Annotated in this window: 60 protein-coding genes, 1 tRNA gene, 1 pseudogene and 1 riboswitch (1 of these 63 only partly in view); of the genes and pseudogenes, 10 read left to right on the plus strand and 52 right to left on the minus strand. The window is 68.5% G+C overall.

Annotated features, from left to right (window positions below; translation table 11 throughout):
* Positions 1 to 10: 10 nt before the first annotated feature.
* Both M6444_RS06180 and M6444_RS06185 read right to left on the minus strand, forming a co-directional pair.
* Positions 11 to 478 (minus strand): hypothetical protein, encoded by a 468-nt coding sequence (locus tag M6444_RS06180; protein WP_298324292.1) that lies wholly within the window; start codon positions 476 to 478, stop codon positions 11 to 13.
* 243 nt (positions 479 to 721) lie between these two features.
* Positions 722 to 1519, minus strand: coding sequence for a polysaccharide deacetylase family protein (locus tag M6444_RS06185; RefSeq protein ID WP_298324295.1), 798 nt, complete (start codon positions 1517 to 1519; stop codon positions 722 to 724).
* A 273-nt stretch (positions 1520 to 1792) separates the two neighbouring features.
* Between M6444_RS06185 and M6444_RS06190 the strand changes: the two genes are divergently transcribed.
* Positions 1793 to 2425 carry a DedA family protein gene (locus tag M6444_RS06190; protein ID WP_363326258.1) on the plus strand — a complete coding sequence of 211 codons (633 nt, stop codon included), beginning with the start codon at positions 1793 to 1795 and terminating at the stop codon, positions 2423 to 2425.
* 34 nt (positions 2426 to 2459) lie between these two features.
* Here the strand turns inward: M6444_RS06190 and M6444_RS06195 are convergent, their stop codons facing one another.
* From M6444_RS06195 to M6444_RS06250, 13 genes and pseudogenes are all read right to left on the minus strand, one after another.
* Complete coding sequence (locus M6444_RS06195) at positions 2460 to 3101, minus strand: DedA family protein (protein ID WP_298324301.1); 642 nt, start codon at positions 3099 to 3101, stop codon at positions 2460 to 2462.
* Positions 3102 to 3331: 230 nt separating this feature from the next.
* Positions 3332 to 6187: an aminomethyl-transferring glycine dehydrogenase gene (gene gcvP, locus M6444_RS06200; RefSeq protein WP_298324304.1), complete on the minus strand. Its 2856-nt coding sequence runs from the start codon at positions 6185 to 6187 to the stop codon at positions 3332 to 3334.
* 74 nt (positions 6188 to 6261) lie between these two features.
* Positions 6262 to 6356: riboswitch (glycine riboswitch) on the minus strand.
* Between the two features lie 70 nt (positions 6357 to 6426).
* A complete protein-coding gene (locus M6444_RS06205; RefSeq protein ID WP_298324306.1) occupies positions 6427 to 7410 on the minus strand; it encodes a glutathione S-transferase C-terminal domain-containing protein in 984 nt (327 codons plus the stop codon).
* A gap of 50 nt (positions 7411 to 7460) precedes the next feature.
* Entirely contained in the window at positions 7461 to 8000 is a 540-nt protein-coding gene (locus M6444_RS06210) for a MerR family transcriptional regulator (protein WP_363326259.1), read from the minus strand.
* 251 nt (positions 8001 to 8251) lie between these two features.
* Positions 8252 to 8731 (minus strand): bifunctional nuclease family protein, encoded by a 480-nt coding sequence (locus M6444_RS06215; RefSeq protein WP_298324309.1) that lies wholly within the window; start codon positions 8729 to 8731, stop codon positions 8252 to 8254.
* Between the two features lie 106 nt (positions 8732 to 8837).
* Positions 8838 to 9581 (minus strand): MerR family transcriptional regulator, encoded by a 744-nt coding sequence (locus M6444_RS06220; protein ID WP_298324312.1) that lies wholly within the window; start codon positions 9579 to 9581, stop codon positions 8838 to 8840.
* 75 nt (positions 9582 to 9656) lie between these two features.
* Positions 9657 to 10070, minus strand: coding sequence for an FHA domain-containing protein (locus M6444_RS06225; protein WP_298324314.1), 414 nt, complete (start codon positions 10068 to 10070; stop codon positions 9657 to 9659).
* Positions 10071 to 10121: 51 nt separating this feature from the next.
* Positions 10122 to 10199 (minus strand): annotated as a pseudogene (locus M6444_RS22885) (zinc-ribbon domain-containing protein); the annotation flags it as partial.
* Between the two features lie 165 nt (positions 10200 to 10364).
* Positions 10365 to 10751 (minus strand): glycine cleavage system protein GcvH, encoded by a 387-nt coding sequence (gene gcvH, locus M6444_RS06230; RefSeq protein WP_298324317.1) that lies wholly within the window; start codon positions 10749 to 10751, stop codon positions 10365 to 10367.
* 79 nt (positions 10752 to 10830) lie between these two features.
* On the minus strand, positions 10831 to 11649 hold the full coding sequence (locus tag M6444_RS06235; RefSeq protein WP_298324321.1) for a DUF881 domain-containing protein: 819 nt from the start codon (positions 11647 to 11649) through the stop codon (positions 10831 to 10833).
* Positions 11642 to 11974 (minus strand): small basic family protein, encoded by a 333-nt coding sequence (locus tag M6444_RS06240; protein WP_298324324.1) that lies wholly within the window; start codon positions 11972 to 11974, stop codon positions 11642 to 11644. Before M6444_RS06240 ends, M6444_RS06235 begins: the two co-directional genes overlap by 8 nt.
* The gene (locus M6444_RS06245) at positions 11971 to 12822 is read right to left on the minus strand and encodes a DUF881 domain-containing protein (RefSeq protein WP_298324327.1); all 852 of its coding nucleotides are present in this window, start codon (positions 12820 to 12822) and stop codon (positions 11971 to 11973) included. Before M6444_RS06245 ends, M6444_RS06240 begins: the two co-directional genes overlap by 4 nt.
* Positions 12823 to 12885: 63 nt before the next feature.
* Positions 12886 to 13473, minus strand: coding sequence for a CDP-alcohol phosphatidyltransferase family protein (locus M6444_RS06250; RefSeq protein ID WP_298324329.1), 588 nt, complete (start codon positions 13471 to 13473; stop codon positions 12886 to 12888).
* A gap of 208 nt (positions 13474 to 13681) precedes the next feature.
* Here M6444_RS06250 and M6444_RS06255 point away from each other — a divergent pair, with 208 nt between their 5' ends.
* Both M6444_RS06255 and M6444_RS06260 read left to right on the plus strand, forming a co-directional pair.
* Entirely contained in the window at positions 13682 to 14317 is a 636-nt protein-coding gene (locus M6444_RS06255; RefSeq protein WP_298324333.1) for a LysE family translocator, read from the plus strand.
* 52 nt (positions 14318 to 14369) lie between these two features.
* Positions 14370 to 14813, plus strand: coding sequence for a nitroreductase family deazaflavin-dependent oxidoreductase (locus tag M6444_RS06260; protein WP_298324335.1), 444 nt, complete (start codon positions 14370 to 14372; stop codon positions 14811 to 14813).
* Positions 14814 to 14837: 24 nt separating this feature from the next.
* On the opposite strand, the gene M6444_RS06265 is transcribed toward M6444_RS06260, so the two are convergent.
* Positions 14838 to 16199 carry a hypothetical protein gene (locus M6444_RS06265; protein ID WP_298324336.1) on the minus strand — a complete coding sequence of 454 codons (1362 nt, stop codon included), beginning with the start codon at positions 16197 to 16199 and terminating at the stop codon, positions 14838 to 14840.
* Positions 16200 to 16400: 201 nt separating this feature from the next.
* On the opposite strand from M6444_RS06265, the gene M6444_RS06270 reads away from it, so the two are divergent.
* Complete coding sequence (locus tag M6444_RS06270; RefSeq protein WP_298324338.1) at positions 16401 to 17483, plus strand: PIN domain-containing protein; 1083 nt, start codon at positions 16401 to 16403, stop codon at positions 17481 to 17483.
* Positions 17484 to 17505: 22 nt separating this feature from the next.
* Here the strand turns inward: M6444_RS06270 and rox are convergent, their stop codons facing one another.
* Positions 17506 to 18933 (minus strand): rifampin monooxygenase, encoded by a 1428-nt coding sequence (gene rox, locus M6444_RS06275; protein WP_298324341.1) that lies wholly within the window; start codon positions 18931 to 18933, stop codon positions 17506 to 17508.
* 314 nt (positions 18934 to 19247) lie between these two features.
* Here rox and M6444_RS06280 point away from each other — a divergent pair, with 314 nt between their 5' ends.
* A complete protein-coding gene (locus tag M6444_RS06280; RefSeq protein WP_298324344.1) occupies positions 19248 to 19718 on the plus strand; it encodes a hypothetical protein in 471 nt (156 codons plus the stop codon).
* Here M6444_RS06280 and M6444_RS06285 read toward each other — a convergent pair.
* Positions 19662 to 20423, minus strand: coding sequence for a helix-turn-helix domain-containing protein (locus tag M6444_RS06285; protein WP_298324347.1), 762 nt, complete (start codon positions 20421 to 20423; stop codon positions 19662 to 19664). The two genes, M6444_RS06280 and M6444_RS06285, sit on opposite strands and share 57 nt — an antisense overlap.
* Before the next feature lie 136 nt (positions 20424 to 20559).
* Between M6444_RS06285 and M6444_RS06290 the strand changes: the two genes are divergently transcribed.
* Positions 20560 to 21192, plus strand: a complete 633-nt coding sequence (locus tag M6444_RS06290) for a DUF2249 domain-containing protein (protein WP_298324350.1) — start codon at positions 20560 to 20562, stop codon at positions 21190 to 21192.
* Positions 21193 to 21211: 19 nt separating this feature from the next.
* Here the strand turns inward: M6444_RS06290 and M6444_RS06295 are convergent, their stop codons facing one another.
* Positions 21212 to 21853, minus strand: coding sequence for a DUF1707 domain-containing protein (locus tag M6444_RS06295; RefSeq protein ID WP_298324353.1), 642 nt, complete (start codon positions 21851 to 21853; stop codon positions 21212 to 21214).
* A 69-nt stretch (positions 21854 to 21922) separates the two neighbouring features.
* Positions 21923 to 22345, minus strand: coding sequence for an archease (locus tag M6444_RS06300; protein ID WP_298324355.1), 423 nt, complete (start codon positions 22343 to 22345; stop codon positions 21923 to 21925).
* A gap of 166 nt (positions 22346 to 22511) precedes the next feature.
* Between M6444_RS06300 and M6444_RS06305 the strand changes: the two genes are divergently transcribed.
* Positions 22512 to 23933: an RtcB family protein gene (locus tag M6444_RS06305; protein ID WP_363326255.1), complete on the plus strand. Its 1422-nt coding sequence runs from the start codon at positions 22512 to 22514 to the stop codon at positions 23931 to 23933.
* A 12-nt stretch (positions 23934 to 23945) separates the two neighbouring features.
* Here the strand turns inward: M6444_RS06305 and M6444_RS06310 are convergent, their stop codons facing one another.
* Both M6444_RS06310 and M6444_RS06315 read right to left on the minus strand, forming a co-directional pair.
* Positions 23946 to 24623: a DNA alkylation repair protein gene (locus tag M6444_RS06310; RefSeq protein WP_298324361.1), complete on the minus strand. Its 678-nt coding sequence runs from the start codon at positions 24621 to 24623 to the stop codon at positions 23946 to 23948.
* A gap of 55 nt (positions 24624 to 24678) precedes the next feature.
* Positions 24679 to 25305 carry a TetR/AcrR family transcriptional regulator gene (locus M6444_RS06315; RefSeq protein ID WP_298324364.1) on the minus strand — a complete coding sequence of 209 codons (627 nt, stop codon included), beginning with the start codon at positions 25303 to 25305 and terminating at the stop codon, positions 24679 to 24681.
* Between the two features lie 81 nt (positions 25306 to 25386).
* Here M6444_RS06315 and M6444_RS06320 point away from each other — a divergent pair, with 81 nt between their 5' ends.
* Positions 25387 to 25677 carry a DUF4287 domain-containing protein gene (locus M6444_RS06320; RefSeq protein ID WP_298324367.1) on the plus strand — a complete coding sequence of 97 codons (291 nt, stop codon included), beginning with the start codon at positions 25387 to 25389 and terminating at the stop codon, positions 25675 to 25677.
* 106 nt (positions 25678 to 25783) lie between these two features.
* Here the strand turns inward: M6444_RS06320 and M6444_RS06325 are convergent, their stop codons facing one another.
* The 22 genes from M6444_RS06325 to M6444_RS06430 all read right to left on the minus strand — a co-directional run bounded on the left by M6444_RS06325 (position 25784) and on the right by M6444_RS06430 (position 44646).
* Positions 25784 to 26605 carry a hypothetical protein gene (locus M6444_RS06325; RefSeq protein WP_298324372.1) on the minus strand — a complete coding sequence of 274 codons (822 nt, stop codon included), beginning with the start codon at positions 26603 to 26605 and terminating at the stop codon, positions 25784 to 25786.
* A 215-nt stretch (positions 26606 to 26820) separates the two neighbouring features.
* A complete protein-coding gene (locus M6444_RS06330; protein ID WP_298324375.1) occupies positions 26821 to 27519 on the minus strand; it encodes a class I SAM-dependent methyltransferase in 699 nt (232 codons plus the stop codon).
* Positions 27520 to 27551: 32 nt separating this feature from the next.
* Complete coding sequence (locus M6444_RS06335) at positions 27552 to 28166, minus strand: TetR family transcriptional regulator (RefSeq protein ID WP_298324377.1); 615 nt, start codon at positions 28164 to 28166, stop codon at positions 27552 to 27554.
* 421 nt (positions 28167 to 28587) lie between these two features.
* Positions 28588 to 28661: transfer RNA gene (locus M6444_RS06340), tRNA-Pro, on the minus strand.
* A gap of 57 nt (positions 28662 to 28718) precedes the next feature.
* Positions 28719 to 29456, minus strand: a complete 738-nt coding sequence (locus M6444_RS06345) for an ABC transporter permease (RefSeq protein ID WP_298324381.1) — start codon at positions 29454 to 29456, stop codon at positions 28719 to 28721.
* Between the two features lie 19 nt (positions 29457 to 29475).
* Positions 29476 to 30399, minus strand: a complete 924-nt coding sequence (locus M6444_RS06350) for an ABC transporter ATP-binding protein (RefSeq protein WP_298324383.1) — start codon at positions 30397 to 30399, stop codon at positions 29476 to 29478.
* A 22-nt stretch (positions 30400 to 30421) separates the two neighbouring features.
* Positions 30422 to 31162, minus strand: a complete 741-nt coding sequence (locus M6444_RS06355) for a hypothetical protein (RefSeq protein ID WP_298324388.1) — start codon at positions 31160 to 31162, stop codon at positions 30422 to 30424.
* The gene (locus M6444_RS06360) at positions 31159 to 32034 is read right to left on the minus strand and encodes an ABC transporter ATP-binding protein (RefSeq protein WP_298324391.1); all 876 of its coding nucleotides are present in this window, start codon (positions 32032 to 32034) and stop codon (positions 31159 to 31161) included. The genes M6444_RS06355 and M6444_RS06360 overlap by 4 nt, the downstream gene beginning before the upstream one ends.
* Positions 32031 to 32399 (minus strand): GntR family transcriptional regulator, encoded by a 369-nt coding sequence (locus M6444_RS06365; RefSeq protein WP_298324394.1) that lies wholly within the window; start codon positions 32397 to 32399, stop codon positions 32031 to 32033. The genes M6444_RS06360 and M6444_RS06365 overlap by 4 nt, the downstream gene beginning before the upstream one ends.
* 298 nt (positions 32400 to 32697) lie before the next feature.
* Positions 32698 to 34047, minus strand: a complete 1350-nt coding sequence (gene der, locus M6444_RS06370; RefSeq protein ID WP_363326260.1) for a ribosome biogenesis GTPase Der — start codon at positions 34045 to 34047, stop codon at positions 32698 to 32700.
* Between the two features lie 31 nt (positions 34048 to 34078).
* Positions 34079 to 34747, minus strand: coding sequence for a lysophospholipid acyltransferase family protein (locus M6444_RS06375; RefSeq protein WP_298324399.1), 669 nt, complete (start codon positions 34745 to 34747; stop codon positions 34079 to 34081).
* Positions 34744 to 35412, minus strand: a complete 669-nt coding sequence (gene cmk / locus M6444_RS06380; protein ID WP_363326261.1) for a (d)CMP kinase — start codon at positions 35410 to 35412, stop codon at positions 34744 to 34746. Before cmk ends, M6444_RS06375 begins: the two co-directional genes overlap by 4 nt.
* 114 nt (positions 35413 to 35526) lie before the next feature.
* Positions 35527 to 36639: a prephenate dehydrogenase gene (locus M6444_RS06385; protein WP_298324405.1), complete on the minus strand. Its 1113-nt coding sequence runs from the start codon at positions 36637 to 36639 to the stop codon at positions 35527 to 35529.
* Entirely contained in the window at positions 36640 to 37008 is a 369-nt protein-coding gene (aroH, locus tag M6444_RS06390) for a chorismate mutase (protein ID WP_298324410.1), read from the minus strand. It abuts the gene before it with no gap.
* A gap of 56 nt (positions 37009 to 37064) precedes the next feature.
* Positions 37065 to 37883 (minus strand): pseudouridine synthase, encoded by an 819-nt coding sequence (locus M6444_RS06395; RefSeq protein WP_363326256.1) that lies wholly within the window; start codon positions 37881 to 37883, stop codon positions 37065 to 37067.
* Positions 37861 to 38439 (minus strand): SMC-Scp complex subunit ScpB, encoded by a 579-nt coding sequence (gene scpB / locus M6444_RS06400; protein WP_298324416.1) that lies wholly within the window; start codon positions 38437 to 38439, stop codon positions 37861 to 37863. Before scpB ends, M6444_RS06395 begins: the two co-directional genes overlap by 23 nt.
* Positions 38436 to 39233 (minus strand): segregation/condensation protein A, encoded by a 798-nt coding sequence (locus M6444_RS06405; RefSeq protein ID WP_363326262.1) that lies wholly within the window; start codon positions 39231 to 39233, stop codon positions 38436 to 38438. The genes scpB and M6444_RS06405 overlap by 4 nt, the downstream gene beginning before the upstream one ends.
* A 68-nt stretch (positions 39234 to 39301) precedes the next feature.
* Positions 39302 to 40210, minus strand: a complete 909-nt coding sequence (locus M6444_RS06410) for an AAA family ATPase (RefSeq protein WP_363326257.1) — start codon at positions 40208 to 40210, stop codon at positions 39302 to 39304.
* A 66-nt stretch (positions 40211 to 40276) separates the two neighbouring features.
* Positions 40277 to 41224 (minus strand): site-specific tyrosine recombinase XerD, encoded by a 948-nt coding sequence (xerD, locus tag M6444_RS06415; RefSeq protein WP_298324421.1) that lies wholly within the window; start codon positions 41222 to 41224, stop codon positions 40277 to 40279.
* 46 nt (positions 41225 to 41270) lie between these two features.
* A complete protein-coding gene (gene ald, locus M6444_RS06420; protein WP_298324423.1) occupies positions 41271 to 42383 on the minus strand; it encodes an alanine dehydrogenase in 1113 nt (370 codons plus the stop codon).
* A 69-nt stretch (positions 42384 to 42452) separates the two neighbouring features.
* Positions 42453 to 43100 (minus strand): NUDIX hydrolase, encoded by a 648-nt coding sequence (locus M6444_RS06425; protein WP_298324425.1) that lies wholly within the window; start codon positions 43098 to 43100, stop codon positions 42453 to 42455.
* Between the two features lie 22 nt (positions 43101 to 43122).
* Positions 43123 to 44646, minus strand: coding sequence for an MFS transporter (locus M6444_RS06430; RefSeq protein ID WP_298324427.1), 1524 nt, complete (start codon positions 44644 to 44646; stop codon positions 43123 to 43125).
* A gap of 70 nt (positions 44647 to 44716) precedes the next feature.
* Here M6444_RS06430 and M6444_RS06435 point away from each other — a divergent pair, with 70 nt between their 5' ends.
* Positions 44717 to 45256: a TetR/AcrR family transcriptional regulator gene (locus M6444_RS06435; protein WP_298324429.1), complete on the plus strand. Its 540-nt coding sequence runs from the start codon at positions 44717 to 44719 to the stop codon at positions 45254 to 45256.
* Positions 45257 to 45265: 9 nt separating this feature from the next.
* Here the strand turns inward: M6444_RS06435 and M6444_RS06440 are convergent, their stop codons facing one another.
* From M6444_RS06440 to M6444_RS06470, 7 genes are all read right to left on the minus strand, one after another.
* Positions 45266 to 46939, minus strand: coding sequence for a CTP synthase (locus M6444_RS06440; protein ID WP_298324431.1), 1674 nt, complete (start codon positions 46937 to 46939; stop codon positions 45266 to 45268).
* Between the two features lie 428 nt (positions 46940 to 47367).
* On the minus strand, positions 47368 to 48459 hold the full coding sequence (locus M6444_RS06445) for a glycosyltransferase family 4 protein (RefSeq protein WP_298324435.1): 1092 nt from the start codon (positions 48457 to 48459) through the stop codon (positions 47368 to 47370).
* Positions 48456 to 50102 carry a lipid II flippase MurJ gene (locus M6444_RS06450; RefSeq protein ID WP_298324438.1) on the minus strand — a complete coding sequence of 549 codons (1647 nt, stop codon included), beginning with the start codon at positions 50100 to 50102 and terminating at the stop codon, positions 48456 to 48458. The genes M6444_RS06445 and M6444_RS06450 overlap by 4 nt, the downstream gene beginning before the upstream one ends.
* Positions 50103 to 50115: 13 nt before the next feature.
* Complete coding sequence (locus tag M6444_RS06455; protein ID WP_298324441.1) at positions 50116 to 50976, minus strand: hypothetical protein; 861 nt, start codon at positions 50974 to 50976, stop codon at positions 50116 to 50118.
* Entirely contained in the window at positions 50973 to 51974 is a 1002-nt protein-coding gene (locus tag M6444_RS06460; protein WP_298324445.1) for a copper transporter, read from the minus strand. Before M6444_RS06460 ends, M6444_RS06455 begins: the two co-directional genes overlap by 4 nt.
* A 1-nt stretch (position 51975) precedes the next feature.
* Positions 51976 to 53160, minus strand: coding sequence for a putative cytokinetic ring protein SteA (gene steA / locus M6444_RS06465; RefSeq protein WP_298324482.1), 1185 nt, complete (start codon positions 53158 to 53160; stop codon positions 51976 to 51978).
* A 114-nt stretch (positions 53161 to 53274) separates the two neighbouring features.
* On the minus strand, positions 53275 to 53664 hold the full coding sequence (locus tag M6444_RS06470; RefSeq protein ID WP_298324448.1) for an SHOCT domain-containing protein: 390 nt from the start codon (positions 53662 to 53664) through the stop codon (positions 53275 to 53277).
* A gap of 223 nt (positions 53665 to 53887) precedes the next feature.
* Here M6444_RS06470 and M6444_RS06475 point away from each other — a divergent pair, with 223 nt between their 5' ends.
* Positions 53888 to 55231, plus strand: coding sequence for a hypothetical protein (locus tag M6444_RS06475; RefSeq protein ID WP_298324451.1), 1344 nt, complete (start codon positions 53888 to 53890; stop codon positions 55229 to 55231).
* 22 nt (positions 55232 to 55253) lie between these two features.
* Here the strand turns inward: M6444_RS06475 and recN are convergent, their stop codons facing one another.
* Positions 55254 to 56226: the 3' portion of a DNA repair protein RecN gene (gene recN / locus M6444_RS06480; RefSeq protein ID WP_298324454.1), read on the minus strand. Its footprint extends 773 nt past the window's final position; only the last 973 of its 1746 coding nucleotides appear in the window; its start codon lies off the right edge, out of view; it ends in the stop codon at positions 55254 to 55256.

A 56226-nucleotide genomic window follows, 5' to 3' on the forward strand; every position in this document is an offset into this window, starting at 1 on the left:
TGGGTCCACCTCACCTCGCCTTGCGGTAAGGCAGGACGACGATGCGCTCCGCGTCGCGGTCGAGCCAACGGTGACTGATGGACGACAGCGCCAAGGCCTCGGCCATCGACGCGTACCCCAGCATCGCATCGCGCTGGCTGACCAGCTTCGCCGCGACCTTGGGCGGCCAGTCAAGCGTGCGGGCGATCACGTCGGCGGGGGCATTGTTCAGGTCGACGAGCCCGCCGTCGTCGAAGTCACTCGGCACGTCCGGTCGGCCGATGCCGAGTTCAACGGCCATCTCCACGTCGCTCGAGGCGATCTCGCGTGCTTCGGCCCGGCGCGCACGCGCGTCAAGTACGGCCTGCACGGCCGGATCAACGGGCTCCTCGTGCGGCCCGAAGACGATACGCCGACCGTTGAGCGCCGCTACCGTACCGCCGATCCCGCCCACGATGACCATCGCGCCGATCGCGCCGCTGTCGATGTCCAGCGCCACACCCGTCACCGTGCCAGCCGAACACAGGACGAGCAAAATCGTCACGATCAACCAGCCGGCGCTCCGTGCGCGCCAGTACGTCTGGTTGGCCGGCACCCACGCGAGAAAGTTCAGGCTGATGGCCGGGAGCAACACCCACAGCAGTTGCCCGACGGCACGCACTGCGGTGGTGGCGACGCTCGAGATCGTTCCTCGTGTCCCGGCCATGTCCGAAAGGGTGCCACACGCCGGCCATGCAGCATGTCAGGCGGCAGGCACGACGAACTCGTAACCGGCGTCGCGTAGCGCCTCGATGATCGCCGGCAACGCGGCTACCGTGCCGCTGCGGTCACCGCCGCCGTCATGGAACAGCACCACCGCGCCCGGGTGCATGGAGGTGATCACGTCATCGCGGATCCGGCTCGCCCCGGGCTGCTTCCAGTCCCCCGGGTCGATGCTCCAACCCAACGGGGTGTGACCGAGCGAGCGGGCGACGTCGTTGACGTTCTCGGCGAAGTTTCCGCCGGGTGCGCGGTAGAAGGGCACCGTGGCCTCCGGCACGGCGGCCAGGATCGCGTCCAACGCACCGCCGAGCTCGTCGTCGATTCGCCCCCGATCGCGTCCCGGCAGGTGGACATCGTGGTTGACGGTGTGGTTGCACAGCACATGCCCGTCGGCGACGATGTCGCGCACCAGGTCGGGCCACTGCTTCGCGTTCGGCCCCACCAGGCAGAACGTGGCCACGACGTCGTACTCGCGCAGGATGTCCAAGACCGCGGGGGTGTAGTCCGGATGCGGCCCGTCGTCGAAGGTGAGCGCGACCGTATTGCCTTCGCGGCCGGTCAGGCTGCGCGTGCCCGCGGAGTTCACCTCGGGCACCGGCGCCGTGGCCGACGTGGGCACGTCCGGCAGCAGTCGCGCGCCGGCCTTCACGTCCGTCGCCGCTGCCTCACCGGCTTGGGCGGCCTCCGGCGTTCCCCGGTGCGCGGCTCCCACGATCACCGCCACGGCCGCCAGCAAGACGATGACAGCCGACCTGACCCGGCTGGACAACGTGCTCACCTCCGGCACCCCGTGGGGCAGAACGCGTCGGACCTGGACAAATCACGCTACTGTGTGACACCGCCACACTCCGCCAGGCGCGCCGAGAGCCGCGTAAACTGCAGGTGATGCGATCGACTTCAGCGCCACGGCGCGGACTACCACCATGCGATCCGGCGGCAGCCGTGTTCGCTCGTCCGAACGTGGCTTCGTAGGGTCGCTGCTGTGACGATCCTTTCTGCCACTGAAACCACGAGCGAACTGACCGGGCTGGCCGGGTGGGCCGTCGGCCTCATGGAGTCGATGGGTGCGCTGGGCGCCGGCCTCGCGATCGCTCTCGAGAACGTCTTCCCGCCGCTGCCCAGCGAGATCATTTTGCCACTGGCCGGATTCACCGCCAGCCGCGGCGACATGAGCCTCATCGGCGCGCTCGTGCTGACCACGCTCGGCTCCGTTGTCGGCGCCATGTTCTGGTATGCGGTGGGTGCGGCGGTCGGGCGAGACCGCACGCGCGCGATTCTCGCGGGGTTGCCGCTGATCAAACTCAAAGATGTCGACCGCGCAGAGGCCTGGTTCGACAAGCACGGCGTCAAGACCGTCTTCTTCGGCCGGATGATCCCCATCTTCCGCAGCTTCATCTCGGTGCCCGCCGGGGTCTCTCGCATGTCGCTGACGGTGTTCCTCGCGTTCACCACGCTGGGCAGCGCCATCTGGAACACCGTGTTCGTGCTGGCCGGGTATCAGCTCGGGGAAAGCTGGCACCGCGTCGAAGAGTATGCCGACGTGTTCCAGAAGATCGTGATCGTCGTGGTGGCGCTCGCCGTCGTCGCCGCGATCGTCTTCGGGATCGTCCGGTGGAACCGTGATCGTCACGACGCGCAGCACCGTGCCGCACCGCGTCGCCGCGCCGGACGGAATTCGCGGTGATCACTCCGGCAGGGTGATCACCGCCTGAGACCGGTCAGACCAGCTCTTCGGGATGGCCTTCCGACGGCGTCGACTCTCGGCGCCGCTTGGCGACCTGGTGCCGGGTCAGCTCCACGATGCCGGTGATGCTCAGCGCCACCCCGAGACCGACCGCCAGTCCCAGCAGCGGATTCTCCTCGAACGCCTTGCCGCCCAGGTAGCCGATCATGCCGGAGTAGGTGCCCCAGGACAGCGCCGCGATGGCGTCGAAGCTCGAGAACTTGCGCAGCGGGTATTCGACCGTTCCGGCGGTCAGCGTCACCGCCGTCCGCCCGCCGGGGATGTAGCGCGCGACCACGAGGATGAGACCGCCTCGCTGCTCGAGCATCCGCGCCGCCCAGCCGAAACTGGCGCCCGCGCGCTTGCCGCGCTCGAGACGATGGCGGAACCGGGTGCCGGCCGTCCGCCCGATGGCGTACGAGATGTGGTCGCCCACGAAGGCCCCGGCGGCTCCGGCCAAGATCACGAAGAGGAGGTTCGGCTCGCCGCTGGCGGCGAACACACCCGCGGTGATGACGAGACTCTCGCTGGGGACAGCCGGGAAGAAGGCGTCGATGGCGGCGATGGCGAACAAGATCGCATACACCCACGGCGATCCCATGATGTCGCGCGCCGTCTCGAGTATTGCATCGCTCATGCCGTGCGTGCCTTCCGTCCCAGCCGATGTCACCACTGACGATACGCGGGCTCCGACACCGGCACATGCCACCGAAGTCGGAATCTGCCATCGACTTTGGTCGGGGTTCTCCCCTAGGCCCAGCCGGGATCGTGCCGCACCGTCGCACCACGAGGCGTTGTGCTGCCGCACCACCCGTGCATAGGTGGTGCGGCAGGCAAATGCCAAGTGAACATGATCATTCGATCATGTCAGGACTCGAAGGCCTCCGGGGAGGGGCACGAGCAGACCAGGTGACGATCGCCGTAGGCACCGTCGATCCGCGCCACCGGCGGCCAGTACTTGTCAGCGCGGACCGAGCGCGCCGGGTACACGGCGGTTTCGCGATCGTAGGGATGCTCCCACGCACGGACCAGCGACTCGGCCGTGTGCGGCGCGTTCACCAGCGGGTTGTCGTCGGCCGGCCACTCACCGGCGACGACCTTGTCCGCCTCGGCACGAATCGCGATCATCGCGTCGCAGAACCGGTCCAGCTCGGCTTTGTCCTCGGATTCCGTCGGCTCGATCATCAGCGTGCCGGCGACGGGGAACGACATCGTCGGCGCGTGGAAGCCGTAGTCGATGAGGCGCTTGGCGACGTCGTCCACGGTGATGCCGCTGGCCTTCGTCAACGGCCGCAGGTCGATGATGCATTCGTGCGCCACCAGGCCGTTGCGGCCGGAGTACAACACCGGGAAGTGCCCGCCCAGCCGGGCGGCGACGTAGTTCGCTGCCAGCACAGCGGTCTGCGTCGCCAGCTTCAGCCCGTCCGGGCCCATCATCCGGATGTAGGCCCACGGGATCGGCAGGATGGACGCCGACCCGAACGGCGCGGCCGAGATCGGCCCCACCCCGCTTGTCGGGCCTGCCTCGGGCAGCATCGGGTGGTTGGGCAGGTACGGCGCCAGGTGAGCGCGCACACCGATCGGGCCGACGCCCGGACCGCCGCCGCCGTGCGGGATGCAGAACGTCTTGTGCAGGTTCAGATGGCTGACGTCGGCGCCGAACTCACCGGGCTTGGCCAGACCCACCAGAGCGTTGAGGTTGGCGCCGTCGACATACACCTGGCCACCGGCCTCGTGCACGAGGCGGGCGATCTCAGTGATCCCTTCCTCGTAGACACCGTGGGTGGACGGGTAGGTGACCATGATCGCCGCCAGTTGCTCACCATGCTTGTCGATCTTGGCGCGCAAGTCGTCGAGGTCGACGGTGCCGTCGTCGGCGGCGGCCACCACGACGACCCGCATCCCGGCCATGACCGCCGAAGCTGCGTTGGTGCCGTGCGCGCTGGACGGGATGATGCACACCTCGCGCTGATCGTCGCCGTTGGCCCGGTGGTAGGCACGAATGGCGAGCAGACCCGCCAGCTCGCCCTGCGAACCGGCGTTCGGCTGAATCGACACCGCGTCGTAACCGGTGATGGTCGCCAGCCAAGCCTCGAGCTGGCGAATCAGCTCGAGGTAGCCCTCGGCTTGCTCCACCGGCGCGAACGGATGGATGTTCGCGAAGCCCGGCCACGTGATGGGCTCCATCTCGGTGGCGGCGTTGAGCTTCATGGTGCACGAGCCCAGCGGGATCATGCCGCGGTCGAGTGCGTAGTCCTTGTCGGACAGTCGCCGCAGGTAGCGCAGCATGGACGTCTCGGAGCGGTGCGAGTTGAACACCGGGTGCGTCAAGTACGCGCTGGTGCGTCGCAGGTCGGCGGGGATCACGTCCGGGCCAGCGACCGGGGTCTGCGTGTTGACGCCGAACGCCGAGAGCACTCGATGCAGGTCGGTCTCGGTCGTCACCTCGTCGCAGGCGATGCGTACGGTGTCGCCGTCGGCCAGCCCGAGGTTGATGCCGAGCTCGGCGGCTGCTGCGACCACGGCCTCCGCGCGGTCAGGCACCCGCGCCAGGACGGTGTCGAAGAAGGCGTCGTGGACGACCTCGACGCCTCCGGCCCGAAGCTCCGCGGCCAGGCCGGAGGCCTGCCGGTGTACCCGCGTGGCGATCTCGCGCAACCCGTCCGGGCCGTGCCAGACGGCATACATCGACGCGACGACCGCGAGGAGCACCTGAGCGGTGCAGATGTTCGACGTCGCCTTCTCGCGGCGGATGTGCTGCTCACGAGTCTGCAGCGCGAGGCGGTAGGCGGGCGCGCCGTCGGCGTCCTTCGACACCCCCACCAGCCGGCCCGGCAAGGCGCGCTCGAGGCCGGTACGTACCGCCATGAATCCGGCATGAGGGCCGCCGTAGCCCAGCGGAACGCCGAACCGCTGCGACGAGCCGACCACGACGTCGGCGCCGAGCTCTCCCGGCGACCTCAGCAGCGTCAAGGCCAGCAGATCCGCGGCCACCGTGGCGAGCGCGCCGCGCTCGTGCGCCGCCTCGATGACGCCCCGCAGGTCGCGAACCTGCCCGGACGCCCCCGGGTACTGCACGACGACGCCGAACAACTCACCGTCCGGTAGTCCGTCGCTCAGGTCGGCCACCCGTACCGTGATGCCGAGAGGCTCAGCCCTCGTCCGGATGACGGCGATGGTCTGCGGCAGGCAGTCGTCATCCACCACCAGGACGCCGTGCTCACCACGCACCGACCGGCGCATCAGCGTCATGGCCTCGGCCGCGGCCGTGGCTTCGTCGAGCAGGCTCGCATTGGCCGTCGGCAACCCGGCGAGGTCGGAGACCATCGTCTGGAAGTTCAGCAGCGCCTCGAGGCGGCCCTGCGAGATCTCCGGCTGGTACGGCGTGTAGGCGGTGTACCAGGCGGGGCTTTCGAGCACCCGGCGCAGCACCACCGCGGGGGTGACGGTGTCGTAGTACCCCAAGCCGATCATCTGCGTGCGGCGCTGGTTACGGCGCGCGAGCTCACGCAGCTCCCCCAGAGCTTCGATCTCCGTGCTCGCAGCCGGCAGATCCAAGTCGTCGATGGTCCGGATCGCTTGTGGCACCGCCGCGTCGGTCAGCGCGTCGAGCGACTCGTAGCCCACGGCGTCGAGCATCTTGGCGATCTCGTCGTCGCGCGGGCCGATATGACGCTCGACGAACGGTGCCTCGCTGGAGGTCTGGGACAACGGCTGGAACATAGACGGAGCTCCTCGGTCTAGGTGCGAGTGCTCCCCCTCTGTCGTCACCCACCGTTGGGCGGCTCCAGAGCGGCCTCGGCTGACCGGTCCTTGATGCCTGAGAGGTTGACGGGGATTTGCCCCTTCGGCGCCCCATACCTGCGTACGAGGACTCTCCCGGCCAGATTCGACGGCTCGATCTCAGCATAACCCGAAGCGGGCCTACGGTGTCGTCCGCGTCACCCCGGATTCGGGCACGATCACGTGATCGCCGCGGTCACCGGCGGCGGGGTTCCCACACCGAATGGCGTGCCACCCAGTGCTTCGCGTCCGTGCGGCTGCGACCACCCGGACAAGTCCGGGCCGGCCGGCACGATCCGCGACGGGTTGAGTTGGTGAAGCACCTGGTAGTAGTGGCGCTTGATGTGGTCGAAGTTGACCGTGCCGGCGAATCCCGGGGTCTGGTAGAGGTCACGGGCATAAGCCCACAGGACCGGATTCTCGCTGAGCTTCTCTCGGTTGCACTTGAAGTGCCCGTGGTACACGGGGTCGAAGCGCACCAGGGTGGTGAACAGGCGGATGTCTGCCTCGGTGATGTGGTCACCCACCAGGTAGCGACGCGTGCTCAAGTGCTCGGTCAACTCGTCGAGCCGGGCGAACAGGCCTTCGTAGGCCGCCTCGTAGGCCGCCTGAGACGCCGCGAAACCCGCCCGGTACACACCGTTGTTCACGTCGTGGAACACCCGGTCGTTGATCTCGTCGATCTCGTCGCGCCACCGCTCGGGATACAAGTCCGGGGCTCCATCGCGGTGATAGGCGCGCCATTCGGTACTCAGGTCGAGCGTCATCTGCTGGTAGTCGTTGGTGACCACGGCACCGGACGGGACGTCGACGATGGCCGGCACACTCACGCCGCCGTCGTAACCCGGGTCGGCGGCCTGATAGGCCTCAGCGAGGAACTCGATACCGAGCACCGGGTCGCGACCGTCGGGATCGAGCGTGAACCGCCAACTGCGTTCGTCCTGGATCGGGTCGGCGACGGCCAGCGACAACACGTCTTCGAGTCCGAGCAGGCGCCGCACGATCACCACCCGACTGGCCCACGGACAAGCCAGACTCACCACCAGGCGGTATCGGCCCGGTTCCACCGGCCAGCCGGAACTACCGTCAGCAGTGATCCGCGCATCGAACCGGCTCGGCGCCCGCTGGAACTCACCTGATTCGTCGATGGTCAACTTCGTCATACGACGACGCTACCCACAGGTCGCGCGGCGCAGTACCGCCCGGGCGACCCTCAGGCGCCGGCGGCGCGCGCCTTGCGGCGGGCGGCGAGTTGATCGCCGGGATGCTCGGCCGGCGGCTCGCCCGGACGCTCGGCCGGCAGTTCGTGCAGGCTGCCTTGGATCTCGCGCCACACCCGGCCGACGGCGATACCGAACACACCCTGACCGCCCTGGACGAGATCGACGACCTCGTCGGCCGAGGTGCATTCGTACACACTGGCGCCGTCGCTCATCAGGGTGATACCGGCCAGTTCCTCCACCCCGCGATCGCGCAGATGCTGCACCGCCTGGCGGATCTGCTGGAGCGAGACGCCGGTGTCGAGCAGGCGCTTCACGATCTTCAACACCAGGATGTCGCGGAAGGAGTACAGTCGCTGGCTGCCCGACCCCGACGCATTACGCACGGTCGGCTCGACCAGGCCGGTCCTGGCCCAGTAATCGAGCTGACGGTAGGTGATGCCGGCGGCATTGCACGCGGTCGGGCCGCGGTATCCCACGTCTTCGGGGACGGTGTCGACGACCCCTTCGAACAAGAGGCCTTGCCGGGCCAGGCGATCGGCGGCGCCACTGCCGGCACGAGCCGAGTGACCGGAACCGCCCGCCGTACCTGTCCCGGATGTACTGTCTGCGCTCACGCCGACCCCTTCATCGTCGATCTCTGGCGTCCCGCCGTGGCGGCGTACGTGCCTCGATAACCACGAGTGTGACAACAGTGACGTTAGGCCCACCCCCGTCGGGGGTCAACGCAACACGCGGCAAGTCTCAAGCTCGACTTCAGCTCTAGACGATCACGCCGCGGTGATCAGCTGAAATCCTCCGGCGTCACCTGTTCGAGGAACTCGCGGAACCGAGCCACTTCGTCCTCGTCCTCCTCCTCTTCGGTGTCGAACTCGGCCATCACCACTCCGGCCTCGTCGAGCAACGGATCGGAGGCGAAGATGGGCGTGCCGGTCCGCAGCGCCAAGGCAATGGAGTCCGACGGGCGCGAGCTCACTTCGAGTCCACCGGACAGCACCAACTCGGCGTAGTAGGTGTTGTCGCGAACCTCGGTGATGCGGACCTGCTCGATGGTGACGCCGATGGCGTCAAGGACATCCTTGAACAGGTCATGCGTCATCGGACGCGGCGGCACGACGCCCTGCTGAGCGAAGGCGATGGCGGTGGCTTCGACCGCGCCGATGTAGATGGGCAGGTAGCGCTGCCCGCCCACCTCGCGCAGGAGGACGATCGGCTGGTTGGAGGGCATCTCTACTCGTACACCCACGACGTCAAGCTCATGCACGTGTTCCACACTACCCCCGCGTGCGCCTGTGAACGAGAGACTCAGGCGGGGTCGATTCGGCGAAACTGCTCAGCCGACGGCGCGGCGGCGCGTCAATGGGACGGTCTCAGGGTGAGCCGATACGCCGAACGCCGGCCTCGACCAGGGCCGCGTGCAACCGCATCGTCAGCCGCGCCACCTGCCCGGCAGTCTCCTCGGCACGGGCCCGCGAATCGGTGCCGCGCTGTTTCAACAGCGGCGCGACGACCTGCCCGACGAGGTCGACTTCGCGTTCGGCAGCGGTACGCACCGCTCGCAAGTGCCGCGGTTGCAGGCCGTACTCCGCCAGTTCGCCCACGGTGCGCGCCACGAACAGAGCCTCGGCGTCGTAGGTGTTCTTGCGCAGCGGCGTGACCAGCCCGTAGGACTCGAGCTCGTCGAGCAACTCCGCGCTGATCGCAGCCGCTTCGATCAACGACGCGCGCGACAGCAGCACCTCGTTCGCGTCGGCCTTCTTCGGTGCGGCCACCGTGTACGGCGTGACCGTGCCGCCATCGGTCACCAGCTCCATGCCGCGGTCGAGCTGCTCGAGCTGTTCCTTGATCACGCGCAGCGGCAGATAGTGGTCGCGCTGCACCGTGAGGATGTAGCGCAGCCGCGCGACGTCGTCGTCGGTGAACCGCCGATACCCCGACGGCGACCGCTGCGGCTCCACCAGCCCCTCGGTCTCGAGGAAGCGGATCTTGGAGATGCTGACGTCGGGGAAATCGGGACGCAGCTGGCCCAGCACCTCGCCGATACTCATCGTCTGCGGTGCCCGCAGCCCGGTGGCTGCGGGCTCGCCGGAGGCGCGAGCGTCAGGCAATCCCATTCTCGGCCTCAGCGTTGGAGCGTGCTTCGGGCACGCTTGTCCCGCCCTCAGCGTTGGAGCGTGCTTCGGGCGGCCTCACCTCGGCCCGCCCCCGAATCCCAGCTGGCTTGAGTAGTAGACCAGTCGGTACTTGCCGATCTGGACTTCGTCGCCGTTGTTGAGCGCGACTTCGTCGATCCGGTCGCGGTTGACGTAGGTGCCGTTCAAGCTGCCGACATCGGCCACGACGAATCCGTTGGCCTGCCTGCGGAACTCCGCGTGGCGGCGCGAGACGGTCACGTCGTCGAGGAAGATGTCGGACTCGGGGTGTCGCCCAGCGCTCACCACGTCGGTGTCCAGCAGGAAGCGACTACCGGCGTTGGGGCCACGCAGCACCACGAGCAGGGCACTGCCGGCGGGCAGCGCGTCGACGGCAGCCTGATCGGCGGTCGCGAGATCGCCGCCGTCTTCGCGCTCGGCGCGTTCGGGCTCTTCGCGGACCATCGCCATGGTGCTCGTCGCGTCGCCAGCGGGTTCCGCGGGCGCGGCGGCGGTGACCAGCGCTGTTCCGCATTGGGAGCAGAATTTCGCATCGGTCGGGTTGTGGTGACCGCACTGAGTGCAGAACGGCATCGGCATGGCCTCCCGCCACGGCTGCCCGTGGCTCGAGTCGTCGGCGTTCTCGAGAGTCGTGGCGACCCTCGACCTTCGCCTGAGAGTTTACGGATGCTGGCAACCTAGGGCCGGTGCGGTAGCGGGTCAACCGCGTCAAATCACCGGCACGACCGACCGTTTACACGGCACTCACCCCTCGACCTGGGACCGGTACTCGTCGGCGGTCAGGAGCTGCTCCAGAGCGGACTCGTCAGCGGGAACCACCTCGAACATCCAGCCGGCGCCGTACGGGTCGGCGTTGACCTGCTCCGGCGCGGCATCGAGCTCGTCGTTGCGAGCGACCACGGACCCGGTGACGGGCGCGTAGAGCTCACTGACGCTCTTGGTGGATTCGAGCTCGCCGCAGACGTCGCCGGCGGTGAGCTCGTCACCGACGGCCGGAAGCTGCACATACACGATGTCGCCCAACTGCTCCTGAGCGAAGTTCGTGATGCCGATGCGGACGCTGCCTTCCTCCTCGCCGGGGTTGCGCACCCACTCGTGTTCCGGGGTGTACCTCAGGTCGTCGGGATACAACGGATCTGCCTCCTCCACGGCGCGCGTGGCCGGTCCGGGTGAATCAGGTGAGATTCAGCTCGTTCGGGTGGATTGCCGGTCAATCGTCCTCGTCCTCCGGCGCCGGGTGAGCGTACTGAGGCTCCTCCGGCTCATGCAACACGTCGATGGTCAGCTCGTTGTACTCGGTGACCGTCGCGTCAGCGTTTTGATCCTCGATACTCGCCACCACCCCCTGGGTGAACGACATGGCGCCGGACAGCACGCCGGGGTCACCGATGGCCACGATGGTGTACGGCGGCTCCACTTTCTCACCGCCGATGATCATCGCGCCGTCCTCAGGTCCGAGGAAATATGTGTCAAGAACCACACGAACCGCGGAGTCGTTGCCCTCTCCGGTGATCTGGATGGCTTCGGCGCCCGCGTCGCGCAGCTCCAAGATCGCCCGGTACATGAGCACCGAACTCACCCGTCGATCGGGATCGGTGATGGTCATGATGATACCGGGGCCGGTCGCCGGGGCGGTTCCGGCCAGGATGCCGGTGGTGCGGGCACGTTCCTGGGCCTGCGCCAGCGCCTCGGCCTCGGTGTTGGCGCCACTGACGAGGTCGCGTCGGTCGGCTTCGAGCTCGGCGACCTGGTCGTCCAACCGCTCGGACTGGCGCCGCAGCCCGTCGAGGATCTGAACGAGATCGTCACGACGCGCATTGGCCAGGGCGTCGTCCTGGTCGACGCGGACCTGCACCACAGCCGCGAACCCCAGCAGCCCCACCAACAGGCCGACGCCGATGTGCCCGGCGTCAGGTCGTTTGCTCAGCGCCCGCCACAGCCGCCGCAACCCCGAGGGCGCAGCCGGAGTGAAGCGGCGCGACTGACCACCCGACGTGGTGTCGGCCCGGGGCTCGCTCGGTTCAGGCATGGAACACGTGCCGCCTGATGGTCGCGACGTTGGTGAAGATGCGGATGCCGAGCACGACGATGACCGCGGTGGACAGCTGCGAGCCGACGCCGAGCTGGTCGCCCAGGAACACGATGAACGCGGCGATGAGGACGTTGGCGATGAAGGACACCACGAAGACCTTGTCGTTGAAGATGCCCTCCATGACCGCGCGCACCCCACCGAAGACGGCGTCGAGCGCCGCGACGATGGCGATGGGTAGGTACGGCTGAAGCTCGAGCGGGACAGACACGTCGAAGATGAAGCCCGCCAGCACGCCCAGCACCAGCCCGAGGAGCGGAATCACCTGGCCTCCCCCGGCTGTGCGTGGAGCAGTGACGTATTACCTGCTGGGATTTCCAACGACTCCTCGGAACGGACGTCGAACTGCAAATCGAAGTGGCGGAGCCACTGCCCACCGGGACCGTCACCGAACTCGCTGGGCAACGACCGTGTGTCGCCGATCGCGGTGACCTCGAAGGGTGATTGAGTCGGACGGTAGTTGATCTTCACGATGTTGTCGACCTGTCGAATGGCGGTCAGGCTGGTGATGCGCTGACCATTGATACTGATGGCTTCGGCCCCGGCCGCCCACAGCCCGTTGACGACCTGCTGGAGATCGATGTCTTGGACGGCGGCGAGTTCCGGATTGTCGAAGCTCTCGGGGTCGGCGTCGTCGATGGTGATGACGACCCCCGGTCCGGTCACCGCGATGCTGCCGGCCCGGGCCTGGAGTTGCTCCACCTCGGCGCGCAATTGTCGGCCTGCCGCGGAGTTCTCCAGCAGCGACGCCTCGAGCCCGCTGATCTCGGACTCCAAAGTCTCGACGTTGTCCTGCAACCGGCTGACCCGCTCGTCCTCGGCCCGGATCCGGTCGATCAGGCCCTGCCGCTCCGACGACACCACAGCGGCGTTGTTCTGCACTTGCAAGGCGGCGATCGTCAGCAGCAGACCAAGCGCGGCAGCGCCGACGATGAGAATCGGCGAGAAGCGCCGCCGGCCCGCGGCTGACGTGTCGACTCCAGCCGCCCGCTCGCGAGCGGCGACTTCCTCGTAACCCGGTTCCAAGGGCTTGGCGAACAAGTCATTGAGCAGCGACATCGACTCGTCCGGCCGCTGCGGCGGACGAGCTCGAGGATGCTGCAGAGTCACCACAACCCTATGCTCGCACGACCGATCGGCTCGGCGGTGCAGACCACTCCCACTGTGGCCACGTTGTCATCCGCTCGTCCCAGCAAGGCGCCGCGCCTGCATCACGTAGAGTGCAGCGGCCCACCAGTACAACGTCACGCCCCAGATGGCGAAGGCCCAGCCGAACACGCGAGCCAGCATCGCCACGGTGCCGTCGGCATCGCCCCACAGCAGCAGCGGGAACGCATAGAGCAAGCAGAACGTCGCGGACTTGCCCAGGAAATGCACCGGGAGCCCGGTGATGCCGTGGCGGGCCTTCACCACCGCGACGACGCCCAGCATGACGACGTCTCGGGCGACCAGCAAGATCGCGAACCACAGCGGGATGATCTCGCGCAGTGTCAGCGCGACGATCGTGGTGAGGATGTAGAGCCGGTCGGCGAGTGGGTCGAGCAACTGGCCCACCCGGCTGATCTGGTTCCAACGCCGGGCGAGCTTGCCGTCGAGGTAGTCGGTGAAGCCCGACACGGCCAGGACCACGATCGCCAACGTGTCAGCTTCCCGGACGAGCACGAGCCACAGGAACAGCGGCACGCCCAGCAGCCGGAGGAACGACAAGATGTTCGGGACGGTGAATACCCGGTCGGTCTGCACCGCCGTCTCTTCTACGTCCACAACCCGCCCTCCGGTGATTCCGCTGTTCGCCCCCGCATGTTCGAACCAAGGTACCCGGTTCACACTCCGGCTCCGTGCCGGAGTACGCCGTCCGCGGGCTGAGAAACCACGAAGAAAGTGCGGAGCAAGGACCTCCGGTCAGGATCGGCCACGCGATCCACACGAGCGGATCGCCGCACTGGTTGACGCACTACGGGGGTAAGCGACGGTGCCAGTATCGAATGAATGGCTGATCTTTCTCGGAACGGCCACGGTGTTCGCCTTCACTCCGGGGCCGGCGATGATGTACGTCCTTGCACGAAGTGTGCACGATGGACGGCGGGTCGGCATCGAGTCAGCTCTGGGTAACGCGATCGGAACCCTCGCCCATGTCCTTGCCGCGGCGGTGGGGTTGTCGACCCTGCTGGCAACATCGCCGGTCGCGTTCGCCGCGCTCACCTACGCCGGGGCGGCGTATCTGGTCGTCCTGGGCGTGCAGGCGCTCCGGACCTGCCGTGGAGTCGAGCAGGCGCTCACCGGGGGCACCGCGAGCGCGCCGAGCGGCTTCGCTGGATCCCCGTTGGTTCAGGGCATCATGGTGGAGACACTCAACCCGAAGACGGCGCTGTACTTCATGGCGCTGCTGCCCCACTTCGTCCACCCTGATCGCGCCGCTCCCGCGGCGGTACTCAGCATGCTCGGCCTGGTGGTCGTCGTCGTAGCGCTCACCGCGGACGTGATCGTGGCGCTGGCCGCGTCCCGGTTCCGCGTCCGGCTCGCGACGAATGTTCGCTGGCAGGTCGGTCAACGTGCCGGCAGCGGCCTCGTACTGATCGGTTTGGGCACGTTCGTGGCGGTGGCATGAACGCGGGGTCCGGGCTCGGAATGCGACTGCTGCGCACGTGGTTGGCTCTGGCATGCCGTTACACGGAGATTACGAACCCAGCCCGTCCGAATGGGCCCGCAACCAGGCCGAGACCTACGAAACCTCCGGAGGCTCACGCGCGACGACACTACGCGACCGTCCGGTCGTCGTGCTGACGTCGGTCGGCGCCAGGACCGGCAAGGTGCGCAAGACTCCGCTGATGCGGGTGGAGCACGACGGGGAGTACGCCGTCGTGGCCTCCTTGGGCGGCGCCCCGAAGCACCCCGCCTGGTACCACAACCTCGTCGCCAACCCGCGCGTCGCGTTGCAGGACGGGCCGGAGAAGAAGGAGTACATCGCGCGCGAGGTCCACGGGGACGAGCGTGCGCTGTGGTGGGAGCGCGCCGTGGCCACCTGGCCGGACTATGACGCGTACCAGCGAAAGACCTCGCGCTCGATCCCGGTCTTCGTCCTCACCCCGGCCCCGCCCGCCTGAGTGCCCACCTCGCGGCAGGGCCGCTCAGCCGGTCGACGCCAACGCCTCCTCATCCTGCGACGACAAAGCCGTGGACGCAACGTCCGGTGCCGCAGCGGTTTCCGCGGCCACCATCTCGGCCTCAGTCTGTCGAACCCGGGGTGGCGCAGCGGACCAGGCCTTGAGATTCTGCAGCACCTCGGCGTAGAACTCATCCGTCGCGTTCAGGATCGAGTCGATGAACGCGCCACGCCCCCGGCCCCGCTTTCCACCGACGGCGGACGTACAAGCGACCCTGAACGATCGGATCTCCTTCGACCGGTCCGCGACCAGGACCGAAGCGTCCTCCCGGATGTCGCGCAGAAGTCCGGCCGTACTGGCTCCCCGGCCACGGGCCACGAACGCTTCGACGCGCAGCCCATCCGGTGCGTTCTTCAGCTGTCGAACGAGCCAGTTGACGCGTGTGGTGGCCCTGCCCTCCCGTGGGGCGTCAACGTCGACGAAACATGTGACGTCCTTTGCGCGCAGGTCAACCAGCACGTTGAGGTGGCCGACCGTGTCGGGAACCCGAATGGCGCCAGCAAGCCGTCCGTCCTCGACGAGGCTCGATATCAACGTCTGCGTTCGCGTGTGGGGTTCGGTGAGTTCACGGCGCGACAGAAACGGCGTCACCTCAGTTCCCAGTTGTCGCCCCAGGCGCAGGCTCGCGAATCGCAATAACGCATCGAAGCGCGAGGCGACCTCCGCGACCCCAGGGTCAGTAGCTCGCAGCGTTCCTGCTCTGACGGCATCACGCACGTCAACCCAACTGTCGCTCATGTCGTCGAACTCCATCGCGCCAGACTTGGGGTGTTCCAGATAACGGATCAACTCGCCAAGGATCCAAGCCTGATCAGGATCCGCGACTCCGCGAAACTCCTTCTGCATGACCGCCTCGGTCAGAACCCTGGTCCACGACAGATGATGGAGCGCCACCTTGCGAAGCTTTCGCCGGTCGACGGCGGTGGGGTGCTGCCCGGCGATCGCGGGTATCTCGTTGGAGACCGTGATCACTGCGTCGAAGCGCTGATCACGAGCGATATCGAGATAGTTCTCCAGCTGGTCGCTCTTCAGCGGATTAGAGCCGGTCTTGACTTCGATCAATGCCGTCCAAACGGTCCGCCCTCGACACACCCGGATCAGCCCGTCCGGGTAGAGCCTCGTATCACCGACGGTGAATGGAACCTCGATATAGGTCTCGATCTTGCCGGCCGGCGCTCCGTACGGTTTCGTCAGGGCGCGCCCGAACTCGCGGACGGCCGACATGACAGCCAGCAGTGCTGACGTCGCTCGACGTTCTTGTTCTTCAGCCCCGTTGATTCCTGACGTGGGAATCAACCTCGCTTCGTGCCACGATTCTTCACTCATCTCGCCCCCCGGACGCTCGGGTCACCTCGGGCAGCACACGATACGGCGGGGGCCGGACACACCATGACTGGCGGGTTTTGGGCGTCATAGCGCCCAAAATCGACCAGCCATAGAGCTGCACCGGGGTTTCCTGCCGCCGCGGAGCGGACACGGAGAGGTCATCTCGGCCCGGGCGGGCGGACGGCGGCGTAGCCTGCCAGAGTGGATGACGAAGATCGCATCGCGCTGTTCCTGGACTACGAGAACCTCGCCATCGGTGCTCGCGAGCACCTCGGTGGCATCGACTTCGATGTGCGCCCGATCGGCGATGCCCTGGCCGAACGCGGCCGCGTCGTCGTTCGGCGAGCCTATGCCGATTGGTCGTATTTCGACGAGGACCGCCGCATGCTCACCCGGTCGCATGTCGAACTGATCGAGATGCCGCAGCGGATGGGCGCCTCGCGCAAGAATGCCGCGGACATCAAGATGGCCGTGGACGCCGTGGAGCTCGCCTTCGTCCGCGACTACGTGTCGATCTTCGTCATCTGCACCGGCGACAGCGATTTCACCCCGCTGGTCTACAAGCTGCGCGAGTTGAACAAAAGCGTGATCGGAGTGGGAATCCGGGACTCGACGTCGGCCATGCTCCCGCCGGCATGCGACGAGTTCCTCTACTACGACGACCTCGAAGGCATCGAACCGGGACGGCCGAAGAACCGGGCTCGGCAGCGTCGGCCGGCCGCACCACCGCGACCGGCCGAGCCGGACGTTGCGGTGCCGGCCGACGACGACGCCGCAGACACCCAGCAATCCCTGGATCTCGACGACCTGGCTGTGCTGGTCGCGCAGACCGTCTCCGGACTCCAGCGCACGGGGGGCCAGGTCACCGCGTCCACGCTGAAACGCACCCTGCTGCGGAAGGACCCGACGTTCAACGAAGCCGATTACGGCTTCCGTGCCTTCGGTGAGCTACTGCGTCATCTGGCCGAACGTCGTGTCGTCGAGCTCGCCGAAGGCCCCACCAAAGGCGACCCGGAAGTGCTGCTGCCTGAGCTCGGGGGGCAGGAGGACGCCTTCAACCTGCTCCGCTCGGTCGTCGCGGACCTGATCGACAAGAACGGCCGCGCGGCTCTGTCCGGGCTCAAGAACCAGATCCGGCGCGTACGGCCCGGCTTCAGCGAGAAAACCCTCGGGTATCGAAGCTTCCTGCAGTTCTGCCGCGCCGCCGACACCACCGGTGTCATTCGCCTCGAATGGTCCGACGACGCTGACGACTACCTGCTGACGGTCCCATCCACGCGCTGAAGCGCCCTCCGGCCGCACGTCGTCAGCCGGTCGCGGCACCGAACCACCTCGACATGTGAGACACGAGATCCGCCTGATCATCACCGGCCCAGACGACGTGGCCGTCCGGGCGTATCAGTACGGCGGGTACATCCAGCTCCGCGCTGGAGTCGACGACGTGGTCGACGCGTTGCGCCCAGCCTGTCACCGACAGTGCGCCGGTTTGGTCCAGCAGGAGCCCGCGCCCGCCGTGCATCAGTTCGTACAGTCGGCCACGGGTCAGCTTCACGTCCCGCAAGCGCCGGCCGAGCAGGTCGTGTCCGTCTCCGACGTCGTATCGGATCGCGATGGCGACGATCTTCTCGATCACGTGCCGAGTCACGTCATCGAAGTCCATCAACTCGGCCAGCAGACGGCGCACGGCCCGAGGTCCGGGCTCGTTGGACAGCAGCTCGCTCTGAGCACGGGTGTTGTTCAGCACATCAGCGCCCACCGGGTGTCGTTCGGCGTGGTAGCTGTCCAGTAGCCCGTCCGGCGCCCAGCCGCCGACCGCGGCGCTCAATTTCCAGCCGAGGTTGAAAGCGTCTTGGATGCCGAGATTGAGACCTTGTCCACCCAGCGGCGCATGAACGTGGGCGGCATCGCCGGCCAGCAGCACCCGGCCCACGCGATAGCGCTCGGCTTGCCTCGTGGCGTCGCCGAAACGCGACAGCCAGCGCGGTGAGTGCACACCGAAGTCGGTGCCCGCGAACACCTTCAGTTGCTGTTTCAGTTCGTCGAGACTCGGTGGAGCCGAGCGGTCCTCGGCCACGCCGGCCGCCGGGACGACGACCCGATACAGCCCGTCCCCCGACGGCCCGGCGCCGAACCCCTGGTGGGTCTGCCGGACTTCGGCCGTCACAGCGGCCAGCGTTTCCGGCGACGCCGTGGCCTCCATCTCCCCGAGGAGCCACTCGGTGCCGGCCGGCTCGCCCGGAAACTCGACGCCGAGCAGTTTGCGCACCGTGCTGCGTCCGCCGTCACAGCCGACGAGGTAGCGCGAACGTAGCCGTGCACCATCAGCCAGGTGGGTGGTCACGCCGTGCTCGTCCTGGCTCAGCCCGACCACCTCGCGGCCGCGCCGGATGTCGGCGCCGAGTTCGACCGCGCGCTGGGTCAGCAGTCGCTCAGTGGTGGTCTGCGGAATGCCGAGGATGTACGGGTGTGACGTGTCCAGCCGGTCCGGCATCGGTTTCGTGATGCCGGCGAAGTGACTGGTGAGTGGGTACTGCTGGCCGTGCGCGAGGAAGTGCTCCAGCATTCCGCGCTGGTCCATCACCTCGATGCTGCGTACGTGCAAGCCCAGCGATCGGACCTGCTTGGTCGGTTCCGGCTCCTTCTCCAGTACGAGCACGTTCACGCCGTGCAAGCGCAACTCGCTGGCGAGCATCGTGCCGGTCGGCCCGCCGCCGGCGACGACAACGTCGATCATGAATCCCCATTCACGTGGCGTACCGGTCCCGTCCCCGGGCACCGGTTCAGCTGCCCGACCGCGTTGATTCCGCAGGTGGTAGCCGTGTCGGACAACTGTGCGCCATTGGGGGGGCCTTGCCGCAAGGCCCCCCGTCCGCGGTAGGTTGAAAGTGGCGACGAATGAGTGCCAATGAGTGGCTGCACGCATCCTTGCCGTTCTCCATGCCTGACCAGGCGCCCGCCGCAAAGCCTCGAGCTACGACCTGTAGCCAATTAATACAAGTCATACTTGTGTAAACTGCGCCGGTTCCGAGCCGAGAGGAGAACGTGACCGTGTCCGCTACAGCTGAGGCAATGGTGCTGGCTGTGTTCATCGTGGCCACGAGCATCTGGGTGGGTGGCTACAGCGCGATCGTCGTCGTCGCCCGGACCGCCTCGGCAACTCTCGACCCGGCCGTACGGGTTGCGTTCTTTCGCTCCCTGGGTCGCGCCTACTTCTGGGTCGGCCTGCCCGCTCTGATCATCGCCTTGGTGACCGGTGGGGTGCTGGCTCGTGACCTGCCGTGGGACGGCCTACTCATCGCGACGGTGACCATCGCCGTGGTGTTGCTGGTGAGCTTCGCCGTCGCGGTGGTCCAGGCCCGACGGATGACGCGACTGCGCCGGCGGCTACTGGAGTCACCCGACGACGAAGAGGTGGCAGAGCAGGTGCGACGAGGCTCGCGAGCTGCCGCCGGCTTGCGTGCGCTACTCGGCCTGCTCAGCCTCGCACTGGTGGTACTCGGCGCCTTCCTCGCTGTCTGAACCGGCCAGGCCTGATGATCGCGGACGCAGCGCGGCATCGCGTCGAGGAGCTGCGCTCAGGTGGACCCGGCACAGGTCGGGTTCGGCAAACGCCTCGAGCCGGTCCACCGTGACCGTCGAACCCCAAGCCTCCATCGCCCCCCGCATCAAGCCCAGATGGACGGGACACACGACGTCGGCGTGGTCTGCTGCGAGCTCAAGGAACGGGCAGTTCCGAAGCCCGATCTCCCGACGCCGAGGGTCGTCGCTCTCGTCGGGAGCGAACCCCAGCTCGTCGAGCATCCCGATCAGCAGCTGCACCGATCGGTCGTCGCCGCCGTCGCTGTCGACGACGTCGGCCGAAGCTTGCAGCCGTCCCCAGCCGCGCCCGGCCTCGGTGGCCCGCTCGCTCGGATCAGGATCGTCGGCCAAGGTGCTGGTGAGGATCTCGGCCAACACGCGATAGTGCCGAGGCCCCATCGGGTCCATCCGGCGCGCGGCCCTGAACAACTGCGGAGGACGGCCCGGCGCACCGCGCTCGACCGTCATGCTTTCGACTTGGCCGTTGTCGACGAGCGTCTGAAGATGAAAGCGAGCCGTGTTGGCGTGGATGCCGAGTCGCTCGGCGATCTCGGTGATGCCCAACGGCTGGTTCGCCGCACGGAGAAGTCGGAGCACTTGGGTACGACGTGCTGCCGGGCGTCGGGGCGTCGCACGTTTGGTCATCCGGTTCTCTCCCGAAGGCTCGCCGTCCAGTCACGACGTCCGGGGTGTCGACGACGTGCCGGGCCGAGCATGGACGCCATGGCCTAGAGTTTACATGAATCCAAGTTGTGAAAACTCGAGAGGCGGGAGCATCGTGATGCCACCGGAGACCGCGAACACTCAGGAAGTTCACGAACTGGATGTGCGCGGTATGCGCAAGCCGGACAAGCACCCCACGATCTTCGCGACCTATGCCGCCCTGCCGGTCAATGGTGCGTTCGTGCTCGTCAACGACCACGACCCGCAGCATCTGCGTGAAGAGTTCGAAGCCGATCACCCCGCCAGCTACGGCTGGGAGTATCTCACCCGTGAACCGCGCAACTGGCGGATCAAGATCACGAAGCTGGCCAGCACTCCCCTGCCGCGCGTCCTGGTCGACACCACGACGATCACCGCTGACCCGGCGACCGCCGACGTGACCGGTGCGGCGTGGAAACTGCAGATCCGCGAGCGCGATCTGGACTCCAACATCATCGCGCTGCCACCGGGCGGAACCATCGACTCTCACGCCGGACCCGACCTGGACGTGCTCGTTCATGTCCTGGCCGGCAGTGGCCGGCTGGTCACCGAACTCCACACGATCGACCTCACCCCCGGCGTGCTGCTGTGGCTGCCGCGCCGTTCTCGGCGCCAGGTCAGCGCCGGGGACCACGGCCTGCGCTACCTCACCGTCCACCAACGCCGCGAGGCACTCGTCCTGGACACCAGCAGAGCTCGAGAGCCCCGGTGAGCTGACACACCGCACAAGATCACGAGCGCTTGGCTTTGCGCAGCGCACGGCGCCGACGCCAGCCGGGCGCGTCGGCGGCCACCTTGCTCCAGTGGAGCCGGCCGGTCAAGACGACGACGGCACGAGGCGATGTACCGCGAGCCGCTTCCACACCCACTGTCGACCCGTGCTGCTCGAGGCCGGTGGTCTCGAGCTGGATGTCGTCTGGGACGATCAGGCGAAAGCGGCTGTGCGTGAGATCGACATCGATGCGGATCGCCGGTCCCGGCAGGTCCGCCTCCATCAAGTCGAGCACCAGCGACGAGTGCCGCAACGTGACGACGAGGTGGTCCGGTACGGCCCATCGGCCGGCCCGCTCGATCTTCGTGTGTGCGCCGGTGATCGTCACCGGCTCACCGGGGCGGATGGTCGCTGGCACGGGCGGAGACGGAGCCAGGACGGCGGCGGCCCCGGGCAGGTGGATCAACGCCGCTTCGAGATCGCCGCGGGTCCGCGCCGCCATGACCGCACCGAGGCGTTCGTCGATCTCGTCGAGGCCGATCTGCCCATGGCTCAGCGCAGCCTGGACGAACTCCGTGGCACGCTCGCGATCGGCGTCAGATATCCGTTCCAACGCCCGCGACGCGGCCGGATCATCATGTCGAGCCGGTTCATCGCCCATGGCGCAGAACTTTACGCGCGGATCGGGCGCGCAAGGACGCGCGAACATCGACAGCGTCACCCGCAAGAGTCACACGTCGACGGTGATGGAGCATCGCCAGCCATCTGGGCCTGCATCGATCAGCAGCTCGTGCAACGACACCGCTTTGGGGATCGCCCCGATCTGCGGAACCTCCGCCGCGTTGCACATCGTCATCCGAGCGTCGAGCCCCGCGTCCGTCGGGGTCAGGTCGACGGCGATTGGTGCTTCGTTGTCGGTGTCGAGACGGAAGATGACCTCGTCGACCACAGCGACGAGGAGGTCTTCATCGGTGTCCCCGCGCAGTTGGCAGTGGTGGGTACGCACGGGGCGAGCCGCGGAGGTGTCCAGAAAACCGTTCACAGCGCCCAGCACCGCCTGAGCGATGCACTCTTCCCGCGACGGTGCCCACGCCTCCACCCGGACATCGGCGGTGTGCGGCACGGTTCGATAACCAGCGGATCGCTCGGCCACGATCGGTCTCCCTCGCCCTCCACGCTGCGCATGCGCGACCAGCACTTCTCCAGCCTCGCACAACGAGGCTTCCGACTCGGCGAAGATGGGGCACGCGCGGTACATGCCGACGCGGTTGGGTATACGGGTGTGAGCAGGAGATGGCGAGCAGCGAGTCGAGAAATCCATGAAGATCGTCGAAGAGGCTCCGAACAGATATCGGATTCCCCGAGAAGGTGCGATGAGGGTGCCGGGGATCGTCTTCGCATCCCCGTCGTTGCTGCCCGGAGAGGCTGACGACGCAGCGCTGGTCCAGGTCGCGAACGTCGCAGAACTGCCGGGCATCGTGCGGGCTTCCTTCGCGATGCCCGACGTGCACTGGGGCTACGGCTTCCCCATCGGCGGAGTGGCCGCCACCGACGTCGACGATGCCGGCGTCATCTCCCCCGGAGGCGTCGGCTTCGACATCTCGTGCGGCGTACGCCTGCTGGTGGCCCGTGACCTCGACCGGACAGAGTTCTCCGGCCGGCGCGGCGCCGTGATGGATCGGCTGGACACGGCCATTCCACGCGGCATGGGCACCAAAGGGATCTGGCCCCTGCCGGATCGAGCCACGCTGCGTCGCGTGCTCGAAGCCGGTTCACGTTATGCGGTGGAACAAGGACACGGCGTCCCACGCGACTTGGACCGGTGCGAGGACCGTGGCGAGTTGGCCGGCGCCGACTGGTCGGCGGTGAGTGATCGTGCGATCGAACGTGGACTCGATCAGGTCGGCAGCCTGGGCTCGGGGAACCACTTTCTGGAGATCCAGGCCGTCGACGAGATCTTCGATGCGCAAGCCGCTGCGGCCATGGGCCTCGATCACGGCGCGGTCTGCGTGATGATCCACAGTGGTTCGCGCGGCCTGGGGCACCAGGTGTGCAGTGACCACGTCCGCAAGATGGACAAGGCCATGGCGCAGTACGGCATCGTCGTCCCGGACCGGCAACTCGCCTGCACCCCGGTTCGTTCGCCCGAAGGCGAGGCGTACTTGGCGGCGATGTACGCAGCCGCCAATTTCGCACGGGCGAACCGCCAGCTGCTGGCCCAGGCCGCGCGCGAGGTTTTCGAAGCCGAGGCGGCCACGACCTTGGACCTGGTCTACGACGTCTCGCACAACCTCGCCAAGGTCGAGGTCCACGACGTCGACGGGCACGAACGGACGCTGTGTGTGCACCGCAAAGGCGCCACTCGGTCGTTGCCGCCACACCACCCGGATCTGCCCGATGATCTCGCCCCCGTGGGCCAGCCGGTGCTGATCCCGGGCACGATGGGGACCGCGTCCTACGTACTCGCCGGCGTGCCCGACAACCCGGCGTTCGGCTCCGCCGCCCATGGAGCCGGACGGGTGCAAAGCCGCCAACAGGCGGCCCGGGGCACCAGCGGACGCTCTCTGCAAACTGAGCTCGAGGCTCAGGGCATCGAAGTACGAGGGACCTCATGGCGGGGACTCGCCGAGGAGAAACCCGACGCCTACAAGGACATCGACGCAGTCATCGACGTCACAGAACGGACCGGGCTCGCTCGCAAGGTGGCCCGGCTGGTTCCGCTCGGCGTGGTCAAAGGCTGAGCCGGCTGCGCCTCAACCGCGTCGTGCGGCCTGACGGTTCACCATCTCGGTGATCCACGTGGGCGCGTACGGCGACGTGCAGTTCGGGGGCGTCGGGTAATCCTTGAGCACTTCCAGCCGTTCGCCGATGTCGATGGCGCGAGCTCGGTGCTCGGCGTGCTCGATGCCGATGTGGCCCAAGCATTCGTTCATCGCCCACTGCAAGCGATCCGGCGCGTCCTTCATCTCTGCTTCGATGCGGTCGAGCAGCCCGGCGAGGTCGAGGTCGGCGGGATTCTTGACCACGCGCTCGGTCGTCAAGGCCCAGCCGGCGCTGGCCACAACGGGGTCGGGGTCGGCGAGCCAGGCTAAGCGCAGCCCTTCGGCGTGCGAGCTCTTCTTCACCACGTAGTTGACCAGCCAGTCGTGCACCTTGGGGGTTCGGGCCTGACGCAGCATGGCGTCCAGCTCCTCCGCCTCGAACGCCTTGGGCCGACAGATCAGGATGGCCAGGAGCCGCGCGGCGGAATCGCCGGTCTCCCAAAGCCGACGGCCGAGTTCGTGCTGCGTCTTCAGCTCTTTCGCCAGGGCACGCAGCTTGCCGAGGTTCACCGCGTGATCGTCGCCATGCTTCTGGTTGACCGCAAACACCTTCGGCTCGGCGAGCGCGTTCAATTCGGCCAGCACCTTGTCCGGTGTCATCGCGGTCATTTCAGCTCCCTCGTTCACACTGCGCACTCGACCATGTCATAAGGGCAGGACCGGATCAGCCGGTTGGCTCCCTGCGGTAGGCGCGAAGGAAGACCTTGCTGCCGGCGGCGATGGACTCGGCAAGCTCTGTTTCGTCCAGCGGCATCGACACAGCGAACATCGTCTGGTTGCTGGGAATCCACAGCAGCATCCCGGCGAAGTGTCGGGCCGCCAGTCGAGCGTCCGGGATGTCCAGCAGCGCTCGTTCATCGAGGATGGACAGGCAACGCGCAACCGAGTCCAGGACCGGCAAAAAGCCACTTTCCCAGTACAGGAGCCCGAGGGGCGGGAACCGGACGGCCTCGGCGATCACCAGCCGCCGCAGCTGCTGCACGCGCGGCGACATGATGGACCTCGTGAACTGCGTCGCCAGCAGATCGAGCGCCTCCTCGGCCGAGGAGATGCTGTGCATCTGCTCGGTCAGCGGCGCGAAGGGATCGCCGACGCGATCGCAGGCGAACTGGATGAGCGCCGTGAAGACACCCTCCTTGTCGCCGAACTCCTTGTACAGCGTCTGTTTCGACACTGACGCCGCTGCCGCGAGCTGATCGGTCGTGGTGCCTTTGTAACCACAGGCGACGAACACGTCGAGTGCGCGTTCGAGGATCAGTTCACGCTTCTGCGCCGATCTTGCCGCGCTCATCCAGCTCCTCAGTCAGGCGCACGCACGTGGGTACTGAACAGTACCGTACACTCGATCAAAACCGGACGAAAGGACGGCAGGATGTCGTTCCAGGCATACCTCGACGCCATCGAAGACAAGACCGGGCTCACCCCGCGCCGACTCCTCGACATCGCCAAGAGTCGAGGCTACGACTCCCCCGACGTCAAGGCCGGCGTCATCCTCGACTGGCTCAAAGAGGACTACGGGCTCGGCCGCGGGCACGGCATGGCCATGGTGCACGTGATCAAAGAAGGCCCGAAGATCGACAGTAAGCACGTCGGTACCACCGGATCGCATCGCGACGAGTCCGACACACTCTGGCTCGACGGCAAGGCGAACCGGCCACACTGAAGCCTGTCTGGTGAGCCCGACCTGAACGGTTACCGGTTGTGGTCGTCATCCACGAAACCCCGTTGGCCTGCGCCAACGGGGTTTTCGATGTCGTCAGGCCCGCTTCTCAGGGCTTGGCGATCCGTGAGCGCCGCCGGAGTTCACGGGGCGTTCGGCGGATGAACACCACGTCCTCGTCGGTGAACTGACCGGCCTCGCGGGGATCCGTCAGCGCCAAGCCGAGCACTTCACGAGGCAGGATGCTGCCCTTGCGCCACATCCATACTCCGCGCATCTGCTCTCCGAACACGTCGGCGCAATGAACGGATGACCGCCGGCCGAACGCTGCGCCGAGTTCTTTCGGCACGTTCGTGCTCGACGCCTCGGCCACGGCCTCGACCCACGCGGTCGCCACGGCTCGCTGCCGCTGAAGCGTCTCGCGCGGCGCCCGCAGATCGAACATGAACTGGATGTCGTCCGGAGCGTCGTTCGGGCCGGACATCCTGTCGCCGAGCCGGATCCTGCCGACGAAAAGCCCCCAGATCGGGATGCGGTCGCCCGCCAGTTTCGTCGCCATTCGCTCCAACGTCTCCGGCCGCAACCGCCGCCAGCGAACTTCCATTCGGACGTACTGCACGATCGAGGTGAGCAAGCCCCCGACCACGATGACCGCCAGAAGCACGGCCAGGACTCGCCGGACGGGACCATAGGAACTCCAATCGAAATTCGGCCCGACGACGATGACGGCGAGGACGGCCAGGAACAACGCGACCATGACCAGAGTGGCTCGTTGCCACGACACCGGCACGATCACGTAAGCGCGGTTGAGCGCCTGCGGTGAGTCCCACCTCGGGAGATCATCGGGACTCGGGACCCAGAGGTTGGAGCCGGCATCGTCGACCTTGCTCCACGCGTGCTGGGGGTCACCGGGCCATGCGGTCTCCACCATGGTCCCCTCTCCGTTTTCGGGTCATCACATCACGTTGATGATCCAAGACTCAGTCCTGGTCGCGAAAGCTCGTAGTGAGCCAGCACGTGTCGTCGAATCCGTTCGAGGCGGTGAATCTCCGGCTGCGGAGCGACCACCGGTACCCCACCGACCTGGGGTGGCCTCGGCGCCGACGAGCCCACAATCCGCGTGATTCCGGGCCTCGGATCATGGGCTCAGTTGGCCTTGGTCACGTGCAGCGACGTGACGGCGAGCAGCGGGACGCCGTACCAATAGCTGGGCCCGAGCCGATGCACGGTGCCTTGGCCGAGGTGGGATGCGTATCGCCGATTGAACGGCCAGGGGTCGGCGATGAGTAACTGTCCTCCGGGGCGCAGCACTCGCATCGCCTCGTCGACTGCGCGAAGGCGGAGTCCTGGCGACCGGAGGTTGTGGATCGCCGCGGCAGCGGTCACGACATCGAAGCTTTGGTCGGCAAAAGGTAGCGAGCTCAAGTCACCGGTTCGGACCTCGACCCGATCGGCGACCCCGGCCTTGGCAGCGTTGGCGAGCGTTGCCTGCGGACTGTTGCCGCTCTGGTCCACAGTCCACAGATCGATCCCGACGGCGCGACCTGATGGCAGGTGTTGCGCGGCGGCGATCAGCACCGCTCCGCGGCCACACCCCATGTCCAGCAACTGCTCGTCGCCGCGCAGGCCGAGCCGGTCCAGCTCCCGCTCCCAAACCCGGAACTTCCCCCGAAGTGTCGTGTGCAGATAGATGCCGGTCATGCTCAGAAGTGCTGCGCTGACCAAACCGAGCCGGGCCGATCGCCGCCTGACACCGCCTACCGCGGCAGCGAGGCCAGCGGCACCGAGAAGGGCGGGCAGTGGTGCCGCGTCGATGCCGTAGGTTGGCCCGCTTTTCTTGGACACGCTGTCAAAGTTATTTCAACTTTGACAGCGCGTCAAGGGTCTTGCGGGGCGGGGCGAGGCTCGGCGGTGGCGCCGAGGAGCCGCAGCGCGCTGCTCTCCAGCAGGCGCGCAGCCTCGTGGATCGCGTGACGTCCGGCGGCCGCTTGTTCCGCGGCCGTGTGGCCGAGTCCGAAGATGGCCTCGGTGAGCCAGTCCGCGGGCATGGCACGATCGAAGTCACCGGATCGCTGGCCGCGCCGGACGATTCGTTCGAGGTGATGTGCCACCATCTGATGGGCGTCGCCGCCATCGGGGCCGGGAGTCTTCGCGTACACCGGCTCGAGCGCGAGCGGGCATCGGTCGACGATCTCCCAACTGATCTGGAGAAACCGTCGCAACGCCTCAACGGGGGGCATGGCGTCGAGGCTGGCTGCCTCGACGGCCGCCAGGCCTTCGGCCCGTTCGGCGTTGACGATCTCCGCGACCAGTCGGTCGCGTGAGGAAAAGTGTGCGTAGACGGTTTGCCGCGTAACGCCAGCGGCCGCGGCGATCTCTTCGATGCTGGCGTCGGGCCGGTCGCGGAGCAGGCTGCGGGCAGCACTGACGATCGCGTCGATGCTGCGCTGGGCGTCGGAGCGACGCGGCCGCCGGGTCGCCCGAGTGTCCATGCTCGTACCGTACTAGCGAAGGGCGAAACTTGACGAGGTGTCAGAGTTTGTAATCTTTACATCATCTCAGAGACATACCGTGCGTGTCGCATCGCCAGCACCTTCGAACCGCGGGCAGACTCCCGCGCTCGATCGGGACACGCTCCGCGTCGCTGGAGTGGTGCTCCTTGGCGCCCGCTGCATGTCCAAGACATCCTCGGGCACGCCTCGATGAATCCCACCGCGGCTGTCTACACCCCGCAGACCGCACCCCGCAGACCGCCACCTCGTCTCCGCCGCCGAGCAGGCCAACGCGTTCCTCTCGGCCGCCGGACAACGCAAGCAAGCCGGGCGCAGCGACCCCACCGCCAGGCGACTGTGATGCGCGCCCAGAACATGACGAAGCCCCGGTGAGATGTACCGTCTCACCAGGGCTTTTACGTCGGGCTGACAGGATTTGAACCTGCGACCCCTTGACCCCCAGTCAAGTGCGCTACCAAGCTGCGCCACAGCCCGTGCTGCCTGAGGAAGCATACACGGGCCGCCCGAGCCCAGGACAACCCGAGGGGGTGATCACTCCCAGCGGAACAGCCGGGCGGACGCAAGACCGGCAATGGCCGCGACGACGACCAAGGCGACGAGGTTCACCGTGCCCGGCCAGGCGCCGTCCCACGCATCTTGCATCGCCTCCATGCCGGCGCCCATGGGGCTGACGTCGCGGATCGGGCGAGCCCATTCGGGCATGAGGTCCCCGGGGGTCCAGACGCCGGCGAAGAACATGCTGGGGAAGAACAGCAGCATCCCGATGGAGGTCGCCGACCGGCTCGTGGGAGCGAGTGCGGCGACCAGCAGACCGATGGCGAAGATCGCCGCGGTCATCAACACGAAGGTCAGTACGAAGCCCGCCACCTGGCCGGGGGTGCCCAGGTCGTACGCGCTCGCCGCCAGCACCAGCACCACGATGGCCGCGATGGTGGCAGCCGCCAGATTGATCAGCAGCTGCGCGGACAGCACGTTCACCGGATTGACCGGCGTCACCGACAGCCGTCGCAACACACCCTTTTCTCGATAGGCCGCCAGGACGGTCGGCAAGACGCTGAACCCCAGCATCGCCGCGGACAGCGAGAGCGCCATGACCGGCAAGAACCCGTCCGAGATCGCGTTACCGCCGGACTCGGCGTCCTCCCCCATGCCGATCGAGCCGAAGACCACGAGCAGCCCGATCGGGAGCGCGAAGGTCATGATCGCTGCCGTGGGTTCGCGGAAGAACAGCCGCGCCTCGACGGTGGTGATCTTGGTCAGTGCAGACATGAGATTCTCCTTGCGCGGATCAGGCCGCGGTGGTCGCGGAGTCGAACGCCTTGCCGGTCAGAGAGACGAAGGCGTCTTCGAGGTTGGCCCGGTCCAACCGCAGCTCGGTAGCGATCACGTCCTGGGCCGCGAGGGTGGTGACCAGCGAGTGCAGGACGTTGCCGGTCCCGGTGACGACGAGGTGCTGGCCGCTGCGGTCCACGTCGTTGACGTCGGGAAGATCAGCGAGCACGCCCACGTCGATCGGCCGGGACGGCAGGAACACGATGCGTTGCTCGTCGGTGACCCGGTCGACCAGGCCGGCCGGGCTGTCGACGGCGACCACCCGGCCGGAGTCGATCACGGCGAGGCGGTCGCACAGCCGCTCGGCTTCGTCCATGAAGTGTGTGACGAGGATGATGGTGACCCCGCGGGCTCGCACGTCCTCGACCAGTTGCCAGGTGTCGCGGCGCGCCCGCGGATCGAGGCCGGTGGTGAGCTCGTCCAGGACGGCGATCGTAGGCTTGCCGACCAGCGCCAGCGCGATCGACAGACGCTGCTTCTGCCCACCGGACAGCTTGTCGAACCGGGCGTCGGCCTTGTCGGCGATACCCAACTCGTCCAGCAGCGCGCGTGGATCCGCGGGATCGGCATAGAACGACGCATACAGGTCGAGCGCTTCGGCGACGGTGATCTTCTCGGGCAGCTCGCTCTCCTGGAGTTGCACGCCCACCCGGCGGCGCAACTCGGCCCGGTCGCGTCGCGGGTCCAGGCCCAAGACGCGGATGGTCCCGCCATCTGGTTGACGCATCCCGACGATGCTCTCGACGGTGGTGGTCTTGCCCGCGCCGTTGGGGCCGAGGATGCCGAAGATCTCACCTTCCTCGACCTCGAACGACACGTCGTCGACGGCGACGACGTCGCCATAACGCTTGTGCAGGTTGGCGACCTCGATGATCGGCATGACGTGGATTCCTCTCTGCTTCCTAAGCCTGCGGATGAACTGCCGTCGTGCGGACGAGAACGTGCGTAGCTGCGAACGTCAGGGCGATCACCAGTAACGACGTCGGGATGACCAGCCACAAGGGCCGACGCTCGATGCCCCAGAGGTCGATCATCAGCCCACCCGGCCAGCCGACCGACATCAGCGCTTCGACAGCCAGCGCCGGCGCGAACGTGAGCGGCAGCGCGATCGTCGGCCACAGCCTGCCCCAGCGGTAGTAGGTGGTCCCGATCAGCAAGCCCGCGGCGACGTTGCCGGCGACGGTGATCCCGACCTCGGGGACGGAGATCCAGACCTGGGTCCCGGAATCGAACAGATGCGGTGTCGTCAGTTCCTGGGTGAGCCCCGCGAGCTGGTACAGGCCGTTCTCGAGGGCGTATCCGACTGCTTCGAACACGGCCATGATCGCGGCGATGACCACCACGGTTCCCATGGCCCCGAGACTGAACGCCCGCCGGGTCACGCCGTTGGCGACGCCGAGGGCGAGGTAGACCGGCGTGAGCATGATCCCGAGGGCCAGCGGATAGTACCGAGTCGCGTACGCGGAGTTTTCCCACACGCTTCTCGCTTCCGGGCCGTCGAAGCCGTCCATGGCGACGATGAGCAGCGCGACCAGGAGGAAGCCCACGCCCACCGCGCCGATGAAGATCACCATCGACAGCGACAGCCCGCGTGTCTGGTCGCGGGTGACGAGTCCGGCCCTGCGATAGGTCAGTGCACTCATGCCGGGCCCTCCTTGGTCAGGTGGACGAACAGGTCCTGTAGGCCGACCGGTTCCAACTCCAGCCCGTGCGCCTGCGCCACGTCACGTTGCCGCTCACCCATCTCACCCAGCACGGTGACGGATTTGGTTCCGCCGAGGCGCCGTTCGGACAGGACCGTCATGCCATCGGTGAATCGCTCGACGACGCTGGCGGGGCCGGTGACGGCGGCGCCCTTCATACGCAGCGTCTCGGTCTCTTCGTGCGCGATCAGCCGGCCTCGGTCGAGGATGACGACCTCTTCGAACAGCCGTGAGACTTCCTCGATCAGGTGCGTGGAGATGATGAACGTGCGCGGGTGCTGCATGTAGTCCTCGAGCAGGATGTCGTAGAACGCGTAGCGCGTCGGCGCGTCCATACCGAGGTAGGACTCGTCCAGCATCGTCACCGGTGCCCGCGCTGCCAGACCCAGCGTGATGCCGAGAGCCGACCGTTGCCCACGCGAGAGCCGCGAGACCGTCCGCCGATCCGGCACCTGGAACAGCTCGAGCAGCCGCTCGGCGAACTCGCCGTCCCACTGCGGCCGGAACCGTTTCGTCCGGCGCAATTGTCCGCGGACCGACTCCTGGTCGGCGAAGTCACCGCTTTCGCGGATGAGGTACACCTGCTCGGTGATGGCCGGGTTCTCATAGGGCTGTTGTCCGCCGACGAGCACCTGCCCGTGCTCCACACGCATGAAAGCCGCGATCGACGACATCAGCGTGGTCTTTCCCGAGCCGTTCCGGCCGAGCAGTCCATAGATCTTGCCGCCGGCCAGGCTCACCGAGAGATCGTCGATGGCGGTCACGTCGCCGTACCGGACGGTCAGGCCCTGGACGTCGATTCCCAGGGTCATACGTTCTCACTGCCTTTCATTGCCGTGATGCGCTCGACGACGTCGTCGAGCGGGATGCCGATGACCCGCGCCTCGGCGACCATCGGCTCGACGACGTCGGCGAAGAATCGCTGCCGACGTTGCTCGAGTAGGGCGGCGCGAGCACCGGGGCTGACGAACATGCCGATCCCCCTCTTCTTGTAGAGCACGCCTTCGTCGACGAGCTGCTGAAACCCCTTGGCCGCGGTAGCGGGGTTGATCCGGAAGTGCGCCGCGTACTGGTTGGTCGACATGACCTGATCCTCGGCCTGGAGTTCACCGCTGAGGATGTCGTTCTTGATGGCCTCGGCGATCTGGTGATAGATCGGGCTCCGCTCGTCGAACATCGGCACCCCCTTCGGCTTCTCGGTTCATTACTCAACTAATGAACCACATAGCCAGCGAACCGTCAAACCGCACGTGGAGCCCGCAGCTGCACCCCTGGTCAGGATGCGTGCACACGCACGAAGGAATCACCGCGCCGGGAACGTGCGGGCAGATGAAGCCATGCTGGCGCGACAGGTGACTGCGACCCGATGGTCGGTGTCGGCGGGCTCGTGCCCGCGCTTGCTGTCGGCGGCTCGTGCTCGTGTGCGGTGCCGACGAGGCGATGACGCGATCAGCGAGAATCCAGGAGCGTGATGCTCAGGAACGCGACCGCCGCTCGCGAACCTTCATCGACACCTCGATGGGCGTGCCCACGAATCCGAACTCCTCGCGCAGCCGGCGCTCGATGAAACGGCGGTACGACGACTCGAGGAACCCGGTGGTGAACAGCACGAAGCGCGGCGGGCGGGTGTCGGCTTGAGTGGCAAACAAGATGCGTGGCTGCTTGCCGCCTCGAACAGGGTGCGGGTGGGACGCCACGAGCTGGCCGAGAAACGCGTTCAGCCGCGAGGTCGGTACCCGTGTGGACCAACCCTCGAGCGCGGCGTCCAGCGCGCGAACCAGGCGATCGACATGCCAGCCGGTCCGGGCCGACACGTTCACCCGCGGCGCCCAGGTCACCCGGACGAGTTGGCGATCGATCTCGCGCTCGAGCATCTCGCGGCGCTCGTCGTCGAGCAGGTCCCACTTGTTGTATGCCAGTACGAGAGCCCGGCCGGACTCCTCGACCATCGAGATGATGCGCAGGTCCTGTTCGGTCAGTGGCTCGCTGGCATCGATCAGGACGACGGCGACCTCGCAGCGTTCCAACGCCGCGGCCGTACGCAGGGAGGCGAAGTACTCCGCTCCTGACGCCTCGTGCACGCGCCGGCGGATGCCCGCGGTGTCGACGAATCGCCACGGCCGGTCGTCGAGCTCGATCAACTCGTCGATCGGATCGACCGTCGTGCCGGCCACGGCGTCGACGACGACCCGATTCTCACCGGCGAGTCGGTTCAGCAGGCTGGACTTACCGACGTTGGGTTTGCCCACCAGCGCCACCCGCCGGGGACCGTCGGCGTCGTCGCCGAACGATTCGGCCGGCGCGTCGGGCAGCGCCGCCACGACCGCGTCCAGCAGATCACCACTCCCCCGCCCGTGCAGGGCCGAGACCGGGTGCGGCTCGCCGAGACCCAGATTCCACAGTGCTGCGGCATCGGGCTCTCCGCTGGGGCCGTCGACCTTGTTCGCGACCAGGACGATCGGCTTGCCCGAGCGGCGCAGCACCCGCACGACGGCTTCGTCGGCATCGGTGGCGCCGACGGTCGCGTCCACCACGAAGATGACGACATCCGCCGCGGCCACGGCCACTTCGGCCTGCGCGGTGATGCTCGCCGCCATACCCTGCCCGTCCGGATCCCAGCCGCCGGTGTCGAGCAGGGTGAACGCTCGTCCGGCCCAGGCGGCGTCATAGGCGACCCGGTCGCGAGTCACCCCGGGAACGTCCTCGACGACAGCTTCGCGACGACCGAGAATCCGGTTCACCAGCGTCGATTTGCCGACGTTCGGGCGACCCACGACGGCGACCACTGGAGCGGGACCGTCGCCGACGTCGACGGACTCGCCGATGTCGGGGTCGACCTGCTCAGCAGGAACTCGATCACTCACCTGGGTACTCCTCCGGTCGGGACGCCGCGACAGCCTTCCAGTGCGCCACCAGGGCCTCGCGAAGCTGCTCGGTCGCAGCGTCCAGGGCCGCGCGAGTGCGTCCTCCACCGGCAGGGAGATACACCGGCTTCCCGAAGACCACATCCAGCCTGGACCGCAAGCCGGGCATCGCCCCCAGCGTACGTCCTCGCGCCCCCGTCCCGCTGAACACCACCGGCACCACTGGCGCCCCCGAGCGCAGCGCGAACCACGCCAGCCCGGTGCGCAACTCGCTGAAGTCGCCAGCGCCCCGGGTCCCCTCCGGGAAGACCACCAGGACTCGTCCCTCGTCGAGCACGCCGATGCCGGCCTTGATCAAGCTACGCCCCGGGTCGTCCCGGTCGAGCGGAATCTGGCCGACCGCGCGCAACAGCAGCCCCAACGGCCCCCGGAAAAGTTCGCGTTTGGCCAGCGTATGAACCGGACGTGGACTGCTCGCCATCAGCAGCGGCGCGTCGATGAATCCGGTGTGGTTCGGCGCCAGGATCACCGGGCCGTCGTCAGGGACGTTCGCAGCACCTTCGACCCGTACCGACCACAACGTTCGCAGCAACCCGATCGCGAGTATGCGCCCGGCCGCTGCACCGCGGCTGGTCGGCACCTCGGCATCGGGGGCACTCACGTCCGCGCCCCCGTGCGCCGCTCCACCACGGCCAGGACGGCGTCGACCGTCTCGTCGAGGGTCAGATCCGACGAGTCGACCACATCGACGCCATCGGCGGCCTCGGTGAACCGCGCCACCGTGGAATCGTCCGCATCGCGGCGCACCACCTGGTCACGGGTCGCCTCCACTGCGGCTGCGTCGTCGCTGCCGTGCAACTCCAGCGCGCGCCTGGCCAGCCGCGCCTGCTCGCTGGCGGTCAGGAGCACGCGCACCGGCGCGTCGGGTGCCACCACGGTGGTGATGTCGCGGCCCTCGATGACCACGCCACCGGCCCGCGCGATCTCCTGCTGGCGAGCGACCAACTCGGCGCGGACGCCGAGGTTCGTCGCCACCGCGCTGACCGCGGTGGAGATCCGGCTCTCGCGGATCACCTTCGTCACGTCGACCTCGCCGACCCGGACGTTCGGGTTCTTCGGGTCCATGCCCATGACCAGCGGCACCTGGGCCGTGCGTTCCGCGACCCGGTCGCGGTCAGCCAGATCGACGCCCTGTTCCAGTAGCCACCACGTCACGGCGCGGTACATCGCACCGGTATCGAGGTAGCGCAGCCCCAGTTTTTCGGCCACCCGGCGGGCGACCGTCGACTTGCCCGAACCGGACGGCCCATCGATGGCGATGACCATGTCACGCTGCCGGCCGGTCGCAGACGGTGCCGACGACGATGCGTGCGGCGACGGTTCGGCGGAGGGAATTGCCACGACGAGAAGGGTAGCTTCCACTCGCCGCGACGGTGAGCGTCACCCGTGGATCGTCCACCCTCGTTCGCGCAGAAACGCCGAAAGCTCGTGCTCGACGCCGACACGGACGTCGAGCTCCACCAGCCCGACCGGCTGGCCCGGGCTGTGGTCGATGCGCACGTCCTCGACGTTGAACCCGGCTCCGCTGGCATCGGCGAACAGTCGCGCCAGCTGGCCGGGCCGGTCGTCGACCACCACGACGACGGTGGCGAACTCGGTGTGCGCCCCACCGCGCTTGCCGGGCAGGCGCGCGCGTCCGTCCACACCGCTGCGCAGCACCTCGCGCAGCGCCGTCCGGCCGGTCGGCGGCGAGTCCAGCGCATCGAGCACGCGATCGAGGTCGGTGCGCAGACCGCGCAGAACATCAGCGACGGCAGCAGCATTCGCCGTGAGGATCTCCGTCCACAGCTCGGGATCACCGCTGGCGATGCGCGTGACATCGGTGACGCCAGGCCCGGCCAGGCGGACCTCGTGCGCGGGAACGTCGACGAACCGGGCAGCCACCAACGCCGCCACGAGGTGTGGCGAATGCGACACCAGCGCCACCGCGGCATCGTGATCGGCCGCCGTCATCGTCATCGGTGTCGCACCCACCAGCCGGGCCATGGCCAGGGCCCGCGTCACCGCCTGCTGGTGTGTGCCGTCGTCCGGGCACAGCACCCACGGCCTGCCCTCGAACAGGTCCGGCAACGCCGCCCCCGGTCCGGAGACCTCACGCCCGGCCATCGGGTGGCTGCCGACGTAGCGGCCGGGCTCCTTGGCGCGCTCACGTACATCGGCGGCCGGCAGGGATTTCACGCTGGCGACGTCGGTGACGTACTCGGCAGCCCCGTGGTCCAGCAGCTCCGCGACGACTTCGCCGACGGCTTCGGGCGGCACCGCAGCCACGGCCAGCGACGCCGGCGGCTCGTCGGCCACCGCCGGCCGACCGGCCCCGACTCGTACCGCCTCGTCGACCACGGCCGCGTTGGCGTCACGCAACCGGACATCGACCCCGGCGCGACGCAGCGCCAGCCCCAGCGAGGCCCCCACGAGCCCGGCTCCGACGATGAGCACACCACCGGACAGCGCCGATGCCCCCGCACCGGGGGCCGCAGCGTCCCACTCCGACATCTAGTCCTCCTCGGCGATGTCGTCGCGCAGGACGCTGGTGCCGTGCAGGTAGACGTGGCGGATCTGGCTGCGCGGGCGCGTGGTCTCCACATGGGCCATCAACCGCACCACCCGCGGCATGGCGCCGGCGACGTCGATCTCTTGCGCGCACATCATCGGGACGTCGGTGATCCCCAGGGCGCGTACCGCAGTCGCCGGAAACGCCGAGCGCAGGTCGGGCGTCGCGGTGAGCAGGATGCTGATGACGTCGTCCGGCTCGAGCTCGTTGCGCTCGAGCACGGTGCGCATCAGCTCCGCGGTGCGCTCCAACAGATGCCCGGCTTCGTCCACTTCGAGCTGCGAGGCTCCACGTACGGCACGAACAGTCACAACAGTGCACCGTACCCGCTCGGCCCACGCGGACGTCGCGATGGTGGCCCGGTCGGCTACAGCCCGACGGCGTCGTACAACTTGGCCACCTCGTCCGCGCGCAGCACCCGGGTGTTGTCCGGACGCAGATCGCCCAGGGCGACCGGACCGAACCGGGTTCGCACCAACCGCCGTACCGGATGGCCGACAGCCTCGAGGAGCCGGCGCACCACGTGTTTGCGCCCTTCGTGCAGCACGACCTCGACCATGACCCTGGTACCGACGCGTTCGACCACCCGGAACGAGTGCACCGTCACCGGGCCGTCCTCGAGTTCCACGCCGGCCCGCAGCTGCTTGCCCAGCCCCGGTGCCACCGGCCCCGGCACTTCGGCCACGTAGGTCTTGAGGACCTCGTAACTCGGGTGGGCCAGTCGATGCGCCAACTCGCCGTCATTGGTGAGCAGGATCAGCCCTTCGGTGTCGGTGTCGAGACGGCCTACGTGGAACAACCGCTGGCGCCGCCCTTCGGTGTAGCGACGAAGATCCTTGCGGCCGTGCGGGTCGTTCATGGTGCTCACCACCCCGGCGGGCTTGTTCACCGCCAGGTAGACGTTGCCGGACTCCGCCGTGGTCACTCGCATGCCGTCGACCTTGATGACGACGCTGGCAGGATCGACGCGTACGCCCTGGGTACGCACCACCTGGCCGTCCACCTCGACGCGTCCGGCCGCGATCAGCTCCTCGCAGGCTCGGCGGCTGCCCACGCCAGCAGAAGCCAGCACCTTCTGGAGCCGCACGCCGCGCTCAGGCTCGTTCACGTCACCGGTCCTCGTCATGATTCGTCCTGCGTCCTGTGCTCGGTCGGGCGCCGGCTCACCGAGCCGCCGTGTCGACATCGTCGTCGACTCCGTCGGCGTCGGGCAGGTAGGGCGCCAGCGGCGGCAGATCGTCCAGCGACGACATGCCCAGCCGCTCGAGGAAGTACGAGGTGGTGCGATACAGCGTCGCACCGGACTCGTGATCGACCCCGGCTTCTTCGACCAGGCCGCGAGTGGTCAGCGTACGCATGACGCCGTCGCAGTTCACGCCGCGCACCGCCGAGATGCGCGCCCGGCTGACCGGCTGTTTGTAGGCCACGACCGCCAGGGTCTCCAGCGCGGCTTGCGTCAACTTCGCCTGCTGCCCGTCGAGCACGAATCGCTCGACCACCGAGGCGCACTCCGGCCGGGTGTAGAACCGCCATCCGCCGGCGACGGGGCGCAGGTCGAAACCGCGTCCGGATGCGGAGTACTCGTCGGCCAATGCCTCGAGCACGTCGGCGACCTCGTGCCGCGGCCGTTCCAGCACCTGGGCCAACGTGACGTCGTCGACCGGCTCGTCGGCGACCAACAGGACCGCTTCGACGGCCGCGCGCAACGGCGGCCCCGTGTCGAACAGGGTGTCCTCGATCAAGCCTGCTCCCCCTCCGGCGTGATTTCATCGTCGAACTCGGCACCGACGTCGCCTGGCTCGCCGTCGTCGTCGCCCGTCCAGCGCACCGTCAGCTCACCCAGCGCCTGCATCTGCTCGAAGGCCACCGTCCGTTCCCGGTAGAGCTCCAGCAGCGACAAGAAGCGCGCCACCACATGCAGCGTCGACGGGCAGTCGGCGGCCAGGGCGCGAAACGTCAGCACCCCCGAGCGGCGCAATCGGTCGACCACCACCAGCGCCTGCTCTCGCACGCTCACCCGCGGTTGGTGCAGATGGTTGATGGCCACGGTCGGAACCGGCTTGGGCGCCAGGACCTTCGCGGCCAGCCGGGCCAACTCCTGCGGCCCCAGCCCCACGACGACCTCGGGCAGCAGTCCGGCGAAGCGCTCTTCCAGGCCGACCGCGCGCGGGAACCGTAGCGACTCGGCAGCGAACCGCTCGGACAGCACGCCGGCGATCTCTTTGAACGCCTTGTACTGCAGCAACCGCGCGAACAGCAGGTCGCGCGCCTCGAGCAGGGCCAGGTCGTCCTCGTCCTCGACCTCGCCCCGCGGCAACAGCCGGGCTGCTTTCAGGTCGAGCAGAGTCGACGCCACGACGAGGAACTCGCTGGTCTCGTCCAGATTCCACGCCTCGCCGGAGCGGGCCCCGGCGGAGATGTAGGCGATGAACTCGTCGGTCACCTTCGACAACGCGACCTCGGTGACGTCGAGCTTGTGCTTGGCGATCAGGCTCAGCAGCAGGTCGAACGGGCCTTCGAAGTTGGCCAGGTGCACCTCGAACGCCGGAACGGACTCGTCGTCACGCTCCGCGGTGAGGACCGCCTCGGCCGGCGCCGGGTCACTCAACGCCGTGCCGGCTCCCACCGCGCCAACACCTCCCGCGCGAGCTGCCGATATGCCGAGGCCCCCCGTGAGGACGGAGCGAACGACGTGATGGGCAGCCCCGCCACCGTGGTTTCGGGGAACCGGACCGTGCGGCCCACGACCGTGTGGAAGACCCGGTCGCCGAACGCCTCGACCAGACGGGCCAGCACTTCGCGGCCGTGCACGGTCCGCGAGTCGTACATGGTGGCGAGCAGGCCCTCGATCTCGAGGCGAGGGTTGAGGCGGTCGCGCACCTTCTCGATGGTCTCTTTGAGCAGCGCCACGCCCCGCAGCGCGAAGTACTCGCACTCCAGCGGCACCACCACACCGTCGGCGGCGGTGAGCGCGTTGACCGTCAACAACCCCAGCGACGGCTGACAATCGATGAGCATCACGTCGTACTCGTCGACCAGGGGCGCGAGGATGCGCCCCAGCGCCTGCTCGCGGCCGACCTCGGTGACCAGCTGGATCTCCGCGGCCGACAGATCGATGTTGGCCGGCAGCAGGTCCATCCCCTCCACCGGCGTCTTCTGCACGATGTCCGCGGCCTTCAACGACGTGTCCATGAGCACGTTGTAGATGGACAGATCGAGGTTGTGAGCGTCGAGTCCGAGGCCCACCGACAACGCTCCCTGCGGATCGAAGTCGACCAGGAGGACCTTGCGGCCGTAATCGGCCAAGGCCGCGCCCAGGTTGATGGTCGTGGTCGTCTTGCCCACGCCGCCCTTCTGATTGCACATCGCCACGACCCGTGCCGGGCCGTGACGGTCGAGCGGGACGGGCTCGTCGAAGTCGACCTTGGGACGACGGGTGGGCCCGAGGTCCGGCTCAGGCTCGGAGTCGAACGGCAGCACACCCGCCGCGGCGTCCGGTTTCGAGGGTGCCACGTCGGTCAGAGCTCCTCGATGGTCGTGATGGCCTACTGCGCTTCGTTGGGACGTGAGCCTACCGCGCTACGACGCGCCGGAGCTGCGGGCACGCGGGTGAGCAGCCGCGTAGACTTCACGGAGTCGGTCGACGGTGACCAGGGTATAGACCTGCGTAGTCGTCACCGAGGCATGCCCGAGCAGTTCCTGCACCACACGCACGTCAGCCCCGCCTTCCAACAGGTGCGTGGCGAACGAGTGGCGCAGCGTGTGCGGAGTCACCGTCGTCGACAGCCCCGCCCGTTTCGCCGCCGCCCGCAGCACCGACCATGCACTTTGCCGCGACAACCGGCCACCGCGAGCGTTGAGGAACAACGCCGGTGTCCCCGCTCCAGCGGCGACCAGCCCCGGCCTGGCCCGGACGAGATAGGCGTCGACGGCCTCACGGGCGAAGCGGCCGATGGGCACGATCCGGTCCTTGCCCCCCTTGCCGCGTAACAGCACGGTGCCGGCCTCGGAGTCGATGTCGTCGCAGTCCAGGCCGACTGCTTCGGAGATGCGCGCACCGCAGCCGTACAACAGTTCCAGCAACGCCCGGTCGCGAAGGGCGCGTGCGTCGTCGCCGGCCGACGCGGCGCCGAGCAATCGCTCGATGTCGGCCAACGCGATGGCCTTCGGCAGCCGCCGCGGTGGCGTCGGCGGCCGGACATCGCTGGCGGGATCGACCGCCGACAGACCCTCGCGGTGCAGAAACCGGTGCAGCCCGCGCACCGCGACCAGCGTTCGCGCCGCGGAGCTGGCCACCAGGCCGGGCCGTTCACCGTCACCTTCACGCAAGCTACGCAGGAACGCGCTCACGTCCTCCGCGTCGATGTCCACCGGCGAGAGCCGGTCCCGCTCGATCAAGAAGCGCACGTAGCGGCGCAGGTCACGGCGGTACGACGCGAGCGTGTTCGCGGCCAGGCCCCGTTCGACCGCCAGATGATCGAGATACCGTCGAACGGCATCGTCGAGGGCCGTCCCGGTCGTGTCCATCGTCTCGCGGCTCCTCGGTCCGTGCGGCTGCCCGTGGGCGTCCGCCTCAGCCCAACACGTCGTCGAGCGGAATCGACGCCAGGCCGTGTGCTTCGGCCACCGGGGCGTACGTCAGCGCACCGTCGTGGGTGTTCAGGCCCCGGGCCAATGCGGCATCGTCTCGCATGGCCGCGCGCCAGCCTTGGTCAGCCAGTTCCAGAGCGTACGGCAAGGTGACGTTCGTCAGCGCGTACGTGGAGGTGTGCGGCACGGCGCCGGGCATGTTCGATACACAGTAGAAGATCGAGTCGTGGACGACGAACGTCGGGTCGTCGTGCGTGGTGGGGCGCGAGCTCTCGAAGCATCCGCCTTGATCGATGGCGATGTCGACCAGCACACTGCCCGCACGCATCCTGGCCACCACCTCGTCGGACACCAGCGTCGGCGCCTTGGCGCCGGGCACGAGCACCGCGCCGATGACGAGGTCGGCGTCGACGACGGCGTTCTCCACCTCGAACAGGTTCGATGCGATGGTCTGGACCCGGCCACCGAACAGTTCGTCGATGTAGCGCAACCGGGCCACGTTCTTGTCCAGCATCCACACGTCGGCCTGCATCCCGGTCGCGATGATCGCCGAGTTCACCCCGGAGGTCCCGGCACCGATGATCACGACCTTCGCCGACTTCACGCCGGGCACACCGCCGAGCAGGATGCCCCGCCCGCCCCGAGCACGTTCCAGCAGATGTGCGCCGACCTGAGTGGCCATCCGGCCGGCGACCTCACTCATCGGCGCGAGCAGGGGCAGCTGTCCCGACGCGCTCTCGACCGTCTCGTAGGCCACGGCGGTGACCCCGGCGTCGAGCAGAGCCTGCGTGCATTCCTTCGACGCCGCCAGGTGCAGGTAAGTGAACAGCACCTGGCCGCGGCGCATCAGGTGGTATTCGTCGGGTTCGGGCTCTTTCACCTTGCACACCAGGTCGGCTTCCCACACGTCGGCGGCTTCGGCGACGATGCGGGCACCGGCAGCGCGATACTCCTCGTCGCGGATCGATGATCCGAGCCCGGCGCCGGCCTCGACGAGTACGTCGTGCCCGTGCCGGACGAACTCGTGCACGCCCGCAGGTGTGATGGCGACGCGGAACTCGTTGTTCTTGACCTCCGTCGGGATACCGACCAGCACGCGTGTCCGTCCCTTCGACCTCGGCTCGATCACGTCGAGTGCCCGCCCTGGCGGACGGGCGGGGTGAGTCTAGCCGCGTCGCGCCACCCCGTCGCCGGACGGCCACGCCGCATCCGGCGCTCGCAACGCGGCATAGCCCGCGCCGTTGCGCGCCGCCCAGGCCGCGAGCACACCAGCGCACAGAGTGGCGTTCTGGACCCGCCCGGCCAAGATGGCGTCCACCAGCTCCGTCATCGGCACCCAGGCGGCGCCCATGTCCGCTTCCTCGTGGTGGCCGCTGTAGCGCTCGTCGGTGGGCACCGTCGTGATGTCGCGGGCCAAGAACACCCGGATCGCCTCGTCGGTCATGCCCGGTGACGGCAACAGATCGACGAGGACTCGCCAGGTGGCGGCGCGGATGTGACCTTCCTCGTACAGCTCGCGTTCGGCGGTGCGGTGCGCCGGCTCACCTTCGACGTCGCGCAGCCCGGCGGGCAGTTCCAGGGGCCGCAGCTGGACCGGATGGCGGTACTGGCGGACCACCAGGACCTGTTCGTGGTCGTCGACGGCGACGACGGCCACCGCGCCGGGATGGACGACGACGTCACGGACGAACTCCGCGCCGTCCACGGGAGAGCGCACGGTGTCGCTGCGAACACTGACGACGCCGCCGTCGAAGGTGGTGGCCGACGCGATGACCGGCCAGCTCGCCGGTACGTCTTCGACGGGATCAGTCACACCGCCACCCTACGACCGGTGCTCACCGCACCGCGGCGCGGCGCAGGACGATGAGCATCTGCGTGGCAGCCACGGCCACGACCACCGCCCCGATGATGCTCGTCACATGAACCGCGCTGGTGAACGCCTCGCCCGCAACCTGGAGCAGCGCTGCTCCGGCCGGGCCGCCGGTCTCACCAGCCACCGCCTGGGCTCCCCCGATGGTCTCGCCCGCGCGGTCCAGCGCGGAGTCGCCGATGCCGTCCACCGGTGACAACGTGCGGGCGTACACAGTGGCCAACACGCTGCCGAGCACAGCGATACCGGCACCGCCGCCGACCTCGTACGCCGTCTCCGACACCGCCGCCGCCGCGCCCGCCTTGGCGGGCTCGACCGTGTTCATGATCAGGTTGTTCGTGATGGTCTGCACGAGCCCGACACCGCCGCCGATCAGCACGAACGCCACCATCACGACGGGGACGCCGGACTCGGCGCCCACGAGCGTCAGGAGCGAATACCCGGCGGCGACGGTCAGCAGGCTGGCGAAGACCAGCCACGCCGTGGCGACCCGCCGCATCAGCGGAACCGCGCCCAGTCCGGTGACGATGGCCAGGGCGAGCCCGGGCACGAGCACGAAGCCGGCCTCGATCGGCTCGAGCCCGAGCACCAACTGCAGGTACTGGGTGATGAAGAACAGCGCGCCGATGATCGCGAACGTGGTCAGCAGGTTGGTCACCGTCGACGCGCTGAACGCCCGGTGCCGGAACAGGCCGAGGTCGAGTAGGGGGACGGTGAGTCGGCGCTGGCGCCGTACGAAGACGAACCCGACGAGGACGCCGGCGACCAACGCGGCCGCCGACAGAAGGTCCACCCCGCCCGCAACCAGGTTCTTGATGCCGTACACCGCCAGCAGCATGGCCACGAGGGACAGTCCGGCACTGGCCAGGTCGTAGCGGCCCGGCTCCGGGTCACGCGACTCCGGCACCAGCAGAGGCGCCAGCACGAGCAGCAGAGCCATCACGGGCAGATTGACCAGGAAGACCGATCCCCACCAGAAGTGCCCCAGTAGCCATCCGCCGACCACCGGCCCCAACGCCGAGCCCACGGAGAACATCGTCGCCCAGATCGCGATGGCCAGGGTCCGCTGCCGCGTGTCGAGAAAGATGTTGCGCAGCAGCGACAATGTCGAGGGCATGAGCGTCGCTCCAGCCACCCCGAGCAGGGCCCGCGCGAGGATGAGCACCTCCGGCGACGGCGCGTACGCCGCCATCGCCGAGGCCGCGCCGAAAGCCACCGCGCCGATCAGCAGCAACCGGCGGCGTCCGATCCGGTCACCCAGGGTCCCCATGGTGACCAGTAGCCCGGCGATCATGAAGCCGTAGACGTCGACGATCCACAGCAGTTCGGTCCCGGTCGGCGCCAGGTCCGCGCTGAGGTGCGGCACGGCGAAGCTCAGGACGGTCGAGTCGACCGAGATCAACAGAACCGGCAGCAACAACACCGCGAGCGCGGCCCAGGCTCGCCGGGAGGTCGGCGCACGGTGCCGCAACGGCGATGTCGTAGGCATGGAGACTCCTCGCGTAAACTGTACCGTCCAGACGGTAAAGCCCAACGCCTCACGAAGGCCACTGATTTCTGTGCCGCGACCCTCGTCTCGTGACGTCATTCTCGACGCCCTCCAGCAGCTGCTCATCGAGCAAGGCCTGCCCGCCGTCACGCTCGAAAAGGTGGCCGCTGCCGCGAACGTCTCCAAGGGCGGGCTGCTCTATCACTTCCCCACCAAGGAAGCGCTGATCACCGGGCTGGCACAGCGGTTGGCCGACGCAGCCGATGCGGAGTTCGAGCGCGCTGCGACCACTGACGACGTCGTCGGGTTCTACCTGCGTGCCTCGCTGCCCAGTTCGCCGGACCGCGCGTTGTTCTGGTCGCTGCTCGCGGCGTTGCGCACCAACGACGTCGCCAGCGCCGAGGCGCGGCGGCTGATCATCTACTGCTTCGCCCGGTGGGCGGAGATCCTGACCGAGCGCATCGACGACCCCGTCACCGCGCAGATCGTCCGGCTCGTCGGTGACGGGTTGTACCTCAGCGCGCTCGCCGATCTGCCGCTGCCCGAGCAGTCCGTGCTCGACACCATGGCCGAGCGGCTCGCGCAGCTGGCCGGCACCGCGCCGTCCTGACCCTGGACGTCAGGAGGTGGGTGCGGGCTCGATGTCGACGGGCAGGCGCGTCTCCTGCTGGCGCTGAACCGCAGCCTCGATCAGCCCGGCGAACAGTGGATGCGCGCGGGTGGGCCGAGACTTCAGCTCCGGATGTGCCTGCGTCGCCACGAAGTACGGGTGCACGTCGCGCGGCAGTTCGATGAACTCGACGAGCGTGCCGTCCGGCGAGGTGCCCGACACGACCAGTCCGGCCTTGAGCAGGCGGTCGCGATGCTCGTTGTTGACCTCGTAGCGATGACGGTGCCGCTCGGCGACTCGATCGGTGCCGTACAGCTCGCGTACCAGGGTCCCCTCGGCCAGCACCGCGGGGTACGACCCCAGGCGCATGGTGCCGCCCAGGTCGCCCTCACCGGCGACGATGCCCTTCTGGTTTTCCATCGTGGCGATGACCGCCGCCGGGGTGTCCGGGTCGAACTCCGACGAGCTGGCTTCCGGGAGGCCGGCCTCGGCCCGGGCGTACTCGATGACCATGCACTGCAGTCCCAGGCACAAGCCCAGCGTCGGGACGTGCTGCTCGCGCGCGTAGCGGATGGCCCCGATCTTGCCTTCGATGCCACGGATGCCGAACCCGCCCGGGATGCACACGCCGTCGACGTCGCCCAGTTGGGCAGCGGCGCCCTCGGGGGTGGCGCACTCGTCGGAGGGTACCCAGCGGATACGTACCCGTGCGTCGTTGGCGAAGCCGCCCGCGCGCAGCGCCTCGGTGACCGACAGGTACGCATCGGGCAGATCGACGTACTTGCCCACCAGGGCGACCGTGACTTCGTGACGTGGATGATGCACGCGGCGCAGCAGCTCGTCCCAGGCGGTCCAGTCGACGTCGCGGAAGGACAGCCCGAGGCGTTTGACCACGTAGGCATCGAGGCCCTCGGAGTGCAGCACCTTCGGGATGTCGTAGATGGACGGGGCGTCGACGGCGGCCACGACGGCTTCGAGGTCGACGTCACACATCAGCGAGATCTTGCGCTTGACGCCGTCGGGGATCGGCCGGTCCGACCGGCACACGATGGCGTCGGGTGAGATACCCACCTGCCGCAGCGCGGCCACCGAATGCTGGGTCGGTTTGGTCTTCAGCTCCCCCGACGGCGCGAGGTACGGCACGAGCGAGACGTGCAGGAAGAAGCAGCGTTCCCGGCCGACGTCATGGCGCACCTGCCGGGCCGCCTCGAGGAACGGCAGCGACTCGATGTCGCCGACCGTGCCGCCGATCTCGTGGATGACCACGTCGACGTCGCCGTCGCCCATGGCGAGCATGCGGTCCTTGATCTCGTTCGTGATGTGCGGAATCACCTGGACGGTGTCGCCGAGGTACTCACCGCGCCGCTCCTTGGCGATGACGTCGGAGTAGACCTGCCCGGTGGTGACGTTGGCGAAGCGATTGAGGTCGCGGTCGAGGAACCGCTCGTAGTGACCGACGTCGAGATCGGTCTCGGCGCCGTCCTCGGTGACGAACACCTCACCGTGCTGGAACGGGTTCATGGTGCCCGGGTCGACATTGAGGTACGGGTCGAGCTTCTGCATCGTCACCCGCAGCCCGCGCGCGGTGAGCAGGCTGCCCAACGACGAGGCCGTGAGCCCCTTACCGAGGGAGGAGGCGACTCCTCCGGTGACGAACACGTGGGTGGTCGGCTGCAACGCCAAGGAGGGCTCCCGTGGTCTGTCCTGTCGGCTCGGTCCGATCTACCGGGCGAGCCTCGTGCTGGCACGGCTGCGGCAGTGAAACCCGCCGGCGCCGGTGTCGGTCCGGCCGCGACGACGGATCGCGCAACGGCCTTGTCTCCACGGACCTCCAGGCTACCAGCCGCCGATTCGCTCGTGACACCGAACGCGCCGGTGTCGCCGCCGGATCGTGCGCACGGCGAATGGGGAAACTTCGTCCCGACTTTCGTGAATCCGGTCGCGCGACGATCTTGATCGGGTACGTTTGACAGCGGCCACTTTCCCCCGTGGTGGTCAAGTCCGCCCCCGCCGGACTCGCGGCCGGTGGGGGCGGGATCTCATCCCCGGGTGATCGACAGGGGCTCGGCAAGCCTGAGTCCAGGTGTCGGCCGGTCCCCTGTCGATCACGGTCACCGCGACATGAGCTCGGCGCACAAGTCCGCCACGAGTCGGGCGTTGTCGTCTTCGTCGGGCCACTCGGCCGCCTGTGCCTTGGCCCGCGCCGACATCTCCTCGCGCCGGCGGGGATCGTCCAGCAGCGCGGTGACATGGCGAGCCACCGCCGCGGCGTCCCCGACCGGCACCACCAGCGCGCCGTCGCCGACGAGCTCCGGTACGCCGCCGGCGGCGGTCGCCACCACCGGCAGGCCGGTCTGCATCGCCTCCTGGATCACCAGCGGCCGCCCTTCCCACACCGACGTCAGCACGTAGATGTCGGCAGCGGCAAGCAGGTCCGGCACGTCCCGCCGGGTACCGAGCAGCCGGACGTCGAGCCCGTCGGCGTCGATGATCTGCTGCAGCCGGGCGCGCTCCGGCCCGTCACCGGCCACGACGGTCAACGGCCGCGGCTGTCGGTCGTGCCAGACCCGCGCCGCGGCGAGCAGCGTGTCCATGCCTTTCTGCTCGGCCAGCCGGTTGACGGCCAGCAGCAGTGGACGTTGCTCGGCCCCGAGCTCGGCACGTACCGCCTCGCTGTCGCGGGCCGGGGGCTGAACCACCGGCGCGGCCACCGGGGCCACGCGGGTGTCCGGCGCGCCGAGCTCCCGCGCCCGGCGGACAAGATCGGAGGAGACGCCCAGCGTGATGTCGGCACGTCGGGCGGCCAGGCGTTCCAGACCGGTGAGGACCGCGCGCCGCGGCCCGGAGCCCAGCACGGCGTTGTGCCACGTGGCCAGCAGCGGCGTCCGCCCCGGTCGGCGCCGCCCCAGGGCCAGCCCGGACAGCGCGGCGGCACGCAGCCCGTGGGCATGGACGACGTCGGTGCCGGCGAACGCGCGCCGCAGGGCGCGTACGGCGGCCAGATCGGCCGGCGGGTTCGGCGCGCTGCCGATGGCCACCGGCACGAACCGTGCTCCCGCCGCGACGAAACCGAAATGTTCCTCGGTCTCAGCCGGTCCGGCCACGCCTACGGTGACTCCGAGATCGCCGAGTCGCTCGACCAGCGAGCGCACATGTGCGCCGACTCCCCCGGCCGTCATCCCGACGACGATCGTGAGCCTCATGTGTCGTCTCCTATCCGTGCCTCCGGCTCGTCCGAGCGCGAAGCGCGGCGAGTCAGTAGCGAGATCAGTTCCCGGCGCAGGCCCACCCACAGGCCGCCGGCCATCACGACCACCACGGCGACCGCCGCGGCGAACCCGGCAAGCACCTGCACAGCCGCGCCGTCAGCCGGGAACGCGGCGGCGATCATCCACCCCACCGCGGCGCCGGCACCGCCGGCCACGAGCGAGTACGCGAGGGTCCGACCGACACCGCGCACCGCCGGTCGTCCCGAATCGCGGATCACCCCCGCCACGAGCAGGATCCCGGCCAAGCTCATGCCGGCCGTGTGCGCGACGCCGAGCGCCGCCGTCACCCGCCCAGCCGCCACGACGGCGGTGAGCACCACGGCCAGCACGACCACGAGCAACCAGCCGGCCGACGTCGCCGCGGCCGCGGTCCGCCCCCGGCGGCGGGCGTACAGCGCGCGGCCGAGGTGGGCGATCAGGCCGTAGCCGATCAGGCCCGGCGCGAAGGCCACCAAGGCCCACGCCATCCGGTCCGGGCTCGCGGCATCACCGAAGTCGAGTGTGCTGAAGAACCGCGCCACCGGCCAGGCCACGGCGACCAGGACGCCCGCTCCGGCCGTCGACACCAGGATCACCGCCCGAGTCGACTCGGACAGGATGCGAGCGTAGGCGCTGTGGTCGTGCTCGGCGTGCTCGGACAGCCGCGGGAAGGCCGCCGTGGCGATCGGGACGGCCAGCACCGCGTACGGAAGCAGGTACACCATCCACGTATTGAGGTACGTGACGGCGCCGCCGACCGCGGCATGCGCGTTCGACGTCACGTACGACGTCACGTACGCCAGTTGCTGCGCGACCAGGGTGATCAGCCCGGCTCCGGCCAGCCCGGCCGCCTGGCGCGCCACCCCGGGCGGGAAACGCAGCGTCGGGCGCAGCCCGGTCACCTTGATCAAAACCGGGAGCAGTGTGGTCAAGGCGAGCGCCAGCACCCCCAGCGAAGTACCGCCGGCCAGGACCAGCTCGCTGCCGCGGTCGAGCGACGACAGGTCGTCGGCGTCACCGGTGAACATCGCCCCGAAGGCCAGGTACGCCGCAGCCACGACCACGCTCGACACCACGGGTGCCGCGGCCGCGGCGAGAAACCTGCGGTGCGCCTGCAGGGTTCCGGCGGTGACGACAGCGATGCCGTACAGCGGGATCTGCGGCAGGAACAGCAGTAGCATCGACCGCCCGGCCTGCGCGCCCGCCTCGCCGCCTTGCCCGCGCAGCATCAGTTCCATGACCGGCCCGGCGAGCACGACGCCGATCAACGCGACCGGGACGAGCAGCAGCAGGGTCCAGCCGAGCAGTGCCGACACCGTGGTCCGGACGTGTTCGGTGTCGCCGCGCTGCGCGGCCGCGGCCAAGAGCGGCACCACGACACTGGCCAGCGCACCGCCGGCGACGATCTCGAACACGACGTTCGGGATGGCGTTCGCCGTGGCGTACACGCTGCCCAGCACGGTCGCGCCGACCTGGGACTGGAACACCAGCTGCCGGCCGAAGCCGGCGACCCGGGCGGCCACACTGATCACGGCGATCAGCGCCGCACCTCCGGCGATGCCGGCCGTCGCCCCGGTGGCGACCCGACGCGCGTTCACGACGTCTCCGGACCTACGGCCTGCGGCCGAGGCCGTCCATCTCGCGCAGGACCGGCGTGCCCTCGATGACCTTGGTGAAGCTGACCTTCTCACTGATCAAGGTCAGCGCTGTCACGACCGCCAGATGAACCAGCCGGGCCCGGCGGCCTTCACGCGCCACCAGCGCCAGGCCGAGCAGCGCACCGAGCGTGTTCGCGCCGCAGTCACCCAGCATCGCGCGTTCGCCGAGGTCGTCCGGGAGGCTCGCCGCGGCAGCGCCCAACGCGGCGGCCCCGAGCGCGCGCCCCGGACCGGCCAGCACCAGCGGTGCGTGCAAGACAGCGGCCTTGTTCGCCCGGCCGGGGCGCAGATCGAGCAGGTTGACCACGTTGGCATGCCCGGCCACGGCCGCACCGCCGATCACCGCGTCGACGGCGTTGTCGCTCACCAGCGCGGCACCGGCGGCGCCGGCCAGACCGATCACGCCGATCTTCACCACCCCGGTGGTGATCTCGCCCTGGCTCAGCGCACTGACGTGCCCGCGCAGTCCCTTGCTACTGGTGTCACCGGCCAAGCGCCCCAGGCGGCCGGCCGGGTCGATCCCCGCCGCGAGGTCGTCGAGCAACCCCACCGAACCCACGGCCAGCGTCGTCGCCAGCCCACTCGCGCGCACCCGCGGAGTGAGCCCCGGCGCCACGGCCACACCGGCTGCGGCCCCTGCGACCAACGCCGGGCCGCCGGTGAGCGAGACCTCGCTGCCACGGAAGTTCTTGCGTTGCCACGTCGCCCGGTCTCCGGGCGGATCGGCGGTCAGCCGCCGCGCGGCCAGCCAGGTGCCGACCCCAGCTGCGCCAGCAGCCAGCAAGGTCCCGAACACGCGCGAGCGCTTCGTCATTCGCCACCGCCTCCGTCACCGTTGCCGGAGCCCGGTGACTCGGAGTCGTTCGGCGTCGCCGGAGCGTCGGGTACCGGCGGAAGGGCGCCGTCGGTCTCGCCCACCACGCCGTAGTGGCCGGTGCCGCCAGATTCCTGCTCGCTGAGCGCGAAGACGACCGCGGCGCGTCCGCTGGGCAGGTCGACCGAGTCCACGGTGGACACCGCCTCGGCCACGTCACCGCCGTCACGGATGGAGGCGAGCAGCCCGGCCTCGGCGGTGGACGCCGGCCCCGCCGCGACGCCACCAGCGCCAGCGGCATCGATGCGCGCGACCAGGCGGGACAGGATGTCGAGTCGTGCTTCGGCGTCGTCGCCGGAGACCGGCCCGGCGATCATGACCGCCATCGTGGGTGCGACCGAGGCGTCCTGTTCCAGCCGGATGAGCTCGGACTCTTCGAACGCGGTGACCGCCGCGGTGTCGACGGTCTCGTGCGCGGCGCCTGGCTCGTCGGCGGGCACGGCCATCAAGGCGGAGGCGAGCACGGCCGCACCGCGCTCGTAGCCGTCGGCATCCTCAGGCAGCTCGGTACCGGACGAGACGAGCTCGGTGGCCAGCTCGTCGAGTACGGCCTCCGAGTCCGGGTCGGTCCACGACGGCTCGATGCGAACGGTCAGCTCGGCGGTGGCGCCGGCGCTGGACAGCGCGTCGCGTACCGCGGTCACCGTGTCCTCTTCGGCGCCGGGCAGGGCGATGACCGCGACACCGGTGCCCTCGAGCTGTCCGTTGACCAGACGCGGGGTGACCTCTTCGAGGAAGAGCTCCTGGTACTCCTGGTCGGCCTCGTTCTCGGCGAGTTGCTCGCGCAGGTTGCGGTTCTCTTCGCGCAGCGTCGACGTCTGGTCGGCCAGTGTGTCGTCCACCGTCTCGCCGAGCGGGCCTGCGCCGAGCACGATGCCCGCGGCCAGCGCGAAGAACACGGCGATGATGGAGACCAGGTGATATCGAAAGTCGATCACGTCAGAACAGCCCTTGCAGCCAGAAGTAGAAACGGTCCCACCACGAACCGAAGATGTCGAGATAAGCCCGGCCCGTCGGCGTGGAGTACAGCGCCGCCGCCACCGCCACGATGCCGGCGATCACGAAGACCACGAGCATCCATCCCGGAATCCGGCTGTGGTAGAGCCGGCTGACGCCCTTGGCGTCGACGAGCTTGCTGCCCACCCGCAATCGGGTCAGGAACGTGCTGGCCATCCCCGAGCGGCCCTTGTCGAGGAACTCGACCAACGTGGCGTGCGTCCCCACGGCCACGATCAGGCTGGCACCCTTGTCGTCAGCCAGCAGCATCGCGATGTCCTCGCTGGTGCCCGTGGCGGCGAAGGGCACCCCGGACAGACCCATCCGCTCCAGGCGACCCAGTCCGGGAGCGCGCCCGTCGCGGTAGGCGTGCACGATCAGCTCCGCCCCGCTGGACAACGCGTCGTCGGACACCGAGTCCATGTCGCCGACGATGATGTGCGGTTCGAGGCCGACTTCCAGCAGCGCGTCTGCTCCCCCGTCGACACCGATCAGGATCGGGTTGTACTCGCGGATGTAGGGCCGCAGGGCGGTGAGGTCTTCCTTGTAGTCGTACCCGCGCACCACGATGAGGACGTGGCGGCCCTCGATGTCGGTACGGATCTCCGGAACGCCGACGCCGTCGAGCAGCAGCTCACGCTCGCGCTTGAGGTACTCCATGGTGTTGGCGGCGAACGCCTCGAGTTGGGCGGACAGCCCCTCGCGGGCGTCGCCCATCAACTTGGCGAGGCTTTCGCGGTCGTGCCGGATGCCGGAACCGACGACCTCGGCTTCGGTCTTGGTGTCGCGATAGATCGTGTCGCCGTCGACTCGCAGCGTTTCACCTTCACGCACGGCGTTGAACAGGTCCGGCCCGACGTCGTCGACCAGCGGGATCCCAGCCTGCACGATGATGTCCGGGCCGAGGTTCGGGTACCGCCCGCTGACCGAGGGGCGTACGTTCACCACGGCCCCGGCCGCGCAGGCGACGAGCGCCTCGGCGCTGACGCGGTCGAGGTCGAGATGGTCGATGACGGCGATCTCGCCGGGCTTGAGCCGTTTCGTGAGGTCCTTGGTGCGGTGATCGAGCCGAACGACGCCGGTGACTCCGGGTAAGTCATCGGGCCGACCACGGCGCAGAGCAGACATCCTCACTGGCCGAATCCTGCCATGTTCCGGCCCGCAACACCGCATCGGTCCATGCGTGTTGCGGCAACGTGATGCTCGGCGACGGTGTCCGGCTCACGTGCCGCCGTGGCACGGTCAGGTCAGCAGCTTGGTCTTCTGCGCCTCGAACTCCTCTGCGGTGATCACGCCGCCGTCGCGCAGGCGGGCCAGTTTCGTCAACTCCTCCGCCGTGCTGGCGCCGTTGCTGCTGGCGTCACGGACGTAGCTACGGAACTCTTGCTCCCGGCGCTCGTAATCCTGCACCTGCCGCTCGGCCATCCCTTCGCCGCGCGCGATCAGGTAGATCAGGGCACCGAGGACCGGCAAGATCACGATGAGCAGCGTCCACAGCGCCTTGCCCCATCCCGACAGATCGTGGCTGCGGAAGATGTCGGCGACGAGGGTGATCAACAGCCAGATCCAGGCGACGAAGAAGAAGAACCAGAGCATCGTGAGGAACAGCTCCAGCAGGGGGTAGTCGTCCATGCCGACTCCTTCGCTCGGCTCACGGCCAGCCGTGGGCCAATCCAAGCGGCACCGCACCTCAGTGCCATCGCCCAGCCTCGCTGCTCCGCCAGGCCGTGGCTTCACCCGCCGCGGGTGATTCAGCGCGGGATCACCCGGTGCGGGTGATCCCGTGGCGCACGCCGTGGCGCATGCTCGCTGTCGTACGCACGACGAGGTTCGCGGCTCCTAGGGATGGACGATCATGCCCGAACATCACCTGGACGCCGACGAACGGGCCGAGCTCGAGCGGCTGCGTGCCGAGGTGAACGCGCTGCGCGCCAGCGTCGCCACGACGCAGAGCGCACAGCTGCCGGCAGCGCGCCAGCGCTGGCGCGCCTGGGTAGCCGCGCTGGTGGGCATCATCGGCTGCGTGCTGCTGATCGGCGGCACTGCAGCCGTATGGCTGCGATCGGAAGTCACCGATACCGACCGCTACGTCGACACAGTGGCGCCGCTGGCCCACGACCCGGCCGTCCAGCAGGCGCTCGCGAACCGCATCACGACCGAGATCTTCACCAGGATCGACGTCGCCGAACTCGTCGACGAGGCCGCCGTCGTGCTGGCCGACCGCGGAGCGCGACCCGTCGTGACGACCTCACTACAAGGGCTGGCCCAGCCGATCGCCGGCGGAGTCGAAGGATTCGTGCACGATCGCGTCCTGGACATCGTCGCCAGCGACCGATTCGCCCAGGCGTGGCGGACCGCGAACGAGGCCGCACACGCGAACCTGGTCGCCCTGTTGACCGGCGAGCGAAGCTCGGCCGGACTACAGGTCGACGACAACACGGTGACGATCAACCTCGCGCCGTTCATCGCGCAGGTCAAAGCCCGTCTCGTCGACGCCGGGTTCGGGCTGGCCAACCAGATCCCGGCTGTCGACTCGGAGTTCGTGTTGTTCCGTTCCGACGACATCACGACGGCGCAACGCGTCTTCCGCGGCGTCGACGTCCTGGGCGCGTGGCTGCCCGTCCTGGCGGCGGTCACGTTCGCCTCCGCTGTGCTCATCGCCCGCGAGCGCCGCCGGGCATTGATCGTCACCGGAGTCGCGGTCGCGGTGTCCATGCTCGTCCTCGCGGGCACGTTGGCACTTGCTCGCCCGCTCTACCTCGACGCGCTTCCATCCTCGGTCGATCGGGACGCAGCCGTCGCGGTCTTCGACCAACTCGTCGGCTTCCTGCGCAACACGCTGCGCGCCGTGCTCGTCCTCGGCCTCGTCCTGGCACTCGCGGCCTACCTGACCGGCTCGTCTCGCCAGGCGGTCGCCGCCCGCCGGGGCCTGACCCGGCTGAGTGAGCTCGGCCGTCGGCACGCCTGGCGCACTGGCCCGGTGCCCGAGTGGATCCGCGCCCACAAGCGGCCCGTACAGATCGCCGTCGCCACTGCGGCGGTGCTGGTCTTCGCCTTCTGGACCTACCCCAGCGCCGGTGTCATCGTCGGCATCGCCCTCGTCGCGACCGTGATCGTCGCCGCGGTGGAGGTCATCGGCGCCGACGTCGATTCGCCGGGCCCCGGAACGCCGCCCCCTACACCGGCGGCGCCGACGTGATCGCTGGGCCCGGCGGCCGAGATCAGGACGCCGACTCCTTCGACGCCGCCGCCGTCGCGAGCAGCTCCTGTGCGTGTGCCCGCGCCGAGGCGGAATCCTCGAGGCCGGCGAGCATGCGCGACAGTTCGCTGACCCGGCCTTCGTCGTCGAGCTTGTCCACGCCGCTGCTGGTCACCCGCCCGTCGTCGGCTTTCACCACCTTCAAGTGGTGATCAGCGAAGGCCGCGACTTGTGGCAGATGGGTGACGACGAGCACCTGAGCGTGGCGGGCGAGTCGGGCCAGCCGCCGCCCGACCTCGACCGCGGCCTTGCCGCCCACCCCCGCATCGACTTCGTCGAAGACGAACGTGGGTACGGGGTCCGCCCCGGCGAACACGACCTCGATGGCCAGCATCAACCGCGACAGCTCACCGCCCGAGGCCCCCTTGTCCAGGGATCGGGGTGCAGCACCGTGATGCGCGCTGAACAGGATCTCGACCTCGTCGGCCCCGGTGGGTCCGAGCGTGTCGCGCTCACGCACATCGACGACGATCCGGGCATGCGGCATGGCCAGCGCCGCGAGCTCGTGTCCCACATCGTCGGCGAATCGGGCCGCGGCGTCCCGGCGGGCCGCAGTGATACCGGCCGCCAGCTCACCGAGCTCGGCGAGCAGCGCCTCTTTCTCCTTGCTCAGCGTAGCGACACGCTCGTCGTCGCCATCGAGTTCGAGCAGCCGCAGTGACCCGCGCCGCGCCCACTCCAACACCGCGTCGACGCCGGAGGCGGGCACCTCACCGGAGCCCGCCTCCTCCGCGGCATCGCCGTACTTGCGCACCAGAGCGGCCAACGCGGCGCGGCGGTCCTGGATCTGCGCCAGACGAGCCGGGTCGGTCTCGATACTCGAGGCATACGACGCCAGATCCGTCGCGACGTCGCTGATCAAGTACGACGCCTCCGCAAGCCGGTCGGCCAGCGAGGCGAGCTCTTCATCGTGCGAGCGTTCGGCTTCCAGCGCG

The organism is Haloactinopolyspora sp. (assembly GCF_027324685.1).
In the GTDB taxonomy this organism is placed as follows: domain Bacteria; phylum Actinomycetota; class Actinomycetes; order Jiangellales; family Jiangellaceae; genus Haloactinopolyspora.

What these genes read in the sequence shown, in the direction of transcription:
- M6444_RS06190 (WP_363326258.1), top strand. Translation starts at nt 1,793, where the DNA reads ATGGAGTCGATGGGTGCGCTGGGCGCCGGCCTCGCGATCGCTCTCGAG.
- M6444_RS06195 (WP_298324301.1), bottom strand. Translation starts at nt 3,101, where the DNA reads ATGAGCGATGCAATACTCGAGACGGCGCGCGACATCATGGGATCGCCG.
- gcvP (WP_298324304.1), bottom strand. Translation starts at nt 6,187, where the DNA reads ATGTTCCAGCCGTTGTCCCAGACCTCCAGCGAGGCACCGTTCGTCGAG.
- M6444_RS06205 (WP_298324306.1), bottom strand. Translation starts at nt 7,410, where the DNA reads ATGACGAAGTTGACCATCGACGAATCAGGTGAGTTCCAGCGGGCGCCG.
- M6444_RS06220 (WP_298324312.1), bottom strand. Translation starts at nt 9,581, where the DNA reads ATGGGATTGCCTGACGCTCGCGCCTCCGGCGAGCCCGCAGCCACCGGG.
- M6444_RS06225 (WP_298324314.1), bottom strand. Translation starts at nt 10,070, where the DNA reads ATGGCGATGGTCCGCGAAGAGCCCGAACGCGCCGAGCGCGAAGACGGC.
- M6444_RS06235 (WP_298324321.1), bottom strand. Translation starts at nt 11,649, where the DNA reads ATGCCTGAACCGAGCGAGCCCCGGGCCGACACCACGTCGGGTGGTCAG.
- M6444_RS06260 (WP_298324335.1), top strand. Translation starts at nt 14,370, where the DNA reads ATGCCGTTACACGGAGATTACGAACCCAGCCCGTCCGAATGGGCCCGC.
- M6444_RS06265 (WP_298324336.1), bottom strand. Translation starts at nt 16,199, where the DNA reads ATGAGTGAAGAATCGTGGCACGAAGCGAGGTTGATTCCCACGTCAGGA.
- rox (WP_298324341.1), bottom strand. Translation starts at nt 18,933, where the DNA reads ATGATCGACGTTGTCGTCGCCGGCGGCGGGCCGACCGGCACGATGCTC.
- M6444_RS06285 (WP_298324347.1), bottom strand. Translation starts at nt 20,423, where the DNA reads ATGACCAAACGTGCGACGCCCCGACGCCCGGCAGCACGTCGTACCCAA.
- M6444_RS06290 (WP_298324350.1), top strand. Translation starts at nt 20,560, where the DNA reads ATGCCACCGGAGACCGCGAACACTCAGGAAGTTCACGAACTGGATGTG.
- M6444_RS06295 (WP_298324353.1), bottom strand. Translation starts at nt 21,853, where the DNA reads ATGGGCGATGAACCGGCTCGACATGATGATCCGGCCGCGTCGCGGGCG.
- M6444_RS06305 (WP_363326255.1), top strand. Translation starts at nt 22,512, where the DNA reads ATGAAGATCGTCGAAGAGGCTCCGAACAGATATCGGATTCCCCGAGAA.
- M6444_RS06310 (WP_298324361.1), bottom strand. Translation starts at nt 24,623, where the DNA reads ATGACCGCGATGACACCGGACAAGGTGCTGGCCGAATTGAACGCGCTC.
- M6444_RS06315 (WP_298324364.1), bottom strand. Translation starts at nt 25,305, where the DNA reads ATGAGCGCGGCAAGATCGGCGCAGAAGCGTGAACTGATCCTCGAACGC.
- M6444_RS06320 (WP_298324367.1), top strand. Translation starts at nt 25,387, where the DNA reads ATGTCGTTCCAGGCATACCTCGACGCCATCGAAGACAAGACCGGGCTC.
- M6444_RS06325 (WP_298324372.1), bottom strand. Translation starts at nt 26,605, where the DNA reads ATGGTGGAGACCGCATGGCCCGGTGACCCCCAGCACGCGTGGAGCAAG.
- M6444_RS06335 (WP_298324377.1), bottom strand. Translation starts at nt 28,166, where the DNA reads ATGGACACTCGGGCGACCCGGCGGCCGCGTCGCTCCGACGCCCAGCGC.
- M6444_RS06345 (WP_298324381.1), bottom strand. Translation starts at nt 29,456, where the DNA reads ATGTCTGCACTGACCAAGATCACCACCGTCGAGGCGCGGCTGTTCTTC.
- M6444_RS06350 (WP_298324383.1), bottom strand. Translation starts at nt 30,399, where the DNA reads ATGCCGATCATCGAGGTCGCCAACCTGCACAAGCGTTATGGCGACGTC.
- M6444_RS06355 (WP_298324388.1), bottom strand. Translation starts at nt 31,162, where the DNA reads ATGAGTGCACTGACCTATCGCAGGGCCGGACTCGTCACCCGCGACCAG.
- M6444_RS06360 (WP_298324391.1), bottom strand. Translation starts at nt 32,034, where the DNA reads ATGACCCTGGGAATCGACGTCCAGGGCCTGACCGTCCGGTACGGCGAC.
- M6444_RS06365 (WP_298324394.1), bottom strand. Translation starts at nt 32,399, where the DNA reads ATGTTCGACGAGCGGAGCCCGATCTATCACCAGATCGCCGAGGCCATC.
- cmk (WP_363326261.1), bottom strand. Translation starts at nt 35,412, where the DNA reads ATGGTCATCGCCATCGATGGGCCGTCCGGTTCGGGCAAGTCGACGGTC.
- M6444_RS06385 (WP_298324405.1), bottom strand. Translation starts at nt 36,639, where the DNA reads ATGTCGGAGTGGGACGCTGCGGCCCCCGGTGCGGGGGCATCGGCGCTG.
- M6444_RS06395 (WP_363326256.1), bottom strand. Translation starts at nt 37,883, where the DNA reads ATGTCGACACGGCGGCTCGGTGAGCCGGCGCCCGACCGAGCACAGGAC.
- xerD (WP_298324421.1), bottom strand. Translation starts at nt 41,224, where the DNA reads ATGGACACGACCGGGACGGCCCTCGACGATGCCGTTCGACGGTATCTC.
- M6444_RS06430 (WP_298324427.1), bottom strand. Translation starts at nt 44,646, where the DNA reads ATGCCTACGACATCGCCGTTGCGGCACCGTGCGCCGACCTCCCGGCGA.
- M6444_RS06445 (WP_298324435.1), bottom strand. Translation starts at nt 48,459, where the DNA reads ATGAGGCTCACGATCGTCGTCGGGATGACGGCCGGGGGAGTCGGCGCA.
- M6444_RS06455 (WP_298324441.1), bottom strand. Translation starts at nt 50,976, where the DNA reads ATGACGAAGCGCTCGCGCGTGTTCGGGACCTTGCTGGCTGCTGGCGCA.
- steA (WP_298324482.1), bottom strand. Translation starts at nt 53,160, where the DNA reads ATGTCTGCTCTGCGCCGTGGTCGGCCCGATGACTTACCCGGAGTCACC.
- M6444_RS06470 (WP_298324448.1), bottom strand. Translation starts at nt 53,664, where the DNA reads ATGGACGACTACCCCCTGCTGGAGCTGTTCCTCACGATGCTCTGGTTC.
- M6444_RS06475 (WP_298324451.1), top strand. Translation starts at nt 53,888, where the DNA reads ATGCCCGAACATCACCTGGACGCCGACGAACGGGCCGAGCTCGAGCGG.